Origin of the sequence: Alicyclobacillus mali NBRC 102425 (genome assembly GCF_001570745.1) — a bacterium.
GTDB lineage: Bacteria > Bacillota > Bacilli > Alicyclobacillales > Alicyclobacillaceae > Alicyclobacillus > Alicyclobacillus mali.
Genome location: NZ_BCSG01000014.1, coordinates 1 through 57,671, shown reverse-complemented (window position 1 = coordinate 57,671; position 57,671 = coordinate 1). Strand labels below are relative to the sequence as shown.

Annotated in this window: 43 protein-coding genes (1 of these 43 running past the window's edge); 31 read left to right on the top strand and 12 right to left on the bottom strand. The window is 63.6% G+C overall.

Annotated elements, in window-relative coordinates; all coding sequences use genetic code 11:
* Both uca and atzF read left to right on the top strand, forming a co-directional pair.
* On the top strand, nucleotides 1–3,050 hold the 3' portion of the coding sequence (gene uca, locus AMA01_RS06175) for an urea carboxylase (protein ID WP_067848951.1). The gene continues 556 nt to the left of window position 1, outside the view; the window shows 3,050 of its 3,606 coding nt (coding positions 557–3,606); its start codon lies off the left edge, out of view; its stop codon occupies nucleotides 3,048–3,050.
* 2 nt (nucleotides 3,051–3,052) lie between these two features.
* Complete coding sequence (gene atzF, locus AMA01_RS06170; protein WP_231862843.1) at nucleotides 3,053–4,756, top strand: allophanate hydrolase; 1,704 nt, start codon at nucleotides 3,053–3,055, stop codon at nucleotides 4,754–4,756.
* A 35-nt stretch (nucleotides 4,757–4,791) separates the two neighbouring features.
* Here the strand turns inward: atzF and AMA01_RS06165 are convergent, their stop codons facing one another.
* The 3 genes from AMA01_RS06165 to AMA01_RS06155 are packed head-to-tail and all read right to left on the bottom strand — an operon-like array spanning nucleotide 4,792 to nucleotide 7,910.
* Nucleotides 4,792–5,610, bottom strand: coding sequence for a carbohydrate ABC transporter permease (locus tag AMA01_RS06165; protein WP_230088238.1), 819 nt, complete (start codon nucleotides 5,608–5,610; stop codon nucleotides 4,792–4,794).
* A gap of 18 nt (nucleotides 5,611–5,628) precedes the next feature.
* Nucleotides 5,629–6,570: a carbohydrate ABC transporter permease gene (locus AMA01_RS06160; RefSeq protein ID WP_231862840.1), complete on the bottom strand. Its 942-nt coding sequence runs from the start codon at nucleotides 6,568–6,570 to the stop codon at nucleotides 5,629–5,631.
* Between the two features lie 5 nt (nucleotides 6,571–6,575).
* The gene (locus AMA01_RS06155; RefSeq protein ID WP_067848941.1) at nucleotides 6,576–7,910 is read right to left on the bottom strand and encodes an ABC transporter substrate-binding protein; all 1,335 of its coding nucleotides are present in this window, start codon (nucleotides 7,908–7,910) and stop codon (nucleotides 6,576–6,578) included.
* Between the two features lie 204 nt (nucleotides 7,911–8,114).
* On the opposite strand from AMA01_RS06155, the gene AMA01_RS06150 reads away from it, so the two are divergent.
* Nucleotides 8,115–8,381, top strand: coding sequence for a hypothetical protein (locus tag AMA01_RS06150; protein ID WP_067848938.1), 267 nt, complete (start codon nucleotides 8,115–8,117; stop codon nucleotides 8,379–8,381).
* Nucleotides 8,382–8,391: 10 nt separating this feature from the next.
* On the opposite strand, the gene AMA01_RS06145 is transcribed toward AMA01_RS06150, so the two are convergent.
* From AMA01_RS06145 to AMA01_RS06135, 3 genes are all read right to left on the bottom strand, one after another.
* The gene (locus AMA01_RS06145; protein ID WP_067848977.1) at nucleotides 8,392–9,687 is read right to left on the bottom strand and encodes an MFS transporter; all 1,296 of its coding nucleotides are present in this window, start codon (nucleotides 9,685–9,687) and stop codon (nucleotides 8,392–8,394) included.
* A gap of 38 nt (nucleotides 9,688–9,725) precedes the next feature.
* Nucleotides 9,726–11,105: a methyl-accepting chemotaxis protein gene (locus tag AMA01_RS06140; RefSeq protein WP_067848935.1), complete on the bottom strand. Its 1,380-nt coding sequence runs from the start codon at nucleotides 11,103–11,105 to the stop codon at nucleotides 9,726–9,728.
* Between the two features lie 125 nt (nucleotides 11,106–11,230).
* A complete protein-coding gene (locus tag AMA01_RS06135; RefSeq protein ID WP_376738333.1) occupies nucleotides 11,231–12,133 on the bottom strand; it encodes an acetamidase/formamidase family protein in 903 nt (300 codons plus the stop codon).
* 138 nt (nucleotides 12,134–12,271) lie between these two features.
* Here AMA01_RS06135 and AMA01_RS14200 point away from each other — a divergent pair, with 138 nt between their 5' ends.
* The 9 genes from AMA01_RS14200 (at nucleotide 12,272) to AMA01_RS06095 (ending at nucleotide 22,428) form a co-directional block, all read left to right on the top strand.
* Nucleotides 12,272–12,397 (top strand): hypothetical protein, encoded by a 126-nt coding sequence (locus AMA01_RS14200; protein WP_268251779.1) that lies wholly within the window; start codon nucleotides 12,272–12,274, stop codon nucleotides 12,395–12,397.
* A 153-nt stretch (nucleotides 12,398–12,550) separates the two neighbouring features.
* A complete protein-coding gene (locus AMA01_RS06130; RefSeq protein WP_067848932.1) occupies nucleotides 12,551–13,438 on the top strand; it encodes a phosphodiester glycosidase family protein in 888 nt (295 codons plus the stop codon).
* An 18-nt stretch (nucleotides 13,439–13,456) separates the two neighbouring features.
* Nucleotides 13,457–14,446, top strand: coding sequence for a hypothetical protein (locus AMA01_RS06125; RefSeq protein ID WP_067848930.1), 990 nt, complete (start codon nucleotides 13,457–13,459; stop codon nucleotides 14,444–14,446).
* Between the two features lie 172 nt (nucleotides 14,447–14,618).
* Nucleotides 14,619–15,194: a signal peptidase I gene (gene lepB / locus AMA01_RS06120; RefSeq protein ID WP_231862839.1), complete on the top strand. Its 576-nt coding sequence runs from the start codon at nucleotides 14,619–14,621 to the stop codon at nucleotides 15,192–15,194.
* Nucleotides 15,195–15,209: 15 nt separating this feature from the next.
* The gene (locus AMA01_RS06115; RefSeq protein WP_067848924.1) at nucleotides 15,210–16,190 is read left to right on the top strand and encodes an aldo/keto reductase; all 981 of its coding nucleotides are present in this window, start codon (nucleotides 15,210–15,212) and stop codon (nucleotides 16,188–16,190) included.
* A 44-nt stretch (nucleotides 16,191–16,234) separates the two neighbouring features.
* Entirely contained in the window at nucleotides 16,235–17,869 is a 1,635-nt protein-coding gene (locus tag AMA01_RS06110; RefSeq protein WP_067848921.1) for a peptide chain release factor 3, read from the top strand.
* Nucleotides 17,870–17,874: 5 nt separating this feature from the next.
* Nucleotides 17,875–19,557, top strand: a complete 1,683-nt coding sequence (locus AMA01_RS06105) for a M14 family metallopeptidase (protein ID WP_231862838.1) — start codon at nucleotides 17,875–17,877, stop codon at nucleotides 19,555–19,557.
* A 482-nt stretch (nucleotides 19,558–20,039) separates the two neighbouring features.
* Entirely contained in the window at nucleotides 20,040–21,233 is a 1,194-nt protein-coding gene (locus tag AMA01_RS06100) for a glycosyltransferase family 4 protein (RefSeq protein ID WP_067848915.1), read from the top strand.
* Nucleotides 21,214–22,428, top strand: coding sequence for a glycosyl transferase (locus AMA01_RS06095; protein WP_067848909.1), 1,215 nt, complete (start codon nucleotides 21,214–21,216; stop codon nucleotides 22,426–22,428). The genes AMA01_RS06100 and AMA01_RS06095 overlap by 20 nt, the downstream gene beginning before the upstream one ends.
* 21 nt (nucleotides 22,429–22,449) lie before the next feature.
* On the opposite strand, the gene AMA01_RS06090 is transcribed toward AMA01_RS06095, so the two are convergent.
* On the bottom strand, nucleotides 22,450–22,914 hold the full coding sequence (locus AMA01_RS06090; protein WP_067848907.1) for a hypothetical protein: 465 nt from the start codon (nucleotides 22,912–22,914) through the stop codon (nucleotides 22,450–22,452).
* 155 nt (nucleotides 22,915–23,069) lie between these two features.
* On the opposite strand from AMA01_RS06090, the gene AMA01_RS06085 reads away from it, so the two are divergent.
* The 4 genes from AMA01_RS06085 (at nucleotide 23,070) to AMA01_RS06070 (ending at nucleotide 28,650) form a co-directional block, all read left to right on the top strand.
* Entirely contained in the window at nucleotides 23,070–23,918 is an 849-nt protein-coding gene (locus AMA01_RS06085) for an NAD-dependent epimerase/dehydratase family protein (RefSeq protein WP_067848905.1), read from the top strand.
* An 84-nt stretch (nucleotides 23,919–24,002) separates the two neighbouring features.
* Nucleotides 24,003–26,207, top strand: a complete 2,205-nt coding sequence (locus AMA01_RS06080; protein WP_067848902.1) for an alpha-galactosidase — start codon at nucleotides 24,003–24,005, stop codon at nucleotides 26,205–26,207.
* Nucleotides 26,204–27,328 carry a Gfo/Idh/MocA family protein gene (locus tag AMA01_RS06075; RefSeq protein ID WP_067848901.1) on the top strand — a complete coding sequence of 375 codons (1,125 nt, stop codon included), beginning with the start codon at nucleotides 26,204–26,206 and terminating at the stop codon, nucleotides 27,326–27,328. Before AMA01_RS06080 ends, AMA01_RS06075 begins: the two co-directional genes overlap by 4 nt.
* Nucleotides 27,325–28,650 carry a sedoheptulokinase gene (locus tag AMA01_RS06070; RefSeq protein ID WP_067848894.1) on the top strand — a complete coding sequence of 442 codons (1,326 nt, stop codon included), beginning with the start codon at nucleotides 27,325–27,327 and terminating at the stop codon, nucleotides 28,648–28,650. Before AMA01_RS06075 ends, AMA01_RS06070 begins: the two co-directional genes overlap by 4 nt.
* A 42-nt stretch (nucleotides 28,651–28,692) precedes the next feature.
* Here the strand turns inward: AMA01_RS06070 and AMA01_RS06065 are convergent, their stop codons facing one another.
* On the bottom strand, nucleotides 28,693–29,655 hold the full coding sequence (locus AMA01_RS06065; protein ID WP_067848893.1) for a glycoside hydrolase family 113: 963 nt from the start codon (nucleotides 29,653–29,655) through the stop codon (nucleotides 28,693–28,695).
* A gap of 22 nt (nucleotides 29,656–29,677) precedes the next feature.
* On the bottom strand, nucleotides 29,678–30,136 hold the full coding sequence (locus AMA01_RS06060; RefSeq protein ID WP_067848892.1) for a VOC family protein: 459 nt from the start codon (nucleotides 30,134–30,136) through the stop codon (nucleotides 29,678–29,680).
* Nucleotides 30,137–30,310: 174 nt separating this feature from the next.
* Here AMA01_RS06060 and AMA01_RS06055 point away from each other — a divergent pair, with 174 nt between their 5' ends.
* Nucleotides 30,311–38,467 (top strand): GH36-type glycosyl hydrolase domain-containing protein, encoded by an 8,157-nt coding sequence (locus tag AMA01_RS06055; protein WP_067848889.1) that lies wholly within the window; start codon nucleotides 30,311–30,313, stop codon nucleotides 38,465–38,467.
* Between the two features lie 90 nt (nucleotides 38,468–38,557).
* Entirely contained in the window at nucleotides 38,558–39,814 is a 1,257-nt protein-coding gene (locus AMA01_RS06050; protein ID WP_067848886.1) for an MFS transporter, read from the top strand.
* Here the strand turns inward: AMA01_RS06050 and AMA01_RS06045 are convergent.
* Nucleotides 39,777–41,162, bottom strand: a complete 1,386-nt coding sequence (locus AMA01_RS06045; protein ID WP_230088236.1) for an MFS transporter — start codon at nucleotides 41,160–41,162, stop codon at nucleotides 39,777–39,779. The two genes, AMA01_RS06050 and AMA01_RS06045, sit on opposite strands and share 38 nt — an antisense overlap.
* 221 nt (nucleotides 41,163–41,383) lie before the next feature.
* On the opposite strand from AMA01_RS06045, the gene mmgD reads away from it, so the two are divergent.
* The 5 genes from mmgD to AMA01_RS06020 all read left to right on the top strand — a co-directional run bounded on the left by mmgD (nucleotide 41,384) and on the right by AMA01_RS06020 (nucleotide 46,580).
* Nucleotides 41,384–42,496, top strand: coding sequence for a citrate synthase (mmgD, locus tag AMA01_RS06040; RefSeq protein ID WP_067848880.1), 1,113 nt, complete (start codon nucleotides 41,384–41,386; stop codon nucleotides 42,494–42,496).
* 108 nt (nucleotides 42,497–42,604) lie between these two features.
* The gene (locus AMA01_RS06035) at nucleotides 42,605–44,050 is read left to right on the top strand and encodes a bifunctional 2-methylcitrate dehydratase/aconitate hydratase (RefSeq protein ID WP_067848877.1); all 1,446 of its coding nucleotides are present in this window, start codon (nucleotides 42,605–42,607) and stop codon (nucleotides 44,048–44,050) included.
* 15 nt (nucleotides 44,051–44,065) lie between these two features.
* Nucleotides 44,066–44,989 (top strand): methylisocitrate lyase, encoded by a 924-nt coding sequence (prpB, locus tag AMA01_RS06030; RefSeq protein ID WP_067848874.1) that lies wholly within the window; start codon nucleotides 44,066–44,068, stop codon nucleotides 44,987–44,989.
* Nucleotides 44,990–45,038: 49 nt separating this feature from the next.
* Nucleotides 45,039–46,262 carry a threonine ammonia-lyase gene (gene ilvA, locus AMA01_RS06025; RefSeq protein WP_067848870.1) on the top strand — a complete coding sequence of 408 codons (1,224 nt, stop codon included), beginning with the start codon at nucleotides 45,039–45,041 and terminating at the stop codon, nucleotides 46,260–46,262.
* Between the two features lie 117 nt (nucleotides 46,263–46,379).
* Nucleotides 46,380–46,580 (top strand): hypothetical protein, encoded by a 201-nt coding sequence (locus AMA01_RS06020; RefSeq protein WP_067848868.1) that lies wholly within the window; start codon nucleotides 46,380–46,382, stop codon nucleotides 46,578–46,580.
* 20 nt (nucleotides 46,581–46,600) lie between these two features.
* Here AMA01_RS06020 and AMA01_RS06015 read toward each other — a convergent pair whose 3' ends face one another.
* On the bottom strand, nucleotides 46,601–47,185 hold the full coding sequence (locus AMA01_RS06015) for a hypothetical protein (protein ID WP_231862842.1): 585 nt from the start codon (nucleotides 47,183–47,185) through the stop codon (nucleotides 46,601–46,603).
* Nucleotides 47,186–47,461: 276 nt separating this feature from the next.
* On the opposite strand from AMA01_RS06015, the gene AMA01_RS06010 reads away from it, so the two are divergent.
* Entirely contained in the window at nucleotides 47,462–49,492 is a 2,031-nt protein-coding gene (locus AMA01_RS06010; RefSeq protein ID WP_067848858.1) for an ATP-dependent Clp protease ATP-binding subunit, read from the top strand.
* A gap of 76 nt (nucleotides 49,493–49,568) precedes the next feature.
* Here the strand turns inward: AMA01_RS06010 and AMA01_RS06005 are convergent, their stop codons facing one another.
* Entirely contained in the window at nucleotides 49,569–49,919 is a 351-nt protein-coding gene (locus AMA01_RS06005) for a hypothetical protein (RefSeq protein WP_067848856.1), read from the bottom strand.
* 220 nt (nucleotides 49,920–50,139) lie between these two features.
* Here AMA01_RS06005 and AMA01_RS06000 point away from each other — a divergent pair, with 220 nt between their 5' ends.
* From AMA01_RS06000 to AMA01_RS05970, 7 genes are all read left to right on the top strand, one after another.
* Complete coding sequence (locus AMA01_RS06000) at nucleotides 50,140–50,733, top strand: UbiX family flavin prenyltransferase (protein WP_067848854.1); 594 nt, start codon at nucleotides 50,140–50,142, stop codon at nucleotides 50,731–50,733.
* Between the two features lie 73 nt (nucleotides 50,734–50,806).
* Nucleotides 50,807–52,228 carry a UbiD family decarboxylase gene (locus AMA01_RS05995; protein ID WP_067848851.1) on the top strand — a complete coding sequence of 474 codons (1,422 nt, stop codon included), beginning with the start codon at nucleotides 50,807–50,809 and terminating at the stop codon, nucleotides 52,226–52,228.
* A gap of 5 nt (nucleotides 52,229–52,233) precedes the next feature.
* Nucleotides 52,234–53,088, top strand: a complete 855-nt coding sequence (locus tag AMA01_RS05990; RefSeq protein ID WP_231862841.1) for a R2-like ligand-binding oxidase — start codon at nucleotides 52,234–52,236, stop codon at nucleotides 53,086–53,088.
* A 25-nt stretch (nucleotides 53,089–53,113) separates the two neighbouring features.
* Nucleotides 53,114–54,427: an MFS transporter gene (locus tag AMA01_RS05985; RefSeq protein WP_067848845.1), complete on the top strand. Its 1,314-nt coding sequence runs from the start codon at nucleotides 53,114–53,116 to the stop codon at nucleotides 54,425–54,427.
* Between the two features lie 27 nt (nucleotides 54,428–54,454).
* Nucleotides 54,455–55,900 carry an aldehyde dehydrogenase family protein gene (locus AMA01_RS05980; protein ID WP_067848843.1) on the top strand — a complete coding sequence of 482 codons (1,446 nt, stop codon included), beginning with the start codon at nucleotides 54,455–54,457 and terminating at the stop codon, nucleotides 55,898–55,900.
* Between the two features lie 18 nt (nucleotides 55,901–55,918).
* Nucleotides 55,919–57,061: an iron-containing alcohol dehydrogenase gene (locus AMA01_RS05975; RefSeq protein ID WP_082744017.1), complete on the top strand. Its 1,143-nt coding sequence runs from the start codon at nucleotides 55,919–55,921 to the stop codon at nucleotides 57,059–57,061.
* A gap of 15 nt (nucleotides 57,062–57,076) precedes the next feature.
* A partial coding sequence (locus AMA01_RS05970) for an AMP-binding protein (RefSeq protein ID WP_156468417.1) occupies nucleotides 57,077–57,671 on the top strand: 595 nt, incomplete at its 3' end.

Below are 57,671 nucleotides of genomic sequence, written 5' to 3'. Positions count from 1 at the left end.
TGGCGGGTCAGCACTTCCGCGACGACGGCGTGTTTGTGGAGAAGTACGTGCCGCGCGCCCGCCACATCGAGGTCCAGATCTTCGGCAATCGCCAGGGCGAGCTCGTGGCCATCGGCGAACGCGACTGCACGCTGCAGCGGCGCAACCAAAAGGTGGTGGAGGAGTGCCCGGCGCACGTGCTCTCCAATGAGACGCGCCGGCGCCTGCACGAGGCGGCGCTGTCCGTGGCGCGCGCCGTGGGCTATCGGAGCGCCGGAACCGTCGAGTTTTTGTACGATCCGTCGTCCGCGTCATTCTACTTTCTCGAGGTCAACACCCGCCTGCAGGTCGAACACGGCGTCACGGAAGAGGTGTACGGGATCGATCTCGTCGAGTGGATGATCCGGGAGGCGGCGGGGGAGCTCACAGACCTGGGGGCGCGACTGCCTGCGCCCTCGGGCCACAGCATCCAGGTGCGCGTGTACGCGGAGGATCCGGGCCGCGAGTTTCGCCCATGCGCCGGCAGGGTGGACGGCGTGGTGTGGCCCGGTGGCGTGCGCGTGGAGACGTGGATCGACAAGGGCGTGACGGTGAGCCCCTATTACGATCCGCTGCTCGCGAAGATCATCGTGCGCGGAGCTTCGCGCGATGCGGCGGTGCAGGCGCTGCGCGACGCGCTCGCCGAGGCGCGGGTGTACGGTCTGCAGAACAACCTCCGCTACCTGCGCGCCATCGCGGACTCGGACGCGTTCGCGTCGGGCGGCGTGTATACCAAGTGGCTGGAGGGATTTGAGGCGCCGGAGCGCGCGCTGGAGGTACTGGACGGCGGCCTGCAGACGACGATTCAAGACCTTCCAGGGCGGCTCGGCCTGTGGGACGTCGGCGTGCCTCCGTCGGGGCCAATGGACGCGCTGTCCATGCGCATCGGCAACCGCCTGCTCGGCAACCCGGAAGGCGCGCCTGCGCTCGAGTTGACGCTCCGGGGCGGATCGTACGCGTTTCGAGACGACGTCTGGATCTGCCTGACCGGCGCGGACATGCGCGCAGAGCTCGAGGGCCAACCGGTGCCGCGCTATCGCCCAGTGTTTGTTCGCCGGGGACAGGTCCTGCGCTTCGGGGAGTCCACCGAAGGGCTGCGCGCGTATCTGTGTGTGCAAGGCGGGTTCGACGTGGCCCCTGTGCTCGGCAGCGCTTCGACGTTTGCGCTCGGCGGGTTTGGCGGGCATGGAGGTCGAGCGCTCATCGCCGGAGACGTGGTGGGCATCTCGCCCGCGGCGGGCGAGGTGGCGGACGAAGGCGTGGAGCCTCCGTCCTTCGGGCGCATCTGGGAGCTGGGCGTGGTGCCCGGGCCGCACTGCACGCCCGAGTTTTTGCCTCCGTCGTATCTGGAGATGCTCACGTCCACCGACTGGACCGTCCACTTCAACAGCTCGCGCACGGGCATTCGGCTGAGCGGACCGGCGCCCGTGTGGGCGCGCGAGGACGGCGGCGACGCCGGCCTTCACCCGTCCAACCTGCACGACAACCCGTACGCCATCGGGTCGCTCAACCTCACGGGCGATCTCGCCGTCCTTTTGGGCCAGGACGGCCCGAGCCTCGGGGGCTTTGTCTGTCCCGTCACCGCGCCCGCGGCGGAGATGTGGAAAATCGGACAGCTTCGCCCTGGCGACACGGTGCGGTTCCGCCTCGTGAGCCTGGCGCAGGCGCGCGAACTCGACGCCATGCAGGCGCGATGCCTCCAACAACCCGCCCAATTCGGGAAGGCGTATCAACTTCCACTTCCTGAGATGCCGTTTTCGTCCTTCGCGGAGGCGGCCGAAGCCGCGTACCTCGCGCGCGAATCCGAGGGGCACGCATTTCCCGTCTGCGTCCGCGCCGCAGGGGACGAGTACGTCCTCGTCGAATTCGGCGACATGGAACTCGACTTGCGTTATCGGTTCCAGGTGCACCTGCTCATGGAGGCCATTCGCAGCGCCGGCGACATCCCGTGGATCGACCTGACGCCAGGCATCCGATCTCTGCAGATCCACTTCGACCGCTCCCGCATGACGAGCGAAGAGGTGGCGCGCCGCGTCCTCCGCCTCGACGCCCGCGTGCCGGATCTGTCGACCGCCAGGGTGCCGTCGCGCATTGTGCGCATGCCCCTTTCCTTCGACGATCCGTCCGTGCAGCTCGCGATTGAGCGGTACCAGAAGAACGTCCGCCCCGACGCGCCTTGGTGCCCGAGCAATATCGAATTCATGCGGCGGGTGAACGGGCTCGAGCGGATCGAAGATGTGCAGCGGATCGTCTTTGAGGCCAAATACCTGGTGCTGGGGCTCGGCGACGTGTACCTGGGCGCGCCTGCCGCCACGCCGGTCGATCCCAGGCACCGCCTGGTCACGACGAAGTACAACCCGGCGCGCACGTGGACGCCCGAGAACGCGGTCGGCATCGGCGGATCGTACATGTGCATCTACGGCATGGAGAGCCCGGGCGGGTATCAGCTGTTTGGCCGCACGCTGCAGATTTGGAACACGTTCCGGCAGACCAGATCGTTCCGGGACGGGAAGCCGTGGCTGTTGCATTTCTTCGATCAGGTCGAGTTCTACCCGGTCACGCCGGAGGAGCTCGAGGAGATGCGCAAGAAGTTCGTGCGCGGCCGCTACGACATCGAGATTCGAGAGACGGAGTTCGATCTCGGCGCATATCTTGCGTTCCTCGACCAGATTCGAGACGACGCGGCGGGTTTCAAGGCGCGGCAAAAGCAGGCGTTTCACGAGGAGTTGGAGCGGTGGAAGGCCATGGGGCTTGCCGCGTACACGAGCGAGGGCGTGGTCGAGGAAGAGGAGCCTGAGGAGGACGGCCTCACGGTGCTCCGGGCGCAGATGCCGGGAAGTGTGTGGAAGGTGCACGTCCAGCCCGGGCAAACCATTCGGCCGGGCGATACCATCGCCGTGATCGAGAGCATGAAGATGGAGTTTCCGGTGGAGGCCACTTGCGCGGGCGTCGTCCGCACGGTGCACGTGCGCCCGGGTCAGGAGCTCCGGCCCGGCGGGCCGATTGTGGGCATTGAGGAGGTGTCGGCTTGAGCATGACGACCGTGGAGGCGCTTCGGCGCGCATACCGGACCGGGCGGCGGACGCCGGCGGACGTGATCGACGAACTCATTCGTGCGGCGGAGTCGCACGCCGCGTGGAACGTGTGGATCACGCCGCCCTCGTGGGAGAGGATCGAGCCGTATCTCCAGGCGCTCTGCGCAGACGAGATGGATCAAAAGCCGCTCTGGGGCATTCCGTTTGCGGTCAAGGACAACATCGACGTCGCCGGCATGCCGACCACGGCCGCCTGCCCAGCGTTTGCGTACGAGGCGCCGGCGCACGCGGCGGTGGTGGAGCGGCTGATCCGCGCGGGGGCCATTCCGGTCGGGAAGACGAACCTGGACCAGTTCGCGACGGGGCTCATCGGCACGCGCAGCCCGTATGGCGAGGTGGCGAATGCGCGCCATCCGGAGTGGGTGAGCGGCGGATCGTCGAGTGGATCGGCCGTCGCCGTGGCGCTCGGCATGGTGCCGTTTGCGCTCGGGACCGACACGGCGGGTTCCGGGCGCGTGCCGGCGGCCTTGAACGGCGTCATCGGCTACAAGCCCCGCGTCGGCGGCTGGCCGAATGACGGGGTGGTGCCGGCGTGTCGCACGATCGACTGCGTGAGCGTGTTCACGCGATCCGTCGCGGACGCGGCGTGGGTGCAGGCGGTCATCGCGCCCGCGCCTGCCGCGCAGGGCGCGCCGGATCGCGCGGTGGTTCCGAAATCGCTCGTCGCCTGGTTCGGCGCCAAGGCGGACGCGTATCGCAACGCGTGGGCCAGGGCGCTGTCCAAGCTTGAGGACGCCGGCGTCGCCGTGGTGGAGATGGATCTGCCTGAACTGGACGAGGCGAGCGCGATGCTGTACGAGGGCCCCTGGATCGCGGAGCGGTGGGCGAGCCTCGGGGCCTTCGTCGAGGCTCATCCCGACGACGTGCTGCCCGTGACCCGAGCCATCCTCGAGTCCGGCCGGGATCGCCTGGCGAGCGATCTCTTCCGCGCACAGCACCGCCTTTTGGACCTGCGCCGCTCCGTGGAGGAGAAACTGCGCGGCGCTGTGCTCCTCATGCCGACCGTCGGCGGCACCTGGACGCGGGACGAGGCGCGCGCGGATCCCTTTGCCACCAATCGGGCGCTTGGCGCGTACACGCAGCACGCGAACCTGCTCCACTTGGCCGGCTTGTCGATCCCGTGCGGCGAGGCGGATGAACAAATGCCGTTTGGCGTCACGTTGTACGTCCCTGGACAACGGGAGGCCGAGCTTCTGAGCGCGGCGCGCTGGTGGCTTGATCCCGACCAGGATGTGGCGACACGTGAGGACGAGATGGAACTCATCGCGGTCTGCGGCCTGCACATGCGAGGCATGCCGCTGAACGGCGAGTTGGTCGATCTCGGCGGAGAATTCGCTGGTGTTTCCCGCACCGCGCCTTTGTATCGCCTCTACCTGCTGGACACGGATCCGGTGAAGCCCGGACTCGTGCGCGCGGACGGCGGCGCGGAGGTGGAGCTGGAACTCTGGAAGCTGCCGCGGCGCGCGTGGCCAGCGTTCATGCAAAAAGTCAGGCATCCCCTGGCGCTTGGAAAGATCCTGCTTTCCGACGGGCGGGAGGTGACGGGCTTCGTCTGCGAGGAGGGTGCGCCGAAGCGCGAGGACATCACGGTCTACGGAGGTTTCCGGGCGTGGTGCGAGCGCGGCAGGGTGGTCATCTCATAAACGGTCGCGGGGGCGCCGCCTCGGCCCCCGCCCATTCAACCGTTGATGCCGCTCGATTTGGAGAGACCGCGCAGGATGGGTTTGCGGAACAGCACGAAGAGGGCGATCATCGGCAGCGTCGCGAACATCGCGGCGGCGGACAGACCTTGCCAGTTGGACGAATCCTGCGTCAAAAAGGTGGACAACAGCACCTCGATGGGCTGAACCCGAGGGCTCGAGGTGACCATGAGCGGCCAAATTAGGGAGTTCCAGCAGCCGATGAAGATGTAGAGCGCGACGGTGAACAGGATAGGCCTCGACAGCGGCAGGACGATGCGCCACAGGAACGCCAGATGGCCGCAGCCGTCGATCTTTGCGGCGTCGTGGTACTCCCGCGGCAGCGTCAGGAGGTGCTGGCGCAAGAGGAATACACCGAAGATGCTCGCGCCATACGGGATGATCTGCGCGATGCGCGTGTCCACCAGGTGCAGCTTCGCCATCGTCACGAAGTTCGGGATGAGCAGGGCCTGTTCCGGGATCATGAGCACAGCCAGGAGCGCGGTCCACACCACGGCTTTCCCCCGAAACGGGATGTAGACGAGCGCGTACGCGCAGAGCACGGTTGTCGTCAGGGCGATGGCGATGGTCGCGAGGGCGATGACGACGGTGTTGAGGATGGCGAGCATCCACGTGTTCCCCCGCCACGTCTGCACCCATACCGAGAAGTTCCAGTCCGGCACGAGGTGAGGCGGATAGACAAACACGTCCTGCGGCCGATCCAACGACGTGACGAACGAAATGTAAATCGGCAAGAGGAACGCCAGTCCGAGGGCCAAGGCCAAGGCGGCGCGCAACACGTGTCCGATGGTACGCATGTCCATCCTCCTCACGAATTACTGGTAAAACGTCAATCGGTGACCGATCCAGCGCGTCAGGGCGGTGACTGCAAAGATGCAGACCACGAGCATCGCGGCCATGGCGGCAGCGTAAGAGAACTGTCCGTTCGTGAACGCCTGTTGGTAGATGTACAAAAGCGCCGTCAGCGTGGCGTTCTCCGGTCCGCCGCTCGAAAGACTCAGTGCGTAGACCTGGGCAAAGGCCTGCAGAGAGCCGATGGTGGTCATGACGGCGATGAAAAAGAGCGTCGGCGAGATGAGCGGCAGCGTGATGCGAAACAACCGGGTCCAAGGACCCGCGCCGTCCACCCGCGCCGATTCCAACACGCCTTCCGGCAACTGAGACATGGCCGAGAGCAGGATCAGCACGTCGAACCCGATACCGTGCCAAAGCGAATACAGCACGACGGCCGGCATTGCCCAGTGGGGCGAATTCAACCACCCGATGGGCCTCAAGCCGACGTCTCGCAAGAGAGCGTTCAAGATGCCGAAGTTTGGATTGTACATCCAAAGCCAGCCGATGGCCGTGCCGACGGCCGGCGTGACGTACGGGAGCACCACCAACGACTGCGTGAAGCGGAAGAGCCGCCGGTTGGACTGCAGAAGCGCCGCCAGTGCGACGGACAGCACCAGGGTGGAGGGCACCATCATGAGGGCGTACAAGCCTGTGTTGGCCATGGATCGCCAGAAGAGCGGATCGGACAAGGCCGCATGGAAGTTGCTCAGGCCTGCGTAAGCCGTCGTGCCGCCGGGGTGAAAGTTGAGAAACGCCAGCGCAAAGGCGAGCACTGCCGGCGCATAGACGAACGCCACGAGAAACAAAAAGACGGGTGCGAGCAGGCACGCCGCGAGGAGACCTTCCCGCAGGCGGGATGGGCCTGGGGAAGGTTCGGCGACGGTCTGCGCCGTCCAGCGAAGGAACGCGTCGGTCACGGACATGGGCATCAGCTCCTGCGCTCGCCGCTGAGGTATTGATTGCCGACGTTGTTCATGTTCGCAATGGCCTGTTGCGGTGACTCCTGCCCGTTGAGCGCCTTCAGGAGTTCAGTCTGCATGGCCGTCAGCGCGGCGTAGTATTGCGTGGCGTTCGCAGCCGGGTCCGTCAGCCAGGTCGACGGGTTCGTGACAGCGGCCTCCTGGTCGGGGTGCGACGCATAGTACGGCTTTAGCTGGTCTGCCGCGGCTGGCCCAATGGGAAGGTAATTCGCCGCCTGATCCCACTGCGCGTTTGCCGCCGGGCTCACGAGCCAGCGAACGAACGTCCACGCCGCATCCTGCTGGGCTTTGGTTCCCGTGTTCAGAATGGCGAGGCTGTCGCCATCGACGTAGTTGTACGCGCGGCCCGAGGTGCCAGCGGGCGCCGGGGACGCTTTGACTGTGAACTTGCCGCCCACCGACTGCACGTCATAGGTCCACCCTGCGGACGATTCGATGAGAAGTCCAATGTTGCCCGTCCCGAAATCCAATTGGTAGTCGTAGTTTTGCGTGAGGATCATGTCTCCTTGCGAGACGAGATTGTGCAAAAAGGAAAGGGTGGCGACGGCCTGCGGGTTGTTCAGGGCGAACCGCGTCTCGCTGCTGGACGCCCAAATCTTCCCGCCGTTGTCTGCGACCATCGTCAGGAATTGCTCCATGGAGGGGGTCCATGCAATGCCGTGGATGCTTCCGCCGAGCGCTGTGATCTTCCGCGCATCCGCCCCGACCTGCTGCCACGTCTTAGGAGGCGACGAGATGCCGGCCTTCTTGAACAACTCCGCGTTATAGAAGATCACCATATGCCCGTTTTCCTCGAACGGGAGAATGTATTGTTTGCCCGGCTCGATGGCGCGGCCGTTCCAGACAGAGGGATAGAAGAACGAGGCGAGTTGAGCCTTCGTGAAACCGCTCGGCCCGTCGATGTACGGCGTCAGGTTCACGAGGTACCCGTCCGACATGAACTGCTGAGCGGCGTCGAGGTGCGGCATGATCACGTTCGGTGCGTCGCCAGCGGTCATCGCCGCGGTGACGGGCTGAATCTGAGCGTACTTGTCGACTACGGTGACGTGGATGTGGGGATGGGTGGCGTTAAACTCGTCGACGAGGGCGTGCATCTCCTTCTTCAGTGCACCCGAAGGATGCCCGTTCCAAAATGTGATCTGAACCACGCCGTCTGTGCTGGCCGTTTCCGCAGGTGCCACGCGAACCGCGGTCTGCGCGTGCGCGCGCTCCAGCGCGATACCGGTTCCCGCGCCTGCCAAAATCGCGGCGAATGCGGTGCCGAAAACCCAGCTTCGTCTCACGCAAATTCTCCCCCTTGAATGCCCGAATATTGGGTCAAGACCATCTTGAGATGCGGGTTTGAAGGGAGGCTTGTGTTTTTGTGAAGCGCTTGTAAGAAGTCTGTATCTTTTGTTTATGGTCCGCTGGGCTATCGAGTTGGACCTCGGGGGTGACGCATGCGCCCTTGTTCTGGGCATGCTAAGCGAGCGAGGGGGGAGCAGGCGGTGAAGAAGGATATTCAGTCCACGAAAGAGCAGACACCCATCACGGAAGCCCAGAACGCCATCGCGCAGGCGGAGCGCGCGGCGAAGCAGGCGCTTTCGCACACCAACCGAACAAACCTCATGTCCGCCAAAGAAGCGTTCATGCAAGCGGAGCGGGCCGTCGAAGGAGCGGGCGGATCGTCGAATCCCCAGGCCGTGGCCGGTCTTCACGACCACCTGAACCGCGTCCGCGCGGCGCTTGAAGATGCAGAAGCGCAGCAACCGTGAGGCGAAGGCTTCACGGTTGCTTCATTTTTCGCGATGCAGTCATACCGGATGGACGGCGCTTTACCAAAAGCGGATGGGACTCGATGTGCCTGTAATCGCGCGTCAAATACAGGGCGGCAAAGGCAACTGCCACACCCACGCCGCAGGCGAGCAGGAGCACGTCTGGCGCCACGCCCTGCTGCAGGATCCACGAGGACAGCGCGTAACTGATGGGCGTGAACCCGACGCTGACGAGCATGAGGACCGACATCACGCGGCCGAGCTTTTCTTCGGGGATACTGCTCTGCAAAAAGGCGAGGAACGGAATGTTGACAATGCTCATCAGGATGCCCACAAGGCCGAGCGCCGCCATGCCCTCGATGCGTATCTGCCAATAACCCACCGTCGCCATGGCCAGGCCCATGAGCGCGCCGCACATGCCAATCCAAATGAGCTTGCCCTGAAATCCGCGCAGAAGCGCCACAATCACGCCGCCGACAATGGATCCGACGCCGAGCGCAGACTGGTATTCGCCAAGGACAGCGCCTGTCCATCCTCTGCTCCGGATCATCACCGGAACCCCGATGCTCAGAGGGCCGATGCAGAACAGATTCACGACCAAGCTCAGGCACATGACGATGAGCAGCAGTCGGATTCGCGCGACGAACCTGAGTCCATCGGCGACGTCGCGGAGAACGGACGACACGCCCTGCGCAGGTTCCTCGAGACCGCCGTGCGCGCGAAGGCGGATCCAGAACATCGTGACCGCCGCGATCGTGAACACGAGCGCCACCACCAAGAACATGAGCCGGTAGTCGCGTTGCGCCAAGAGCACAGCGGCCAGCATCGGCCCGACCACGGTGCTCGCCTGTTGCACGGTCTGGACGATGCTGGAGGCCTGTGCAACGTGCTCCTCTGCGACGGCGGTCTGCACAATGGACGAAGTCGCGGGATAATAGAACGAGTCGATCACGCCGAACAGCACCGCCATCAGGTCGATGGCCCAAAGAGGCGCACGCGGGCCGAAAAGCGCGATGCGAACCGCGAAGGCCACAAGGACCGCCGCCCGGGCGGCGAGCGAGATGCCCATGATCCACTTGCGGCTGAACCTGTCTGCAATGGCGCCGCCAATCAACATGAACACCACGCGGGGAATCGAGGCGAGCGTCATGGTGGTGCCAAGCGCGAGCTGAGAGCCAGTGATGGTCAACGTGTACCAACTCAAGATGGTGAAGTACGCGTTGTCGCCGCCCACGGAAAACAGCGACCCAAGGACCAGAATCCACAGATTTCGCTCGCGCACAAGCCGCTTGTCCAAATTCAGCAACGCTTTTGCACCACCTTGCCGCTGGATCACTCTCCCTTCTAAATATACACATCTGCCCCCACACATCCAACCACTCTTTGGTCATGCGTGATGGGTACGCTCACTGTGATGCAACGTCTGCGGCTCTGCGCGGAGACGTAGGGCGCAGATATGTACGCTTCTCCTGCCAAGGCAGCTGTGAACCACGGTCTCTGAGAGGCGTTCAACAATCCGGCCGGCGGATCCGAGAACACGAACGATCCGTCCGCGCGATTCAACCAGATGGATCCCAGGCTGTGCTTTGCCTTCAGCTCGAGAAGCATTTGTTTCACCGATGCTCGCTCCAGGTCCGCGGCGTGAAGGCGGGAACACGCGGCCTTCAGTTCGCCTTTCAGCGCTTCCAAGGACTCGGTGTCCACGGTCGCCGCCGCTTCGGGCACAAACGCCTGAAATTCTGCGATCTCGCCCGCCAGCTCGTCAGCCGTCTCGCGAAGATGGGAAGAGACCTGTGTCAACGCGTCGATCTGTTGGCGAGTGGCTGCGTTCTCCGCCATCAGCGAGACGAGATCGTCCGTGGCGTTGCGCATCGACACCTGCGCCTGCCGGACGCCGCGCTCGGCGTCGTCCAGATGGCGAAATGCGCGCTCCGCGTCCGTGCGCGCCTGTTGAGCGTCTGATGCCATCTCAGCCACCTCTTGGCGCGTGGCGGCAAAGAAGTCATTGATAGCGTGCAGAGCGGCCACCCCGAGATGGGAAGCCGACTGAGCCTCGGCGCCGATGGCGGCGAGTCCGTCGACCTGGGCGCGGATGTCCGCGAAGTTGTTTGAACTGTGTCGGAGTGCATCCTTCGCCTGATCCGCCAGTCGGCGCACTTCGTCCGCGATCACGGCGAATCCGCGGCCGTGATGCCCCGCGTGCGCCGCTTCGATCGTTGCGTTCAGTGCGATGAGAGAGGTCTGCTCGCTCATGCTGCGGATGGCCTCGTGCACAGCGCGGATGCGGTCCAGGCCCGCGACCATCTCCGCGACGCGCGCGTTGTTCTCCTCAATGGCAGCGGACAGCTTGCGAACGGTTTGCATGGCTTCCCGGACGCGCTCCACCAGTGCAGGGACGCGATCCTCCAGTTCTTCCGCGCGGCGCGCAATGCGCTCCATGGAAGATTGAGCGCCTGAGAACGTTTTTAACGCGGCTTGAACGTGCGCGGCGGATCTGTCCAGTTCGTCCACGGCGAGCGTTGCCCGCTGGCATGTGCGGACTTCCGTGGATTCTGTGCGCTCTGCGAGTCCGACGAGTTCACGAACCGACTGCGACAGGAAGGCCGTGGTGGCGTCCAGCCTGTCCGCCGTCACGCAGATGGCCGCCAGGAGCTCCTGGATGAGCGGGAGGTGAGCAGGCGGTTCGCCGCTCACATCTCTGTGGCGTCGAAGCAGCGTCCACAAGGCGACCAACTCCTGCGTCTATGTCATGTACAATTCCATTATGGGGTGAATTTTCGGCGCTGATCAAGGTTTTATGGTAGATAAAGTGACATAACGGCGAGCGGAGTCCGCTCGCCGTCCGCGATTCAGACGGGCAGTTCTACGCGCAGCTGTTCAAGCAACCCGCGGTCGATCTCCATCCTCGCCGTCTTGAGTGGGTCGACGACTTGGCAGATGCGGAGCCGGCCGGATGCACTTAGCAGCATCGTGGCATCGGCGAGATGAAGGTGCGCGGCGGCCGCGAGCCAGGTGGCGGCCCGCTCGGTTGCCAATTCCGCCGCGGCGTCGAGGGTGTCCGCGGAGGCGATGACGCTGACGTCATCCGCGGAAATCACCATGGGTGCCGGGCAAGCCGCATCGCGTATCACCTCAAGGCGAACTGTCACACGGCCTGCGATCTCGACGCCGGACACGCCGACCTCGCCGTCGCCCATCGCTGCGTGGAGATCGCCGAGCGCAAACAGGGCGCCTTGAACGGAGACGGGGAGCAACAGCACGGCGCCAGGCGCGATGCGCGTGCAATCCATGTTGCCGCCGTGATCGCCAGGGGTGCCACACGGGACCTCGCCATCCGCGGGAGCCACGCCGATGACGCCGATCATCGGCCGCAGCGGCGCGCGCACCCCGCCGGGCAGGACGACTTGACCGTGTTCGATCTCGACGAACCGAATGGCGTTCTCGGCGAGGTGACCACCCATCACGCCGAGGCCCGGGCCGGTGGTCATGATGCCGCGCTTCGCGAGCTTGATGTCCAGAACGTGCACGGCCAGTACATCTCCCGGCATGGCTCCCTGCACGTGGATGGGGCCGGTGGCTGGATTGATGCGGTTCCAGTCGAGCGTGCCAAAGTCCTGGTCCTCTCGCTCGATTTGATTCTCGAAACAGTCGCACGTCTCGATTTGCACCACCGCGCCAGCGGGGACGGACAGGGCGGGGGGATGGTACGAGGCGAACGAATAGACGATGTGCGTGGGATCAAGCGTGTAGATGGGGGCGGACATAGGCTTCCTCCTCTGAAAAGGCTAGTCCTCTTCGGACGTGACGATGCATGTCTTTGACATCTGGGCCTTCTTCACCTGCGGCCATCGCGAAATGAGCAGCATACTAACGCCGAAGGGGGGATGACGGTGTCGAACAGCCGACACGAATCGAAGCCGCTGCATAACGACGCCAACAAGACGCTGCCGACGGAAGAGCGCGAAGAGCGCATTCCGGGCGAGAAGTTGCGAACGAAGCTCGGGAAAAAGAAGTGAATGCAGGCGCGTGGGGGGCGCGAGCGTCCCTCACGCGCTTTGCCTTTTTCACGAGCTGAGACCGGGAGCAGGGATCGGACGACGACCTGGCGAAAGGATGCAGGGTGTACCTCAGAATGGAGCGCGGCGGACGCTGCGAGGGTGAGTGGCGCGATGGCGGAGAAACGTCTGGTAGTGCTTGGCTGTGCCCTGTATCTGGCCCTCGTCGCATCGGTGGCCGCGTTCGTCTACCGCTGGAATCTGCCCGCGCCCATCCGGCGGGATCGCGTGGTTCGGCTGGCGAGTCCGGCGCTTCCGTCGCCACGGCTTGACGAGCCGATCTTCGGCGCTCCGCTGTACAGACCGCCCCAACCGCCATCTGGCATGCGCCTGTCTGTCATCCGCGAGCCCAACTTCACGGCATACGCGCTTTGGGTGCGGGATCCGCGGCGCGTCGAAATCGTGGAGACGCGCTATCCGGGCGACGTGGGCGAAACGGTCGAACAGTTCGTGAACGACTGGCACGCGGTTGCGGGCGTAAACGGCGGGTCGTTCACGGACACCAACTGGCAAGGGACAGGAGGGCTCGTGCAGGGCATCGTCATCAGCAACGGGCGGATTCTCCAGCGCGCGAGCGGTCCCGAAAGCATCATCGGTTTCACGGCGGACGGACGCCTCATCTCAGGCACTTACACGCTCGCCGAATTGCGGGCGATGGGGGTGACGCAGGCCCTGATGTTCGGCCCGACGCTCGTGGACCATGGCGTGGACCAGATCCAGGGCGCAGGCGACTGGGGCTATGCGCCGCGGACGGCGATAGGGCAGACGGCGAATGGGACGGTCATCCTCATGGTGACGGACGGCCGCGAACTGACAGGGCCCGCGGACATCGGCGCGAGCCTTGGTGACATCGCGCGCCTCATGATTTCGCTCGGGGCCGTCACGGCGGCCAATCTGGACGGCGGTTCGTCCGCGACGCTGGTCTACGATGGACACCTGATCAATCAGCCCACGGACATCCTGGGCGAGCGATACATCGGTACGGCCGTGCTGGTCAAATAGCGCGAAAGAGGTAGACGTGTGAAGCTGAAGCGGCTTGGCATCTACGCGACGATTCTGGCGGGGACCGCTGCTTTTCTGTGGGGAGCGAAGGAAGCCGCGCGTCTGCAGCCTGCGCCCGTCGATTGGCACACGGTGGTGGTTCGAGAGCCGGTGCCAGAACCGATTTTGCGGGCGCACCTGGACGCCCGAGGCCCCGAACTGACGCGCTCGCGGGCGTGGGATCCGAGTCCTTCTCGCGTCGCGGCGTTTGCCGTGGAGCCGAAGGGCGAGCTTGTGGTGTTTGGCCTGCGCACGGGGAACAGCGTGGCCAGCCTTCATATTTCATCAGGCGTGGCAAGCGCGGCGTGGGTCAGTGACCGGCTCATGCTCATCCTCACGGGCGGCGGGCAACTCGAGACGTACGACGTTTGGAATCACGTCATGAGGCCTATTGCGTGGCTTCACCCGCCGGCAGGCATGGCGTGGCAAGCCATGGCCTGGAGCGGCTACACGAACGATCTGTACGTCCTGTTCTCCGGCCCGTGGAGCAATGAGGTCTACTACTTTGACACGAATGAGCACATGTACGTGGAATCGCTCGCCAACCTCTCCATCCGCCAAGCCTACGATGCCGCAACGGCTCTCACGCTGTATCTCGTCGACGCGCAGCATCGCCTGTGGGCGGATCGCGGCGGGCTGCTTCGCCCGTTGGCGTCTCGGGTGGCGCTGATTCGCGGCGCGGGAAACACCGTTTACTGTGCCGAGCTGAATGGAGGCGGGGAGGCTGTTGCCGTCCGCTCGTTTGACGGTCGCACTTGGACGACGTTGTGCCGATTGCCCTCGCCAGTGCCCGCCTCGAGCTTGGTGATCGATCACGCCGGCCACGTCTACATCGTGAACCGGCGCTTCATTGAGGACGCCTCGGGACGGGTGGTCCTTGCGCCGCAGGGCGCGTTTTTTCTCGCCTCGCAGAGCGCCGACGCGGTGCTGGTTGTCCGCGCAAACACGTACGGGGTCGTGATGGATTGAGTTTGGCGTGATCGAACCATTTGCATGATGGGACGCTCGCCCACAGCTGCGGTCGCGGATGCATGTGCGAAGTTCTCGATGTGAAGCTGATATGGATATCGTATAATGTTGGGCGACTGCCGAGGCGGCCTTTCGCGTAGCTTCGGACATGACAGAGCAGGGAAGTGGCAACGTGGAACAGCGACAACCGATGGAAGAGAGGCCGAAGCGCAACTGGTTCTCTGGGCTGTTTTTGCCCATCCTGATTGGCGTGGCCATCGCCATGGCGCTTCGGATGTGGGTGGTAAGCCCCGCGCGTGTGCCGTCTGCTTCGATGTACCCCACCATCCCTGCGACGAGCTCCCGCAATTTCGCATACGTGATCGTCAACAAACTGGCGACGGAGCTTTGGCCCATTCACCGCGGGGAGGTCGTCGTGTTTCATTGGCCGGATGATCCGAGCGAACTGTTTGTGAAGCGCGTGATCGGCATGCCTGGCGACACGGTGACCGTGACCTCGAATGCCGTGTACATCAACGGCAAGAAGCTGGTCGAGAACAATCCGGATATTTCGAAGTACAACGGCACGGTCGTCGGGACCTGGAAGGTGCCGCCCGGATGCTACTTCATGCTTGGCGACAACCGGCCCATCTCCGACGACAGCAGGCTCTGGGTACACAAGTTCGTGCCGCGCTCCATGATTGTGGGCGAGGCGGAATTTGTGGTCTATCCGTTCAACAAAATGAGCGTCATCTCTCAACACGTCTGAGAGGAGTGAGCGCAGATGCAGTATGTGCGCCTCGGCAAGACGGGGCTCGAGGTTTCTCGCATTTGCCTCGGATGCATGAGCTATGGGGATCCGGAGCGGGGCACGCACTCCTGGGTGCTGCGCGAGGAAGAAGCGCGCCCGTTCCTTCGCAAGGCGCTCGATCTCGGCATCAACTTCTTCGATACGGCAAACGTGTACTCGCTCGGCGCCAGTGAGGAGATCCTCGGCCGCGCGCTGCGCGATTTCGTCAGGCGGGAAGAGGTCGTGATCGCCACGAAGGTGCACGGGCGCATGCGGCCCGGGCCGAACGGCGGCGGACTGTCGCGCAAGCATCTCCTGGAGGAGATTGATAACAGCCTGCGCCGCCTCGGCACGGATTACGTGGATCTGTACCAGATCCATCGGTTTGATCCGAACACGCCGGTCGAGGAGACGATGGAGGCGGTGCACGACGTCGTGAAGGCGGGCAAGGCGCGCTACATCGGTGCCTCGTCGATGTACGCGCGGCAGTTCATGAAGCTTCAGCACGCGGCCGAATTGCACGGATGGACGAAGTTTGTATCGATGCAGAACTACTACAATCTCCTTTACCGCGAGGAGGAGCGGGAGATGATGCCGCTCTGCCAGGAGGATGGCATCGGCGTCATTCCGTGGAGCCCGCTCGCGCGCGGCCGGCTGACGCGGGACTGGGATACGCGCACGGCGAGATCGGAGACGGACGAATTCGGCCGCAAGCTGTACGCGCTCACGGAGGAGAGCGATCGGCGCATCGTCGAGCGGGTCAAGGCCGTGGCGGAACAGCGCGGCGTGCCGATGGCGCAGGTGGCGCTGGCCTGGGTGCTGTCGAAGCCGTTCGTGACGGCGCCCATCATCGGCGCGACGAAGCTCCATCACCTGGAGGACGCTGTGGCGGCGCTCGAGCTTCAGCTGACGCAGGACGAGATCGCCGAGCTCGAGGAGAACTACGTGCCGCATCCGGTCCTGGGTCACCAGTGATGGGCTAGATTCATCAGGTTCGGTTAAAAGGAGCGCGGTGGAGGATGTCCGTGGAACTGGAAAACAAGGAGGCGCTCCTCGAAGAGGGCTCGCGCTGCGCGAACCGCCGGACGTTCGCCATCATCTCGCACCCGGATGCGGGAAAGACGACGTTGACCGAGAAGCTGCTGTTGTTCGGCGGCGCTATCCGCGAGGCGGGCGCAGTGAAGGGGCGGAAGGCGCGGAGGCACGCGACGAGCGACTGGATGGAGATTGAGAAGCAGCGCGGCATCTCGGTCACGTCGACCGTGCTGCAGTTCGATTACATGGGGTGTCGTCTGAATCTGCTCGACACGCCGGGCCACGAAGACTTCAGCGAGGACACGTACCGGACACTCGCGGCGGCGGACAGCGCGGTGATGCTCATTGACGCGGCGAAGGGCGTGGAGCCGCAGACCATCAAGCTGTTCGAGGTCTGCCGGATGCGCGGCATTCCCATTTTCACCTTCGTCAATAAGCTGGACCGCCACGGCAAGGATCCGTTCGAACTGATGGAGGAAATTGAGCGCGTGCTCGGGATCCGCTCCTGTCCGGTGACTTGGCCCATCGGCATGGGACCCGATTTTCAGGGCATCTATCACCGCATGGAAGGGCGGTTCGAGCGCTTCACGAGCCGAGCGGACGAGACGCGCGTACCGGTGCCGGACCTGAACGATCCAGCCCTAGCCGACGAGCTCGGCGAAGTCCTCTGGCAGAAGCTCAAGGACGACATCGAACTGCTCGATGTCGCGGGCGACTCGTTTGATGCGGATCTCGTCCGCCAGGGCAAGCTGACGCCGATGTACTTCGGCAGTGCGATCGCCAACTTCGGCGTCGCGTCGTTCCTTGAATCGTTCATTCAGCTCGCGCCCGCACCCGGCCCGCGGGAGAGCAGTGTCGGCTTGGTCCGCCCGGACGATCCCGTCTTCACGGGCTTCGTCTTCAAAATTCAGGCGAACATGAATCCCGCTCATCGGGATCGCGTCGCGTTTGTCCGGATCTGCTCGGGCAAGTTCGCGCGCGGCATGAGCGTGACGCACGTCCGCACGGGCAAGCGCCTTGCGCTCACGCAGCCGCAGCAGTTCTTCGGCCAGGAGCGCGAGACCGTCGACGAGGCGTACGCGGGCGACATCATCGGCATTCACGATCCCGGGCTGTTCCGCATCGGCGACACGCTCGTCGAGCGAGGCAGTCTGGAATTCCCGCCGCTGCCCTCGTTTTCGCCAGAGCACTTTGCGCGGGTGTCCGTGCCGAACGCGATGAAATACAAGCAGTTTCACAAGGGAATTGCCGAGTTGACCGAGGAGGGCGCCGTGCAGGTGTTTCGCCAGGCCAACCGCACCGAGGACCTGATCCTCGGCGCCGTCGGCCAGCTTCAGTTCGACGTTTTTGTCCACCGCATGAAGCACGAGTACAGCGTCGACGTCGAGATGATCCGATTGCCGTATCAGTTCGCACGGTGGCTGGAGTCCGACGAACCCCTCGAACAACTCCAGTTCGATCGATACGCGACGCTCATCGTGCGCGATCGCGACGGGCGCACGGTGCTCTTGTTCCAGACGGAGTTCGCCATGCAGTGGCTGCTCGACAAAAACCCGAATGTGCGCCTGCACAAGACGTCGTTTGAACTGGACGCGTCCCGAAGGCGCTCGAAGGAGTGAGACGCGTGCCGACGGCGGCCTACATGACCTACTCACAACTCGTCCAACGCCTGCGCCAACTCGCCGACCTGGCGCCGGATCTCGTTCGTCTCGAGGTCATTGGGAAGAGCCGACTCGGGCGAGACCTATTTGCCGTTGCGCTGACGGACGCGGTGACGGGATCGGCCCTCGACAAGCCGGCCGTCCTGGTCGACGGCAACATTCACGCGGGCGAGGTGTGCGCGTCGAGTGCCGTCGTGTATTGGATCGAGCGCCTGGTTGAAGAGCGGGAGCGCGATCCGGCCGTGCGCGAGTTGCTTCGGACGCGCACCGTCTACGCCATCCCGCGCATTGCGGTCGACGGCGCGGAGGTGTATCTCACCACGCCCGCCAGGCTTCGCTCGAGTCCGCACCTGTACCCGCACACGTCGCCACCCGACGGTTTTGTCGAGGACGATGTCAACGGCGACGGGCGCATTCTGTGGATGCGCGTGCCGGCGGAGGACGGGGCCTACGCTGTGGACGAGATCGACCCGCGCGTGATGCGCCCGCGGCAGCCCGGTGAGATAGGCGGCGTGTACTACCATCTCTTCCCCGAGGGCCGGGTCGTGCGGACGTCACAAGGCGGGGCGCGACCGGCTGCTTCGTCCGCGCGGGACGCGCGCCTGCACGGCATGGACTTCAACCGGAATTTTCCCATTCGCTGGGCGGGGGAGAGCGGCCAGCCGGGGGCGGGGCCGTTTCCGCTTTCTGAGCCGGAGTTGCGGGCGCTCGCGGACTTCGTCCAGGCACATCCGAACATCGCCGCGTACGCCGCGTTGCACACCTCGGGCGGCGTCATCCTGCGTCAGCCCTCGACCGGCGACGATACAGTCTTGTCTCCGCTCGATCGCGCGCTCTTTACGGAGGTCGCCCGGATGGGTGAGCGGGAGACGGGGTACTTCTCGGGCTCCAACTACGAGAAATTTGCGACGGGCCACGAGGCCGTCCTCATGCCCGGCGCGGCGGACGACTGGATGTATGATCACCTGGGCGTGCTCAGTTTTACGGTGGAACTCTGGGATTTGCGCCGGCGCGCTGGGGCGCGAGGGTACGGCGAGATCGGCATGCGCAGGATGATGTCGCTGACGGTGGAGGAGCGGCTCGAGGATGAGCGCAAGGTCGTCGACTACGTGGCTCGCGAGTTTCCCGATGCGTATACGCCTTGGACGCCGTTTGACCATCCCGATTTCGGGCGCGTGGAGATTGGCGGCTTGGATCCCAAGTTCGTGATTCAGAATCCGCCGCCCGCGTTGCTAGAAGAAGAATGCGATCGCGTCGGCCGGTTTCTCACGCGGCTGGGCCTGACGACGGCGCGACTTGTCGTGACGGGCCTGTCCGTGGAACCCGTTGCGGTGGGCGTGTACCGCGTGATGGCGGAAGTGGCGAACGCGGGCTTTTTGCCGACGGCGAGCACGAAGAAGGGGAAAGAACTCGCCCTGGAGGGCGTCCGCGTGGAACTGCGCGGGGCATCGGAGGTCCTCGCAGGTAGCTCACCGTGTGAGCTGGATCACCTCGATGGATATGGATACCATGGCACATGGCGACTTCCGGCGCATCAGCGGGCGCACGTGGAGTGGGTCGTTCGCGGGGCACCAGGGGATGTCCTCGAGATTCGTTTTTGCGCGCCGCGGGCGGGGATGGCGACCGCGAGCATCGCGCTCCCGTGACGCGCGCCAGGGTTGTTTTGGAATACAATCTATTCTACCCATTCTGCGAAGTGGAGAGGCTTGCGTCAGCGAACCTCTCCACTTCGCGTTTCTAGTGGATATTTCCTATGGATTCTGATAAGATGGAGGAAGAGGTAGGGAGAGAACCGGTGCGCGGTTGGGCCCTACCGACAGAGTGGAGTGGGCAAACCAGAAAGTGCGACCGCGTCAGCCGTGCGTTGGCTGGCCCAGAGCGCAGAGCGTCGGGAGGTGGGAACGGCGTTGCGAGAAGATCGCTATGGGATTACAATATTAGCAGCCGACTTCAACGAGTGCTAACAGGGTCTTGCCCTCTCGCACACCATAACGTTCCACCGCGGTGTGTCCGTGATCTGCTCTCCCTGCGCTTCCTCTAGCCAACGAGCCGCAGGTACTCGCGCGCAGTAACGTGTTGGAAACCGTCGCGAATCGGAGCCAGACAGCACACAGGAGGTGGTGCGTACATGACGTTGGAAATCGGATATGTCAGCACCTATGTCCCCCGGAAATGCGGACTTGCCACATACACCCATCATTTGCGTCAGAGCGTTCGCCGGGCAGCGGGATCATCCGCGGCCGACCAGGTCATCGCCATGTTGGCCCCGGATGAGGACGTGAAGGACTACAACCGCTCGTATTGGTTTCTTCGCCGAGATGAACGCCGGGATTATGCGCGCATCGCGCGGCGGGTGAACGAAAGCCGAATCGGTGTGGTTTCCCTGCAGCACGAGTTCGGCATCTTTGGCGGCGAAGCAGGGGCATACATCCTCGACTTCATCGACGCGCTCGACAAACCGCTTGTGACGACCTTTCATACCGTGTTCCAAAAGCCCATGTCGCCGTATCGCGAAGTGCAGAACGAGATTGCCGAACGAAGCGATGGCATCGTGGTGATGAATCGCCAGGCTATCGATTACCTCGTGGACGCATTCGGTATTTCGCCGACTAAAATCCACTATCTCCCGCACGGGACGCCGGTGCGCCCTGTGACGCCGCGGGCCGATTTGCGCAAGCAGTTCGGCTGGCAGGACCGAGCTGTCATTGTCACCTTTGGTTTGCTCGGCCCGAGCAAGGGCATTGAGTTCATGCTGGACGCGATGCCCGATATCGTGCGAGAGGTTCCCAACGCGCTGTACGTGATCGCCGGGCAGACACACCCCGAGATTGTCAAGCGCGAGGGCGAGGCGTACCGCGAGACGCTGATGCAGCGCGTCCATGAGCTCCATTTGGACGATCACGTCGTGATGCTGAACCAGTACATGTCCGAATCGGATATCGTGAATCTCATCACGGCGGCAGATCTCTACGTCACGCCCTACCCGAACATGGAGCAGATCACGAGCGGGACGCTGGCCTATGCGGTGGGCATAGGGCAGATCGTGCTGACGACACCGTACGCGTATGCGCGAGACCTGCTGAAGGACGTGCCAGAGCTGCTCGTGCCACACGGGGACAAGCGCAGGTGGGCGGATCGGGCTGTGGAGATCCTGAACAACCCCGATGCCCGCGCGAAATACGCGGAGCGAATTTCGGCGATTGGGGCAGATATGACATGGCCGCGCGTGGGCGAGCGCCATTGGCAGTTGTTCCAAGACGTCGCCCTGCGAGCTCGCCACCGCGCATCGGGGGTGAAGGGATTTGCGGTCATCGCACACTGATGGGCTGCCGGTTTCGCTGGATCACCTGCGCCGGATGACAGACGACACAGGGCTCATCGAGCACGCAATTGGCCGCATTCCCCGTCGCCAGGAAGGGTACTCCACCGATGACAACGCGCGGGCCCTCTGGCTCGCGTACGAGTGGCTCCGCCATGCCCGCGAGCGGGGCCTGGAGGCGGACGCGGCCGATCTCGCGCGGCTCATCGACATCTATTTCGCGTTCATGGCCTGGGTCCAGAAGCCAGACGGCTGGTTTCACAACAACGTGTCGTACGACCGCCGTTTTGAGCTGGAGGTCCCGTCGGACGACTGCCAAGGTCGGTCCGTGTACGCACTCGCGGTGGGCATGTGCGAGGAGCGCGATCCGGCTCGGCTGACGGCCTACGCGCAAGTGCTTCGCCGGGGGCTGGAGGCAGCTTTCGCGCTGTCGCACACGCGCGGCGTTGCCCACGTCGTGGCGACCGCCGCAAAGCTGTTGCGCCACGCGCAGCGGACCGAGCTTGCGGAAGACGTGGTGCCCGACTTCTGGGCCTTTGTCCGCCAGCGCCTGCCGGGCGTCGTAGAGCGAGGCGCGCGCGATCTCGTCCTTCGCTTCGAGGCACACGCGCGCAGCGACTGGCCTTGGTTTGAGGACCGCATGACGTACGACAACGCGGTTATGCCGTGGGCGCTATTCGAAGCCTATGCCCTCACCGGTGAGGCGCGATGGAGAGAAGTCGCGGAAGCCGCGCTCGACGGGCTTCTCGCTCGCATGCGGGCGCCCGAGGGCTGGCTTCGGCCCATTGGCAACCGCGGCTTCGCGGCACCTGGCTTCACCGCCATGTGGGACCAGCAGCCGCTGGAAATTGCCCAGCTCGCCGTCGCATGCGAGGCGGCCTGGCGCACGACAGGTGACACGGCCTATCGCCGGCTGGTGGCTGAGTGCCAGCGCTGGTTCTACGGTGAAAACGACAAACGGGTGCCCATGGCCGATCCGGCCGACGGCAGTTGCTGCGACGGCCTGACGCCGCAGGGGCCCAACCTGAACCGCGGTGCAGAGTCCACCTGGTCCTACCTCATCACCGAGGCGCACGTCGAACGGGCCTTTGCCGATGATCTCGACGCCGCGCGGGCGTGTGGCGCTTGTGTCGGTGCGCTGCGCAAGGCGCTTGCGCCTGCACGCGCGCAGCGCGCGTTCGGAGGCTTTCACCGCTGATCTCTCATGCGCCGGCCAGCCTCACAGTGGGGCGAGGCCGGCGTTTCCGTTTTCCTTCATCCGCTTGTACCAGCCGAGAAAGGCATTCTCAACGGCGGTTCGCATCTTGGGTTCGGAAAACTCGCCGTGATAGAGCTGCTCCTCGTCTCTCCAGTCCGCCCACAGGCCGTTTTCGCCCGGAGCCTGTGTCCAGAAGTCGTCCTTCGCCCGCACGTCGAACACGCCATTCTTGTACTTCGCCACCACTTTGAGGCGCGGGCTGTAGAAGTGTGAATTCACGAAGGCCACCACGAGCTCGACGGACTCGGTGGTCACCACCTTCGCCTCCAAGGCGGAATCGCCCTCATGAATGGATTTGGCGATCTCGTTGAACAGCCGAACGGCCTCTTCTTTGCACTCGGTGTCGCTCATCACCACGTGCGTCCTGACGTTGATGGCGTCTCCACGCTCGCGGATGCGCGTCATCTCATGGTGAAATGCGTCCATCCCATCGCATCCTTTCCGCACGCTCTTGAACACATCCTCTCCTGCGTTCAGCGTTTCATGCGCCTGCTCGACCGCGATTGGTGTACAATGAAGGCGTTGTCATTCGCTTGGCAGGAGTGGTTGCACTTCGGTTGTGAATGGGAGGCATGTTTGCGATGCGCGTCGTCATCACCGGAGGAAGTGGCCTGTTGGGCCCGTGGGTCATTCGCGAGTTTCTAAGCGCGGGCTACGACGTGTTGAACGTCGACACGCGTCCTCTCGCTGAGGAACTTTGCCCCACTCTTCTCGCAGATCTCACGTACCTCGGAGATTGCTACCAGGTTCTGCAGGGCGCCGACGCCCTGGTTCACCTCGCCGCACTTCCGCGCGTCGGCATCCGCACGGACGCGGCCACCTTCGCGCTCAACAGCGTGTCCACGTACAACGTGCTCGAGGCGGCCGGATCGCTCGGCGTACGCAAGGCCGTCATCACGTCGAGCGAGTCCTCGTATGGACTCGTGTTCGCCAAACATCCGTTTGCGCCGAAGTACGTGCCGATCGACGAGGATCACCCACAGCTCCCCCAGGACGCCTACGGCCTGTCGAAGGTGGTCAACGAGCTGACCGCGGAGACGCTCTATCGGCGCTACGGCATGCAGATTGTGTCGTTCCGGCTCGGCAACGTCATTGCGCCCGACATGTACAGAAACTTTCCTGACTTCGTCAAAAAGCCGGAGGTGCGCAAGAACATCCTCTGGTCGTACATCGACGCGCGGGACGCTGCGGTGGCGTACCGGCTGGCCGTGGAGAAGGACGGCCTGGGGTGCGTCAAACTGAACATCGCCGCGGATTGGACCAGCATGGATCTGACGAACGGCGAGCTTCTCGCGGCGTGCTACCCCGAGGTCACCGACATCCGCGTCGACCCGAACGGCTACGATACGCTGCTCGCCAACCGGAGGGCGAAAGAAATGCTCGGTTGGCAGCCGATTTACCACTGGCGAGACGAAGTCGCGAAGCTCTGAGAAGTTGCGGCCTTCGCGCCCGCCGGGCTACACGCAGCGCGCCTACAGGGAGAGCCTGTGGCAAATGAGAAGGGACGAACTCCGATGCCCATCATCTTTCATTCGGATGAGCGCCTGTTTCACCTAATGACGCCGAGATCGAGCTACGTGATTCGCGTCGGCGACCAAGGCACATTGGAGCACGTCTACTGGGGCGCCAGGTTGGAAGACGCGCCGGATCTGATCCGCATCGCGCGCGCTTGCCAGCGGCTTGACGCGCGCCCGGAGCACATGCGCGCCACCGACATCGGCTCGCTTCGTCTTGAGTATCCCTCGTATGGGACGGGCGACCACCGCGATCCCGCCTACGAGGTCTTGCAGCCGTCCGGCAGCCACGCGTCCCAGCTCGTGTACGAATCGCACCAAATCCGACCTGGCAAGCTGGCGCTTCCGGGCTTGCCCGCGTTTTACGTCGAATCCGATTTCGAAGCTGACACGCTCGAGATCTCGCTGGTCGATCCGGCCATCTCGCTGCGCGTGATCCTCTCCTACACCGCCTACCGCGACTTCGATCTTGTCTGCCGCCACGTGCGCTTCGAGAACGCGGGTACCGAATCGCTCGTCCTGCGCCGGGCACTCTCCGCGTCCGTCGATCTCGACCTGCGGCAGGCGGACTTCGTCCAACTGTCCGGCGCCTGGATCCGCGAGCGGTTTATCGAGCGGATGCCGCTTTCGCCTGGGCGGCATGAGATCATGAGTCGCTCCGGCGCGAGCGGTCACAAGCACAGTCCGTTCTTCGCCCTCGCGGCGCCGCATGCGACGGAGGACTGCGGCGAGGTGCGCGCGTTTGCCCTTGTGTACAGCGGCAACTTCCTCGGCGCCTGCGAGATGGAGCCCATGCGGCAAAACGTGCGCGCGCAGATCGGCATTCATCCCGCCGACTTCGCGTGGCGCCTCGAACCCGGCGAGCGGTTTGTCACGCCCGAGGCGGCGCTCGTGTACTCGGACGAGGGATGGGGCGGGATGTCGCGTGTGTTCCACCGCGCCATTCGAACGAGGCTGTGCCGAGGGATCTATCGCGATGCCGCCCGCCCCGTGCTCATCAACAACTGGGAAGCGACGTACTTCCAGTTCGACGAGGACGATCTCGTCGAGATCGCAGAGCAGGCGCGCGATCTCGGCGTGGAGCTGTTCGTCCTCGACGACGGCTGGTTCGGCCAGCGCGACGACGATACCACGTCGCTCGGCGACTGGTCGCCGCACCCCGGCAAGTTGCCGCAAGGGCTACGCCACCTCGCCGATCGCATCCACGCGCTCGGGCTTCGCTTCGGCGTCTGGATGGAGCCGGAGATGGTGTCGCCGCAGAGCGAGCTGTATCGCGAGCATCCGGATTGGTGCCTGCACGTGGCAGATCGGCCGAGGTCGGAGCGGAGGCATCAGCTGATGTTCGATCTCACGCGCGAGGATGTGCGCGCCTTCGTGGTGGACGCGGTGTCGCGCGTGATTGAAGAAGGGGCTGTCGATTACATCAAGTGGGACATGAATCGGCCGATGACCGAGGTCGGATCGGCCGCGCTTCCGCCGGAGCGCCAGCGCGAGGTCGCACACCGCTATGTGCTCGGGCTGTACGAGATCCTGCAGACGCTCACCAGCCGATTTCCGCACGTGCTGTTTGAGAACTGTGCCTCCGGCGGGGGCAGGTTCGATCTCGGCATGCTCCACTACATGCCGCAGACGTGGACGAGCGACAACACCGACGCCGTCTCGCGGCTGAAGATTCAGCACGGCACGAGCCTCGTCTATCCGCCGGTGGCGATGGGCGCGCACGTGTCGGCCGTGCCCAACCACCAGATGGGGCGCGTGACGCCGTTCGCCCTTCGCGCCGGCGTCGCGATGTGCGGCAACTTCGGCTTCGAGCTCGATCCGCGGCGCCTTTCGGACGCGGAGCGGCGCGAGGCGCGTGAAGCGGTGGAGCGGTACAAAGCGCTTCGCCAGCTCGTGCAGTTTGGGGACTTCTATCGGCTGCTGTCGCCGTTTGACGGGCCCGAGGCGGCCTGGATGTTCGCCGCCGAGGACGGCAGCGAGGCGCTCGTCGCCTATTTTTGCACGTACCCGGATCCCATGGATCCGCCGGCGCGCCTCGCCCTGCGCGGCCTGCCGCCCGAGGCGCGCTACGTCTGCGAGGCGCTCGGCGAGAGCTTCCGCGGCGACGCGCTCATGCGCCACGGCCTCATCATTCCGCGCCACATGGGCGATGGGCAGGCCGTGTTCATTCATCTCAAGCAAATCGGGGAAGGTGATGGCCTGTGATTCGCGTTGGTGTGATGGGCTGTGGCGTGATCAGCGAGGTGTACCTGAAGAACCTTCGATCCTTCGGCATTCCCGTGGCCGCGGTGGCGGACCTCGACGCGGAGCGGGCCGCGGCGCGCGCCGAGCAGTTTCAGGTTCCGGCGCTCACGCCCGACGAACTCCTCGCGCATCCCGACGTGGATCTCGTCCTCAATCTCACCGTGCCGAAGGCGCACGCCGACATTGCGCGTCAGGCGCTGGAGGCGGGCAAACACGTGCACACAGAGAAACCGCTCGCGCTTCAAGCGGACGATGCGAAAGCGCTCGTCCATCTCGCCCGCTCTTGCGGGCTTCGCATCGGGGCCGCACCAGACACCTTCCTCGGCAGTCACCTCCAGACGGCGCGCAAGCTCCTGGACGACGGCTGGATTGGCGAGCCTATCGGCGCGACGGCGTTCATGATGAGCCATGGGCCGGAGCGCTGGCATCCGAATCCGGACTTCTTTTACCAGGCCGGGGGTGGCCCCATGTTTGACATGGGCCCCTACTATCTCACGGCACTCGTTCACCTGATGGGGCCCGTGCGCCGCGTCGCGGGCACGGCGCAGACCACCTTTTCGACGCGCGTGATCGGCTCGCCAAATCGATTCGGTGAGCGCATCCCCGTGGAGATCCCGACGCACGTGCAGGCCCTGCTCGAGTTCGAGCGCGGGGCCACGGGCGTGCTCGTCACCACGTTCGACGTGTGGCACTCCGAGCTGCCGCGCATCGAGATCTACGGCACTGAGGGGACGCTTGCTGTGCCGGATCCCAACTACTTTGACGGCACGGTGCGCGTGCGCCGCCGCGGTGCGGACGCGTGGTCGCCCGCTCCTGCGCTCTTCGGCTTTTCGGAGAACCGCCGCGGTCTCGCGGTGGCTGACATGGCGCTCGCCATCCGCGACGGCCGTCCGCACCGCGCGTCGGGCGATCTCGCCATGCACGTCGTCGAGATCATGGAGGCCATCCACATTTCGGCGCGCGAGGCGCGGCACGTCGACATTGTCTCGCGCACCGCAAGGCCCGAGCCCTGGCCCATCGGCTACGACGAGGCCGCGCTGGCGCTCGACCTGCGGGGCGAGAGGCAGCGGGATCCGTCATGAAGGCGCTCGGCGTCGATCTCGGCACGACCTCCATCGCCGCGGTGGTGTACGACACCGCGGCGAGTCGAGTGGTGTGGTGTGAGTCCCGTCCGCACGGCGCCCAGCTGTCGACGGACGATCCGCTCGCGTCGATGCAGGACGCCGAGTGCATGCTGGCCCTCGCAGAGCGCATGGTGGAGAAGGGGTTATCGGAGCATCCCGACGTGGCCGCCATCGGCGTCACCGGGCAGATGCACGGCGTGGTGTATCTGGACGCGCATCTTGCGCCGGTGAGTCCGCTCTTCACATGGCAGGACCGGCGCGCGGGCCAAGAGGCGTCGCGGGGCGAGACGTTCGCCGAACGGCTGTCCCGGCTGACGAGATGCCCGGTGCACATCGGCTACGGGCTTGCGACGCACGGCTATCTCGCGCATCACGGCCTCGTGCCCCAAGGCGCGCTGTGGATCGCCACGCTGCCGGACGCGTTTGCGGCCCGCCTCGCCGGCCTGTCGCGGCCGCGGGCACACGCGTCGCTGGCGCACAGCATGGGCGGGTTTGATTTGGAGCAGGAGACGTTTGCCGCGGAGGGCTTGCAGGCGGCCGGAATGGACCTCTCGTTCCTGCCCGAGCTGGCGCCGGATCTCCACATCCTGGGCGAGCACCGCGGCATTCCCGTGGCAGTGGCGCTCGGCGATCACCAGGCGAGTTTCCTCGGCGCTGTGGGCGTGGAAGAGCGCGGCGTGTTGGTGAACATCGGCACGGGCGCCCAGGTGTCGGTCTGCGTGCGGGGAAGGCCCGATCTGCCGCCTGGCGCGGAACTGCGGCCGTTTCTGGGGAACCTGCGCCTCGCGGTCGCCGCGACGCTTGCGGGCGGAGCGGCGTACGCCCTCGTGGCCGCGTTTTTCGATCGCGTCGTCCGCATGCACGGGCTCGCGCCGACGCGTTCCACCTACGACGTTCTCGACGAGGCCATCGCGGCCTGGCGCCAATCGGGCGGCGGGCCGTTCCCGCGCGTGCACCCGACGTTCTTCGGGTCGAGACTGAGCGACGAGGACGGCGCTCGGGTCGAGCGATGGACCGCGGCGGCCATGGTGCCGGAGGCGTTCGCCTTGGGCGTAATCTCAGGTGTGGCGGAGGAACTGTACGAGGGATTTTGCCGCCTGCCGCCGTCCGCGCCAGACGGCCCCCGCGCCCTCGCAGGCGCGGGAAACGCGCTGCGCGTGAACCGGCACCTGCGCGACGCGGTGGAGGCGGTCTTCGGGTGTCCCTTGCGGCTCGCGCCTCATCCGGAGGAGGCCGCGCAGGGCGCCGCGCGCTGGGCGGCCATGGCCGTCACCGCGTGACGCGTAGCCCGTCGACCGGATGGCGGACGCAGGATGTGCCCGTCATCCATTTGCAATGGCCGAGAACGCTCGAGCTACGACGGCCTCGGCCGGTTTGCCGTAGATGCAGTAGCTTCCGTCCTCGGACGCCGCTTCGCGCGGGTAAAGCTTCCACGGCCATTCCCACAACATGTAGCCCTTGAACCACGGCTCGTCAGGCATGGCGGCGAACATGGCCTCGTAAAACCGCGCCTGCTCGTCGAGACAGACGGCGCCCGGGTGCCGGTAGTCCCACGGGCAGGCGCCAGAGCCGGAGCGGCTCGGGCAGCCCACCTCCATGAAGAAGAGCGGCTTTTCATGCGCCTCTGCCACCTCGCGGAGCACGGGCACGCGATCTCGCCACCGGTCGATGGGATAGTAGGCGCTCGACGAGATGAGATCGACCGCGTCCCAGAAGCGCACGTGCTCCTCGCGCCCGTGGTTGCAGTTGTACGTCACGAGGCCGTCGTACTCGGTTCGCACGCTCGCGATGGTCTCGCGCCACATGGCTTCGTGCGGCTCGGCAGTCGTCATCTCGCAGCCGACGCAGAACATCTCGCAACCCGTGCGTTTCGCCAGCCGCGCGTAGTGGGCCATCATGTCGGAGTAAGACCCAAACCACGCTTCCCAGGACTCGAGGTCCGGGCCGTGTTCCTTCTCGAACCGGATCTCGCCTCGCCACGTCCCGTCTCGGCAGTTCACGGTCGGCTTCAGGCACACCTTGAGCCCGAGTGCGTGGGCAAGCTCCGCCATCGACGCTATCTCCTCGTCGCTCACGGTGACCGGCGGCCCATACGCGATGGCGGGATCGGCCGGGTGCTCCATGAGGCCCGCGAAGGCGAGCGTCACCCAGTTGAAGGGCTGTTCGGCAAGCGCACGCATCGATGCGCGCGCCTCGTCGGTTCCCCACGTCCCGTGCTGGCCGACGAAGCCAAAGGTCATGCCTCGGATGAAGCCGAGATCGAATGCGCTTTCGATCCGTCCCATCCCAGTTCACCTCCAAGGTGCCTCAACGGCGGTCGTTTTCCAGCAGTTCAATCACGGCTCGCGCAGACGACGCGCCGTCGAAGTACGCGTATCGGCCACCTGTGTATTCGCCTCGCTGGAGAAGCGGAAGCCCCGCTTGGGTCATGCTCTCGGTGCGGGCGGCCATGCCGTCGACTTCAAAGGCGATGTGATGCACGCTCTCGCCGTGTTCGTCGAGCCAGGCGCGCCAGGTGCTGGGATGTTCGTCGGGTTCGATGAGCTCGATGTCGAGGTTCTCGAGGTGGAAAAACGCGAGCTTGGCGCGCGCCTGGGTCGGTTGTCCCTGGTATTCCGTCCGCGCCTGCTCGTACGCCTCGGTCCAGTGCCACTTCGGCACGTCGCAGCCGAGGAGCTTCGCCCAGGCGGCGCTCGCCGCTTCAATGTCCCGCACGATGATGCCAATCTGCGCAACGCGCCGCGTCTCCAATGGATACGCTTCCATACGCCTTCCTCCCAAAACGTTTTGACACCATCTTACCACGTCTGTTGGCGCCCGTGTCAGCGCGAACCGATTTATAATCCAGACTTCAAACGGGAATGTTTACATATGCTGCCGTTTCATCTGTTCGCGTTTGGACGGGGAGATACGAGACTCACAGCGGCATGAGGAGGACCTATGGCGTTCGACACAGAGCTCGAGAGGCGCGCGCATGCATTTGCGCTGACGCAAGACATCAGTTCGACGCGCGGCGGGGGAACCGACCTGTGGCCCATTCTGCGCAGGCAAACGGCGCGCGTGCGGAGCTTGGCCGCGAAACTCGAGCGGGAACCCGCGGCGTGCTCCGAGCCCGCGCACGAGTGGCTGATCGATCACGCCGCCTATCTCGAACTCCAGGAGATGCTGGCGGAGCGCCTGTGGCCGAATGCCGTGGTGCGGAAACTGCCGAGGATGGCCGAGACCGGGACGCCCCGCGTCGTGGCCCTCGCCGCGGCCTATCTCGATGCGACGCGCGGACACGTAGAAGCTGATACCATCATCCGTTTTGTCGAGGCGTACCAGGACGTGCAGGTGCTGACGACCCTCGAATGCCATCAGTTCGCCAACGGCTTGCGCGTCGCAATTCTCGCGCGGCTCGGCGAAGCGAGCGCGGAGATTCAGCATCGGTATGAAACGTGTCGCGCGGTGGGCAGATTGCTCGACGAGATCGAGCGAGGAGACGGGCCGGTGGCCGTGCGCCGGGCCATCGACCGCTTTTCCAAAGGACGTGGGCTTGGCGCGGTGGAAGTGGTGCACCTCGTGCATCACCTGTCCGAGTGGGAGCCGGATAGCCAGGAGTTGCGCGAGTGGCTGGCGGCGCACGTCGCCAACTCGTCGGAGAGCATTGAGCGATTGACGACGTACGAGGCCGAGTGGCACGCCGAAATCCAGGTGCTCATCGGCAATCTGGTGCAGAGCCTGCACGCGCTGGAGCGCATGTCCTGGCAGCCCATCGCTTCGCGCATTTCCCGGGTGGAGGCCTGCCTGCGGGAAGAGCCGACGGGGGATTACTTGCGGCTCGATCCGACGAGCCAGAACGTGCTCGCCCATCAGGTCAGTTGGCTCAGCGAGGCCTTCCGCCTGCCCGAGGCGATGGTTGCGGAGACCGCCGTCTCACTCGCGCGGGACGCGTGGGAGAAGGCCGGATCGCCCGCGGCAGCAAGCGACCGGCCGCGGGAGGCGTTTGTGGCGCATTATCTGTGCGATCCCGACGGCATGCACGCGCTTCACCAATCGCTCAAGGAACGGGCGAATCCGAGGCCCGTGCCCCAGATCGCGCTCCGCCGGCGCCCGCTGCGAACGTACCTGCTCGGGGTTGCGCTTTTGTTCGCAGCCATCCTGTGGGCGGTGCTCGGAGGTTTCACGGGTGGATTTCGCGCGCCTCTAGGAGTAACGGTCGCGCTTGCCATCCTGCTCGCATGTCCCGTGAGCGAGTGGGTCCTCGCTCTCGTGCACGAGGGGATTCGCCGCGCTGTTCGGCCCGTGCCCATCCTGCGCCTCGACTTCAGCGAGGGGATTCCGGAGGACGCCCGCACCATGGTCGCGCTCCCCGTCATTTGGGCGAGCGAGGCCGATGTCGACGAAGCGTTCGACAAAATCGAACTTCATTATCTGACGCAGCGGGGAGACAACGTGTATTTCGCGGTGCTGTCGGATCTGCAAGACGCCGACGCGCCGGAACTGCCCGAGGATGAGCCTCTGTTCGCCCGGGCGCGCGCGCGCCTTGAGGCGCTTCGCCGCAAGTACGGAGCCGCCCGCTTCTTTTGGTTTCACCGCCACCGCGTCCTGAACCGCGCGGACGGGGTGTACATGGGCTGGGAGCGAAAGCGGGGGAAGCTGGTCGAGATCATCGAGCTCATGCGCGGCAAGCGCGACACCACCTTTTGCGTGAAAGATGGCGATCTCAACGTCCTGCCGACCATTCGCTACGTGTTCACCGCCGATCTCGACACCGAGCTTCCCATTGGCACCGTGCAGCGCCTCGTGGGCACGATGCACCTTGGTTACAACCGGCCCCGGCTCAACGCCCGCGGCACGCGCGTCGAGCAGGGCTACGGCGTGCTGCAGCCGGCCGTCGCCGTCAGTCCGCGCTCAACGCAGGTGTCGCGCTTTGCGCGGCTCTGGTCTGGCCAGACGGGGGTGGACCCCTACGCGTTTGCCATTTCCAATCCGTATCAGGATTGGTTCGGGCGCGGCCTGTTCGTCGGCAAGGGACTCATCGACGTCGACGCGTTCCACGCCGTTCTCTGCGATCGCATCCCGGACAACCAAGTGTTGAGCCACGACATTCTCGAAGGCGGGTTTTTGCGCGCGGGGCTCGTCGCCGACGTCGAGGTGGTAGAAGGTCAGCCTGCGACGCTGCGCGCCTACATGCGCCGAGCCCACCGTTGGGTGCGCGGGGACTGGCAGCTGACGTACTGGCTGCGCCGGGTGTGTCGAGATCGCAGCGGGCAGGCGCAGCCTGTGGACTTGTGCGGATTCACGCGCTGGAACATCGTCGATCACGTCCGACACAGTCTGGTCCATCCGGCGCTTGTGCTGCTCATGGGCCTCGGCGGCGCCGGCCTTTTGCCCGGGCCGGCGTACGCGTATGGCGCCGTCCTCCTGATCACCGTGTTTTTGCCTTTTCTGCGCCAGCTTGACGCCGCCCGGCCCGGCGAATGGTCCTGGCGGGCCGCCGCGACGGCGTTGGGCCAGAGTTCGGTCATGCTCGTGACGCTGCCGTTCATGGCGGTGGTCGAGGCGGACGCCAGCCTGCGCGCTCTGTATCGGATGCTCGTCAGCCGGAGGCGGCTGCTCGAGTGGATCCCGTCCTCCCACGCGGACCGTGCGGACGGATCGTCCCTGCCCCTGCTTTACGAGCCCGCGGGTTATGCGGTCGCACTGGCGTGCTCGCTGCCCGGGCTCTTCGGCGTAGGGGAACAGGTGCTCTCGAGCGCCCTCGCGCTTGCGGTGTGGTTGCCCGCGCACGGTGTGGCACGACTGCTGGCGCAATCCCCGGAAGCAAGGCGCGCCGTGTCCAATCCCGACTTGTCGGCGCATCTGCGCGAGGCGGCCGCGGCGATGTGGCGGTTCTACGAGCGTTACGTCGGCGATGAAGACCATCATCTGCCGCCAGACAACGTGCAGTTTGAGCCTGTGGAGCGCATCGCGCACCGCACGTCGCCCACCAATATCGGACTGTACCTCTTGTGCGCCGCCGCGGCGGCGGATCTCGAGATCATCTCAAGGCAAGACGCACTCTTCCGCCTCGAGCAAACCCTGGCGACCATCACGTCCCTGGATCGCTGGCACGGCCATCTGTTCAACTGGTACGACACGCGCACGCTCAGGCCTCTCCCGCCGAGGTACGTCTCGACCGTGGATTCCGGCAACCTGGTCTGCGCGATGCTCGCCTTGGGCCAGGCCTTGCGGGAATGGGCGGAATCCGACGCGGACATCGCTCCGCGCGCGCGTCGCCTTGCGGACGCGATGGAGGGTTTCGCGCAGGAGGTGGATTTCCGACCGCTGTACCGCCCGGATCTCAGGCTTTTTTCCTTGGGCTTTCACGCGGATCGAAACGAGCTCGAGAAGATCGTCTACGATCTCCTCGCCTCTGAGGCGCGCCAGGCGAGCTTCATCGCCATCGCGAGCGGTCAGGTGCCTGCGTCCCACTGGTTCGCGCTGTCCCGCACCATGACGCGCGCGGGCCGATACCAGCCGCTCTTATCCTGGTCTGGCACCATGTTCGAGTATCTCATGCCCGCGCTTTTGATGCGCCACCTGCCCGGCACCCTTTGGGAGGAGACGTATCGCGGCGTGGTGTCGAGACAAATCGCCTACGCGCGCGAGCGTGGCGTCCCGTTCGGCATCTCGGAGAGCGGCTTCTACGCGTTCGATCGCGACCTCAACTACCAGTATCGGGCGTTCGGCGTGCCAGGGCTCGGCCTGGACCGCGGCCTGGAGCAACATCTCGTGGTGGCGCCCTACGCCACCATGCTGGCGCTCTCTTTTGCCCCTGAGCAGGTGGCCGAGTCGCTCAGGCAACTGCGCGAGTTGGGGGCGCTCGGGCCCTACGGCTACTACGAGGCCGTCGACTTCACGGCGAACCGGCTTCCGCCGGGAGACCGGTACAAGGTGGTGCAGAGCTTCATGGCCCACCATCAGGGGATGGCGTTCATTGCCATCGCCAACTACCTGCAGCACAATCTTTGGGTCGAGCGATTTCACCGTCTGCCGCTCGTGCGCGCGGCCGAATACATGCTGTACGAGCGCATGCCGAAGCGCCCGGCGCTGCTCCTCAAGCCGGTTCACGCTGCGCACGCGCCGAATTTCGACCGCCCGGTCTACGCGCGGCGCCGAAGCGGAGACGACGACGCGTGGAACGCGGTCTCAAACGGCAGCCTCACGAGTTTCGTCGACGCGCGCGGCGAGGGCGGGATGATCTGGCGCGGCATCGCGGTCACGCGCTTCCGGCCGGATCGGCACCTGCCGTATCGCGGACCGGTCATGTACGTGCGAGATGTGGATCGCGGCGGCGTCTTTCGCACCACGTTGCACGGGGGCGCGGGTCACGTGGAGGCGGAGTTTCGCCCGGACAAGTCGAGCTTGAAGCGCGTGGTGGGCGGGATCGAGAGCGAGTGCTCGGTGTTCGTCGCGCCGGACCGAGACGTGGAGATCCGGAAGTTGGTCCTTCAGAACCTCGGGGAGGACGTTCGCCGGCTCGAGGTCACCTATTTCGCCGAACTCGCGCTCGCGAAACCAGCGGCGGACATCGCGCATCCGTCGTTTCAGCGTCTGTTCGTCGAGACGGGCTGGGACGAGGCGCGCCAGGTGCTCTGGGCCCGGCGCAGGCCCGAGTCGGACGATGAGCCGGACGTGTACGCGGCGTTTCACCTCGTCGCGGACGAGGAAGTGTCCGCGCCGGTCGAGTGGGAATCCCACCGGGCGCGGTTCGTCGGGCGCGGAGACCGTCTCGCGGCGCCGAAGGGGCTCTGGCACCGCCTGCGCGGCGAAGCCGGCTCGGTGGCCGATCCGGCCGCGATTCTCCGCACAACCGTGGCCCTCGCGCCCGGGGAGAAGCGCGCGCTCTATGTCATCACCGCGCTCGGTGAGGCGCGGGAGGAGGTCGTGGAGAGGGCGGTTGAAATGCGCCAGCCTTCGGCCCGATCGCGCGCGGCGCAGCTCGCATGGATGCGCGCGCAGATCGATCTCCGCCAACTGCACCTTTCGCCGGACGACGTCGAGGACGCCATGGAACTTCTGTCGCGGTTCTTGTCCAGGCGCGCGTTTTCGTCCGAGCGGCGGGCGGCCATCCTGCAGAACGAGCTCGGCCAATCCGGACTCTGGGCGCACGGCATCTCGGGCGATCGGCCCATCGTCGCCGTCCGGCTCGCCTCCGCGGCGGAAATCCCATTTGTCGCGAAGCTCGCGCGGCTGACGCAGTATCTTGCGCACATGGGCTTCGCGAGCGATCTCGTCGTGATCGACGAGACGATGTCGAGCTATCGAGACGAGATGCGGGATCGCATCCGGGCGGAGATGGCGCGCCGCGGCGTTCACGATACCTCGGGGCTCGCCGTGGTGAAGGCGGATCAGCTCTCCAGCGCCGAGCGGAGGCTCGTCGAGGCCGTGGCGGTCGCAATGTTGCGGGCCGGTGGCCCAAGCGTCGGCGCGCAGCTCGCGGGCGGGCGAGCGCGGCACGAGGAACCGGCGAGACTCGCGTCGGACCGCCTGGAGCCGGAATCGAAGCGCGCGCCGCACGACGCCGGCCAGGTGGAGGGGGAGTTTGCGAATGGATACGGGGCGTTCGTCGACGACGGCCGAGCATACCGCATGCGTGTCACGCGCGCCAAGCGGCCGCCGCGGCCTTGGTCGAACGTGCTTGCCAATCCCAACTTCGGCGCGATCGTGACCGAGCTCGGCACAGGCTACACCTGGTGGCGCAACAGCCGCGAGTTCAAGCTCACGCCCTGGCACAACGATGCCGCCTTCGACCCCCCCGGCGAAGCCGTGTATCTCGCCGATCTCGACCGCGGGATCATCGCGAGCGCCACCCCTTCACCAGCCGGGGATGCACGGACGTACGACGTGACGCATCGTCCGGGCGTCACCACGTTTGAAAGCGACGTGGAGGGCGTCCGCGTGGCGCTGGAGGTGTTCGTCGATTCTGCCGAGCCCGCGAAGTGGATGCGGGTCCGGCTTCGCAACCAAAGCGAGTCGCGGCGCAGAATGCGTGTGGTGCCGTACGTCGAATGGGTGCTCGGCGTGGATCCGTTCTCGAACACGCCCCTCGTTGTGGCGCGCAAGATGGAAGACGTGGACGCCATCGCCGCGGAAAACCGGTATCAGGAGGCGTTTCGCGGCGCGATAGGGTTTCTCGCCGTAGGCGGCGCCGGGCGGACAACGGGGTGGCTTGGCGACAAGACCCGCTTCCTCGGCGACGGATCGTATACGCGGCCCGACGCGCTGCTCGAGGACATGTGGCGCTGGGAAGAGGGCCCCACGCCGACGCCCTGTGCGGCCCTCGCGCGCGATCTCGACCTTGGGCCTGACGAGGAGGCCGAGGTGATCATTCTCCTCGGCGCGGCGCCTGACGAACACGAGGCTGCGAGGCTCGCCCGGCTGGCGCGCCCGGACGCGGCGGACCGCGCGCTCCGCGAGGTCACCGAGTTCTGGTCAGACCTGCTCACGCGCGTCCAGGTGCGCACGCCGGATCGCAGCTTCGACATCCTGATGAACGGCTGGCTCGTGTACCAGGCCCTCGCCTGTCGGATCTGGGCCCGCACGGCCTTCTACCAGGCCGGTGGCGCGTTTGGCTTTCGCGATCAGTTGCAGGACGCGCTCGCGCTGATCGACGCCCGTCCCGACGTGCTGCGCCATCAAATTCTGCGGGCGGCTCGCCATCAGTACGTCGAGGGCGACGTGCAGCACTGGTGGCACGAGGAGCTCGGCAAGGGCATCCGCACGCGCTTTTCGGACGACTTGCTCTGGCTGCCGTACGCGGTCTCGCGCTACCTCGAGGCGACGGGCGACATGGCTATTCTGGACGAACGCGTTCCGTATCTCGTGAGCGCTCCGCTTGGCGACGGGGAACTGGAACGATACGAGGACAGCGTGTGGAGCCAGGAGGAAGGCAGCCTCGCGCAGCACGTGGCGCGGGCCGTGGAGCGCGCGCTGCACTTCGGCCATCACGGCCTTCCACTCATGGGCATCGGCGACTGGAACGACGGCCTGAGTCGAGTCGGCGCCAAGGGCCGGGGCGAGAGCGTGTGGCTGGCGTGGTTCTTGGCGGATGTGTTGCGGCGGGTGGCCGAGATCGACCATTCGGCGTTCACTCCGCACCGCGGGCGCTGGCTTGCGATGCGCGAGAAGCTTCTCGAAGCGGCGAACGACTCGGCGTGGGATGGACAGTGGTACCGGCGCGCTGTGACGGACGAAGGGTTGTGGCTTGGATCGGCCGCGTCGCCCGCGTGTCGGATCGATGCCATTGCTCAGTCGTGGGCCATCCTCTCGGGCGGTGCCCCGGCGGATCGGGCCGTGCGCGCCATGGAATCGTTCGACCGGGAACTCGTGAACCGGCGCCTGGGTGTGGCGCACCTTTTGCAGCCGCCGTTTCGAGATCTGCGCCCGAGCCCTGGCTACATCCAGGGCTATCCGCCAGGAATTCGCGAAAACGGCGGGCAATACACGCACGGGGTCATCTGGAGCATCATCGCGTGGACCCTTCTCGGGCGGGGAGAGGAGGCTTATGAACTCTTCTCCATGCTGAATCCCATTTACCACGCCGACACGCCGCGAGAAGTGGAGAGGTACGGAAACGAGCCCTATGTGATGTCGGCGGACATCTACACGGAGCAGCCGAACGTGGGGCAGGGCGGCTGGTCCTGGTATACAGGCGCCGCTTCGTGGATGTACCAGGCGGCGCTCGCGGCCATCCTAGGCGTTCGGCGGCGCGGGACCAAGCTCATCGTAGAACCGTGCATCCCCGCTGATTGGCCGGGGTTTGAAGTGGCGTATCGGTACGGTTCCACGCTGTACCGCATTCGCGTGGAGCGAGCGCCACGAGGCGCGGCGGCGCGCGAGCGAATGCTCACGGTGGATGGCGTGGCTGCGGCCGAGATCCATCTCGTCGACGACGGCCGGGAACACGACGTCCTCGTGCGATGGAGCGGCGAGCCGTCGCAGGGGCAGGACCTATCGGCGGGCAAGTCGCCCATCGAGATTCGGGAATGGGTTCGCCGGCTGCGCACGTCGAGTACCGCAAATGTGCTGCCCGCAACCGCGATGCTTCGCAACGGGCCGTCAGATGTTTGAGCTCGCAAGGGGCCTTTAGGGCCTCTTGCGAGATGCGTCGTGCGCTGACCTTTTTCCTTTCTTTACGATTTGCAAAGGGGACGTTCGCTTGTGTTCGGGCCGCTCGCCAACCGAGGCCGCAAGCGGTTCTACGGGTTGGATGTGCTGGTCCTCACCATCGCCGCATTGGCTCAGGCGTTCGTGCAGAACATCGATCAACTAATTGCGATTCGCTTTCTCCTCGGGTTTGGCGTGGGAGCCGACTACGTGCTGTCGCCGGTGATCATGGGCGAAAACGCCAATGCGCGCGATCGCGGCAAGAGCCTGGCGCTCGGGTTTGGGCTCACGTGGGGCATCGGCGCGGCGGTTGCCTGCCTCGTGACCATGCTCTTGAATGCCTGCGGCGTTCCTTCGGATTGGGTGTGGCGTATCGTCCTTGGTCTCGGGGCCGTACCATCCGCATCGGTCATCTACCTCCGGCGCCGGTTGCCAGAGACACCACGCTACGTGGCGCGTATGGAAGGGAGTGCAGCGGAGTACGAACGAGTGGTGGAATTTGTCGTGGGTCAGCCAGCTTCCATTGCGCCCGTGAAGCGGGACGACACATCCGCGGTCTTCTACTTCAGGACGCATGCGAAGCGCATCGTGACGGCGTGCCTGCTGTGGTTCCTGTTCGATCTCGTCGCCTATTCCAGCATCCTGTTTGGCCCCAACCTAATCGCCAAAAGCTTGGGCGTTTCGTCTGGCCTGTTTCAGGTGGTCATGGAACTCGCGTTCACCGTGCCCGGGGCACTGGTGGGCCTCGCACTGATTGACCGCGTTGGTCGCAAGCCTATGCAAATTGTAGGTTTTATGGGCATGGGCGTGAGCCTTGTGCTCTCAGTTTGCTGCGAGTGCATTTCGCTGGCCCGTGGATTGGCCTTTTGCTTTATGGCGCACAGAACCTCATGTCGCAGATGGGGCCCGGCTCCGTGTCCGCCTCTGGCATGCTCGGCGTGGAACTGGTGCCGACCAAAATTCGAGGAACCGTCCAAGGCTGGACTGTCGCGTCCGGGCGGGTGGGCGCGGCCATCACGGCCTTCGTCTTTCCCCCGTTATTTGCCAAGGTGGGTGAAGGAACGGCCATTCTCCTGTTGGGTGCCCTGTGTGCCATTGCGGCGGTCTGCACATGGGTCTTGCTTCCTGAAACCAGAGCCCTTCCCCTGGAAGAAGCCGCGCAAGAATCCGTTGCGTGACAAGAAGTGTCCCAACACGATGAAGATGGCAAGGGCGAATTCGTGCCCCTGCCATCTTCGCTTTCAAAGTCCATTCACTTTAAGCCGTTTTGGGCTCACATCCCGACGTTTGGTCCCTGTTCCTGAACGATGACGCGCTCATTGACATCCTCCAGCGCTCGTCCCGTCGTCTTCGGCCCAAGTGCCCCCACGTCGATCATCAAGAGTACCATGGCGCCGGCCACGACGGAGAACATCGCCGTTGCCCCGTGCGCGTGCAGCACGGGCAGCAGGATGAACGGCATCAGGCCGCTCATCAGGCGGCTCAGGCTGTAAGCCGTGCCGACAGCCGTGGCCCGAACGGCTGTCGGGTAAATCTCTGCCTGAAAGATGTGATAGCCATTCGAGAAGATGTTGCTGGACAACGTGTAGAGGAATCCAAACAGCATGATCAGCGCCGGCTGTGCGGTCATCCCGAAGAGAATGCCGAATACGGCCATGCAAAACGCGGCCCCCACGACGATCCACTTGCGCTCGATGCGCTCCACGATGGGCACAGACAGCAGAGAGCCGATGGGATAGCCGATGAAGCTGACCGCCGCATAGGTGAGCGACGTGGTGATGGTCAGGCCCTTGCTCGCCAGGACCAGAGGAACAAGCGTGCCAAAGCCGTAGTAGCCGAAGGTTTGGAGGATTTGAAAAATCCAAAGCATGATGGTCCGCTTCGCGTACGTCGGCGTGAACAACGTTCCGAGCGGCACGCGCTTCGGTTCCACCACATTTGCTGTTGGCCCCTTAACCTGCGTGGCCGATGACGGGGCCTCCTCGAGAAAACGCGCGAGGATCCGTTCCGCGTCCTGATGCCTACCCGCAGACTCGAGCCACCGCGGTGACTCAGGCAGATGCCGCTGCATCGCCCACACGATGATGGCGCCGATGGAACCGATGACAAACAGCCATCTCCACCCCGCCATGAGAAAGTGGGTGGTCACGAGGGCACGTGCCAAAAACCCTTCCACCGGCGTCGCACAGAATTCGAGCGTATACGTCCACGCCATGATCCGCCCGCGGTTATGCGCAGGGAAGATCTCGCTCAGGTACACGTCGCAGAGTGGCAACAGCGCACCGATGCCAAGTCCGGCGAGGAATCGGAAGACAATCAAGAAGGCCGCATTGGGGCTGAAGGCCGCGATGAACGTGAACACGGAGTAGGTCGACAAAATGCCGAGAAACGCGGCTTTTCGCCCGACGCGATCGGCCAGCGCATTGAAACCGATGCTGCCGATGAACATGCCGAGAAATGCGGATGAGAGCAGGAGCGCCTGTTCCGACTTGGGGATGTGGAATGCGCCCGTCAGCACCGTGCCGAGGACACCGGAGAGGTAGATGTCGAACAGGTCAAAGAACAAACTGATGCCGACGATCACGGCGATGCGCTTGTGCCACCGCGTGAGGGGCATCTGATTGAGGCGCGCGGCCACCATGGGTGTAGACAAGACCATCCCTCGCTTTCTGACGTTTTCCCGCCCGCGTTCATCACCTCCCTGGGCAGGTCATGAATCCTAGTACACGCTTTCATTATACAACCGTCAAACTTCTCTGAACACACTGCCAAACCGCCTTCTCGGCCTAGTTCCTGTATAATGAGGCTATGTAACCGCTATCGAAACGAGGCGCCTGTCTGCTGTCACGGCCCGTGGGCGCCCGACGAGGAGGCTCGCACATGTCCGAAGCGTACAGACCCGGTTTGGAGAACGTGATCGCGTGTGAGACGGAGATCTCGTTCCTGGATGTCGATCACGAAGAGATTGTCCTGCGTGGATACGACCTGATCGATCTCGCCAAGAAAGTGTCGTATATTGATATCATTGGCTTGCTGATTGACAAGCGCTTGCCTAACGACGAGGAACGGCGAGAATTTGAGCGCGCGCTGAAGTCGCATGGCCAGGTGCCGCTGAACATCTGGGCTATCCTCAAGCAGTTGCCGCCGACCACGCACCCCATGGACATGTTGCGCACCGGCGTGTCGGCTCTTTCGGGCTTTGACCCGAATCTTGACGATCCGTCTCCCGCGGCGAACCGCGAGCGCGCACTGCGACTCCTGGCCCAGGTGCCGCAGATTGTCGCGGCGAGTCATCACATCGCGCACGGTGGAGATCCAATTCCGCCCAAGGAAGAGCTGTCATTTGTCGCGAATGGACTGTACATGATCACCGGCCGCGAGCCAAGTTCGGATGAGGTCAAATACTTTGATCAGGTGCTCATGGTCTACTGCGAACACGAACTGCCGAACTCCACCTTCGCGGCGCGCGTCATCACGTCCACGCTGTCCGACATGTACGGGGCGCTGACGGGCGCGGTGGCCTCGCTCAAGGGACCTCTGCACGGCGGCGCGAACGAGGCGGTCATGGAGATGTTGCTCGAAGCCGAGACGGTGGAAGGCTTCGAACGGCTGATCCGGGAAAAGCTCGCGCACAAGGAGAAGATCATGGGGTTCGGCCATCGCGTGTACATGCGCAAAATGGATCCTCGCGCCCAGATGATGAAGGAAGCGCTGCAAGAGATGGCCGGATCGAATCCCGAGGCCAAGAAGTGGCTTGACATGTGCGTGGCCGGCGAGACCATCATGCGGGAGGAGAAGGGGCTGTATCCGAACCTCGACTACTACGCGGCGCCGGTCATGTACATGCTCGGTATCCCGGTTCCGCTCTTCACGCCGGTGTTCTTCGCGGCGCGCGTCGTGGGGCTTTCGGCGCACGTCATGGAGCAGTTGGCGAACAACCGCATTTTCCGCCCGCGCGTGTTGTACAATGGGCCGCGCGGCCTGAAGGCGTAAATCGGCGGGGGAGCCGACGTTTCCATAGTCGAACGTATCAGCGGGCGGCGCTGCCGCCCGGCACTTTGCTGTGTTCAGACCTGCGGTGAAATGTCAGGAGGATTGACGATGAGTGGAACCGTGGATCGCCAGGGCGGTCGCCCGTTTGACGACGTGATGGTGCAGATGACGGACTACGTGATGAAGCCGGAAGTCGCGAGCGACGAGGCGCTTCACATCGCGCGCCACGTGCTCATGGACACCCTTGGGGTGGGTTTGCTCGCGCTCTCCTTCCCGGAATGCGCGAAGCACATCGGGCCGTACGTGCCTGGGGCCGCCATGCCGGGGGGCGTACGCGTGCCAGGCACGAAGTACGAGCTCGATCCGGTCCAGGCCGCGTTCAACATCGGCGCGATGATCCGCTGGCTCGACTACAACGACACGTGGCTCGCCATGGAATGGGGCCACCCGTCGGACAACCTGGGCGGCATCTTGGCTGTGGCGGACTACCTGAGCCGGGAGGCGCGCAGGCGAGGCCAAAAACCGTTGACGGTGCGCCAATTGCTCGAGCGGATGGTGCAGGCGCACGAGATTCAGGGCGTGCTCGCGCTCGAGAACAGCCTGAATCGCCGCGGGCTCGATCACGTCCTGTTCGTGAAAGTGGCTTCGACCGCCGTCACCACGGCGATGCTCGGCGGTTCAAGGGAGCAGATTCAGAACGCCATCTCCAACGCGTGGATCGACAACGCGCCGCTCCGCACGTATCGCCACGCGCCAAACACGGGATCCCGCAAGTCGTGGGCGGCGGGCGACGCGACGAGCCGCGCCGTGTGGCTCGCGTTCATGGCGCTGCGCGACGAGATGGGCTACCCGAGCGCGCTGACCGCGCCGCAGTGGGGTTTCAACGACGTCGTCATGGGCGGCAAGCCCATTGTGCTGGCGCGGCCGCTCGGCTCATACGTGATGGAGAACGTGCTTTTGAAGATCTCCTTCCCCGCCGAGTTCCATGCGCAGACGGCGGTGGAGTGCGCGTTCCAGTTGCATCCGCTCGTGAAAGACCGCCTCGACGAGATCGAGCGCATCGTCATCACGACGCACGAGTCCGCCATCCGGATCATCGACAAGAAGGGGCCGCTTCACAATCCGGCGGATCGGGATCACTGTATCCAATACATGGTCGCCGTGGGGCTCATCTACGGGGATCTGCGGGCGGAGCACTACGAGGACGAGACGGCGAGCGACCCGCGCATCGACGCGCTGCGGGAGAAGATGGAGGTCGTCGAGGATCCGCGCTACAGCAAGGAGTACCTCGATCCGGACAAGCGCTCCATCGCGAACGCGGTTCAGATCTTCTTCCGCGACGGATCGCACACCGACAAGGTGGAAGTGGAGTATCCCATCGGCCATCGCCGCCGCCGCGCGGAAGGGCTGCCGAAGGTCATTGAAAAGTTCCGCGCGAACCTGCTGACGCGCTTTCCGGAGAAGCGCGCCGAGCGCATCCTCGACCTGTGTCTGGACGCAAACCGGCTGCACGAGACGCCGGTCGACGAGTTCATGGATCTGTTTGTCATCTGAGGGGAGGCGTGAACCTTGGCGTGGCTGGTGGAAGAGCAACCGAGCCAGGAGGAACTGGCCAAGCGGTTCCTGGAGCGCATGCGGGAACGGCGGATTCTCAAAATTCCCGGCGCGCACGACGGGCTGACGGCGCGGATCGCCAAGCAGGCGGGGTTTGAAGCCATCTACCTGTCCGGCGCGGCGTACACGGCGAGTCGTGGGCTGCCGGATCTCGGCATCGTCTACTCGAACGAAGTGGCCGAGCGCGCGGCCGATCTCGTCCGGGCTTCCGGCCTGCCGGTGCTCGTGGACATCGACACAGGGTACGGCGGCGTGCTCAACGTGGCGCGCACCGCGAAGGAGATGGTCGAAGCGCGCGTGGCGGCGGTGCAGATTGAGGATCAGGTGATGCCCAAAAAGTGCGGGCACTTGAACGGCAAGAAACTCGTCGAGCCGTCGGAGATGGTGGAGAAGATCCGCATGTTGAAGACGGTGGCGCCGACGCTTGTGGTGGTGGCGCGATCCGACGCCAAAAGCGTGGAAGGACTCGAAGCGCTGGTGGAGCGCGCGAATCGGTATGTGGCAGCAGGCGCGGACGCCGTATTCCCCGAGGCCTTGACGACGGAAGAGGAGTTTCGCTATGTTGCGGAGCGGGTTCCTGTTCCGCTACTCGCGAACATGACGGAATTTGGCAAGACGCCCTACTACACCGCGGACCAGTTTGAGTCGTGGGGCTATCGCATGGTCATTTATCCCGTGACGAGCGTCCGCGTGGCGGCAAAGGCCATTGAGCGCGTGTTCGAAGCGATTCAGCGGGAGGGAACGCAGAAGTCCTTCCTGTCGGAGATGCAGTCGCGCGAGGAGCTGTACAAGACCATTCGCTATTTCGATTATGAGGCGCTCGACGAGCACATCGCCAAGACGGTGCTCGAGGATTCGATGAAGCGCGCGGACGGATGAGCACGGGGCGGGCCTTTCGGGCCCGCCTTCTTTGGGGAGGAAGAGGCGGTTGCAGGATCGGTCGCTACCCACCTTGCAGGACATCGAACGGGCGAGAGAGCGGATTCGAGGGAGCGTGCTGTATACGCCGCTCGACTACTCGGAAACTTTTTCGCGTCTCGCCGACAACGATGTCTATCTCAAACTGGAGAACTTGCAGAAGACGGGATCGTTCAAGTTGCGCGGCGCGCTGAACAAGATCACGGCGCTGGCGGAGATGGGCACCCTCGCTGGCGTCGTCGCTGCGTCCGCGGGCAATCACGCGCAGGGCGTCGCCTACGCGGCGCGAGGGCGCGGCGTTCCATGCACCATCGTGATGCCGGAAGGGGCGAGCCTCGCCAAAATTATGGCCACGCAGCGGTACGGGGCGCGCGTGGTGCTCCACGGCGACGACTACGACGCGGCCTACGGTCACGCGAGCGAGATCGCCATGCGCGAGGGGCTTACCTACATTCACGCGTTTGACGATCCCGACATCATCTCTGGCCAGGGCACCATTGGTCTCGAGATCGCGGAGCAATTGCCTGACGTGAGCGCCGTCATCGTGCCGATGGGGGGCGGCGGTCTCGCGGCGGGGATCGCCATCGCGCTCAAATCGCTGCGCCCGGACGTGAAAATCTACGGCGTTCAGGCAAAGGCCGTGCCGGCATTTCGCCACGCGCTCGATCTCGGCGCCATCGAGACCGTGCCGGGCGAGCCGACCATCGCGGACGGCATCGCGGTGAGACGGCCAGGTGCGCTGACATTCGAGGCTGCGAAGCGGTACATCGACGACGTGATCGTCGTGGAGGAGGACGAGATCGCCCGCGCGATGATTTTGCTCATGGAGCGGTCGAAGCTGGTGGTGGAGGGCGCCGCGGCCACCACCATCGCGGCGGTGCTGGGGAAAAAGGTGCCGGCGGGGCTCGGCAAGGTGGTGGCCGTGCTGTCCGGTGGCAACGTCGACGTGGTGGTGCTGTCGCGGATCATCGAACACGGGCTTGTGGAATCGGGGCGTTACCTGCGCCTCGCCGTGACGATTCAGGACCGCGTGGGCGCGCTGCGGGACCTGCTCGACATCGTCGCCCGGCTCCGCGCGAACGTGCTCACGGTGCACCATCAGCGCGTGGGATCGCACATCCACCTCGGGCAGACGGAGGTCGAGATCGACCTTGAGACGCGCGATCACGCCCATATCCGCCTGATCTGCGACACGCTGCGCCAGGCGGGTTACGAGCCGGTCATCCGCGATTGATGGCCGCTCGGGCGCGAGGCCGGGCCCGTTGGCCGCGATGGGCGCGGTCTCTCGCTGCTCGGTGATCTAGTGCCTCTTTCTCACGGTATGATGAGGTCGAACGAGGGAGGTGGAGGGGTGTCCAAGCCGGAGCGCAAAGGCGACGTTCGATACAAATACCGAGACTACCTGGAGTGGGATGGACCCAAGCGGTGGAAACTCCTCGAAGGGCTGCCGTACATGCTCGCCAGCCCATCTCCGCTTCATCAGCAGATTGTCCTGCAACTCGGGACAGAGTTGTTCTCTTTGATGAGTGAGCGAGCGCAAAACGCTCGGTAGGCATTAAAAGAGGGCCGGGTTTAGACCCAGCCCCCGCCGTTATTGTTCGGGTCGTCAAACGGCCCATTGTCATCAAACGGCCCGTTCTGAAAACCGTCGTCGCGAAAATCCACCTGGTTGTCCCAGGGCTCAGCCGATCCCCAGTCCTGAGCCTGTCCCGGATCCACCGGGTTTCCGTTCGGATCGTACAAGTCGCCGTGGTCCATCATCATCTGCTGTTGCAACTGGTCGATCTCGTCCTGCTGAATGATGTTCTGCTGCAGAAGCGCGTCGATCATCTGCTGATCTTCCATCTGGCGGAACATATCGTACTGCATGGCGTCGATCCGGCCTTGCTCGAACAGCCACGACAACAGCGCACCGGCCGCCATGCCACCGAGGAACGAACCGGCGCCGCCAAACCCGGGGCGGTATCCGCCGTACGGCGGTGTCACGTCGTACGTTGGGCCGTAATTCGGTCCGTAATTGGACTGAAACGGGCCCTGATGGTACGGGCCGCTCTGATACGACTGGAATGGTCCGCGGCGGTACACGGGGCCGCTCTGGTTTCGGCGAGCGAACAGAAGCACCAGCAGAATGACGATCACGACGAGCAGAAGAATCACCAACAAAGGGCTCACCTCGCCTGTGGAGTATCCTTATGATAACGCGATCTCTCGCCTTGGAACCACCGTGCGCGCGAAAAAAGTGTTGCAAATGGGGAACACCGTGTTATAATTGGTCAAGGAAAGACAAAGTCAACCGAAAGGCTGCAAAAGGTCAAAGTTAGTCAATATCAATCGGTGGCTGAGATGGGGCGGGCGCGGTCTTTCAGACCACGCGGATTCGCGTTTCAGCCGCTGACGTCTATGCTGATGTTCGTAAGGCTGGAGGTGGCCATGATGCCATTCATCAATCCAGAGTTCATCTTGGGCGGCAATTTCCCGCTGGATGATTTGTTTCGTCAAATGAGCGGCCAACCTATGGGGCAGCCCGCGCACATGCTGTCCGGCGGTGCCAGAAACGGCGGCGTGCTCGAACAGTTCGGCCGCAATCTCACCGAGATGGCGAAAGCGGGGAAGATCGATCCGCTGATCGGCCGCGAGGACGAGATCGAGCGCACGCTGGAAATCCTGAATCGGCGCAACAAGAACAACCCCGTCCTCATCGGTGAGCCGGGCGTGGGTAAGACCGCTATCGTCGAAGGTATCGCCCTCCGCATCGCGGAAGGGAGGGTGCCGAAGAAGCTTTTGGGCAAGACGATTTATGCGCTCGACGTGGCTTCACTGGTGGCGGACACCGGGATTCGGGGCCAATTCGAGAGCCGCATGAAGCAGCTCATCGCCGAACTCGAGTCTCGCCAGGACGTCATTGCGTTCATCGACGAGATCCATCTGTTGGTCGGGGCCGGGGCCTCGCAGGGCGGGCTCGACGCGGGGAACATTCTCAAGCCTGCGTTGGCGCGCGGGGATATACAGGTCATTGGGGCCACGACGCTCGACGAATATCGTCAAATCGAGAAGGATCCGGCGCTCGAGCGCAGGTTCCAGCCCGTGATGGTGGACGAGCCGTCCGTCGAGGACGCCGTGCGCATCCTCGACGGGCTGCGGCCGCGGTACGAGGCATATCACGGCGTGCGCTACACGGATGCTGCCATTCGCGCGTGCGTGACGCTGTCTCACCGCTATATTGGCGATCGCTTCCTTCCCGACAAGGCCATCGACCTGATGGATGAGGCCGGATCGAAGGCCAACCTGCAGTACGGCGGAGATCGCGCGAGCATTGAAGAGCGCCTCGCCGCCATCGCGAGGGAAAAGGAGATGGCCATTCGCCAGGAGGCGTACGAGCGCGCGGCCGCGTTGAAGGCTGAAGAGGAGAAGCTACGCTCGGAACTGGCTCGTGCGGCAGGTGCACCGGATGTGCCCGTCGTCGACGAGGAGCAGATTGCGGCCATTGTCGAGGCCAAGACGGGCATCCCGGTGACGCGGATGCAGGCCGATGAGCAGGCCAAGCTCAAGAACCTGGAGGCCGATCTCGCCGCCGTCGTGATCGGCCAGGACGAGGCCGTTCGCCAAGTCGCGCGCGCCATTCGCCGCAGCCGCGTGGGGTTGCGCAGGGGCGACCGGCCCATTGGCAGCTTCCTCTTCGTCGGTCCCACGGGCGTCGGGAAGACCGAGATGGCCCGGAGGCTCGCGGAACTTCTCTTCGGATCGAAGGACGCGATGATCCGGCTCGACATGAGCGAGTACATGGAGAAGCATTCGGTGTCGAAGCTCATCGGCGCGCCGCCCGGGTACGTCGGCTACGAGCAGGCGGGCCAGTTGACGGAGCAGGTTCGTCGCCACCCGTACAGTCTCATTTTGGTGGACGAGATCGAAAAGGCGCACCCGGATGTGCAGCACATCTTCCTCCAGATCATGGAGGATGGGCGCTTGACCGACAGCCAAGGGCGCACCGTGAGCTTCAAGGACACGCTCATCATCATGACGTCGAATGCAGGCGAGGTGGAGCGGAAGAGCCATGTAGGCTTTGCAATAGCGCCCGAAGAGGAAGTGCGCGCCGATGTCGATCTCGGCGATCTGTCGGCCTACTTCAAGCCGGAGTTTCTCAACCGGTTTGACGCCATTGTCCGGTTCCGTGCCCTGGGGCAGGCGGAGGTGCAGCGAATCGTCGAGCTGATGCTCGCAGAGGTGCGCGAGCTTCTGGCGGCGCGCGGGGTGACGCTTTCGTGGAGCGAGGAGGCCGTGCCCTGGTTGGCGGCGCGCGGTTATCATCCGGCCTTCGGCGCGCGGCCGCTCCGCCGCACCATCCAGACGTACGTCGAAGACCCCATCGCGGACCAGTTGATCGACGAAGAGGTGCGCAGCGTGCGCTTGGATGTCGAAGGAGATGCGTTGGTGGCGCGGGCACTTGAGACGGCGCCGTCAGCATGAATGACGTATCAAAACCAGCATGAACGAAGAGCGCGGGACACCCGGGTGTCGGGGTTCCCGCGCCTTTCTTTTCCGATTACCAGAAGAAGAGCCCGAAGAGCGCGTAGATGATGAGAAACGGCACGGCCCAGCGCACCCACGCGCCTCCATAACCGTATCCCATGCCTGGGGCGCCGTAAGGGGCAGCGCCATAGCCTGGGCCACCCATGGGACCTGCGCCAAATCCTCCGTATGCGAGAGCGGGATCGAGATCTGCCGGATCGCCACTGGCGAGAATGAGGGACGGCACGGCCTGGGAGCGGGGCGACAACACAATCACACGGCCGTCGGCTGTCACCCGCTCGATCAGCCCCTGATGCTGTCCGTATGGGGTGCGAAACGTGACCCAGCGCCCTACGAGGCGCTCGCATTCAGCTCTTGTACACATGGTCTCACCCCCCAACCTAATCGCACCGTATGCCCTGAGTCGCTGTGTCGTCGCGGTCGATGCCGGGGGTACCGCACTGTGAATCCGAGGTCGGAAGAAGCAGACGTCGTTCGAGCGGCAAAATCTCAAAATTGGGTCGAGTCCGTTTTGAAAACTGACAGACCGCGTCCTTCGGTATACTCAGGTCTACTCGGTGAGACGACTCAGGAGACGGTTTACCATGCGTATCGTGGTCGGTATGACGGGTGCCACAGGGGCGCCGCTTGCGGTCCGTACACTTCAGGCTCTTCGCGATCTCGGCGTGGAGACGCATCTGATTTGCTCGCGGTGGGCAGAAACGACGTTGAAGCTTGAAACGCAACTTTCGTTGCCAGACCTTCATCGGCTCGCGGCGACAGTCCATCGATTGGATAACTTAGCCGCCTCCGTCGCAAGTGGCTCGTATCGAACGGACGGAATGGTTATCGTGCCCTGCAGCATGAAGACCATGGCCGCCATTCGCATGGGGCTGAGCGACAACCTGATCGTTCGAGCCGCCGATGTCACGTTGAAAGAACGGCGGCCTCTGGTGCTCGTGGTTCGCGAGGCACCGCTTCACGAGCTTCACTTGGAAAACATGCAGGCGCTCGCGCGAGCCGGCGCAGTAATCTTTCCTCCTGTGTTGGGATTTTATCATCGCCCGCGCACGTTGGATGACGTGATCGACCACATCGTAGGGCGTATCCTCGATCAATTTGGTCTCTCGATGCCAGTTCCGCGATGGGGCGAGCCATCCTCACAACGGGACGCTGCCGACGAGTCACCCCTGCTATGAAGATTTGCTTGAGGAAAATTCACTTTATTTACGAGTTATCAATGGATGATTCACATGATGATTAATTCCGTCTATGATCCATATCACACGCCGCAATCGGCGTGTCAGGGGGGCGAATGCCGTGGCGTTTCTTTCGTTTCGGGCTTGGCTACAACACTTGCGGAACACGGACCGGTTACTGGATGTTGAGGTTGAAGTGAGCTTGCGGTATGAAGTCGCAGCCATTGCCAAGCGGGTCGATGGGCAGAAGGCTGTCCTGTTTCACCGGACGGACGGGGCCCCCGTGCCGGTCGCCAGCGGACTTGTGTCGCACAGACGTTGGATTGCAGAGGCGCTCGGATGTGGGCAGGTTGATCTCGTCCACAAGTTTCGGGAGGCATGCGAGCAACCCGTGCCGGTGGTGCGGGTCATGGAAACGGAGGCGCCTGTGTACCATCAGGTTCAAGTGGACGAGATCGACCTCTTGAAAACGCTTCCGATTCCGACGCATCACGAACACGACGCGGGGCCGTATATCACCGCGGGACTTGTCATCGTTCGTGATCCATCCACCCGAAAGCAGAACGTGGCGATTCATCGCTTGCAGGTGACCGGGCCGAACAGGATGGGGGTGCTGCTTCTTCCCCGTCACACGCTTCACCTGTTTCGCCAAGCCGAGGCGGCCGGCAGGCCACTCGAATGCGCTGTGGTCATCGGCGTCGATCCTGCGACTCTCCTTGCTTCCCAGGCCAGTACTCCGTTCGGTGTCGATGAACTCGAGATTGCGAGTGCCCTGCGCGGCGAACCGCTTCCGGTCGTCCGCTGCCGGACTGTCGATGTCGATGTGCCAGCGGAAGCAGAGATCGTCATCGAAGGACGTATTCTGCCGGATGTTCGGGAGCCCGAGGGTCCGTTCGGCGAATTCCCTCGCTATTACGGACCGCGGTCCGACAAGCACGTGATTGAAGTGACGGGGGTGTTGATGCGCGAAAATCCGGTGTATCACACAATTGTTCCGGCGGGATACGAGCATCTCTTGCTTGGCGGCATTCCTCGGGAGGCCAGTTTGTTTGAGACCGTGCGCCAACTGGTTCCCACAGTTCGTGCGGTTCACATGACGCCCGGGGGATCCTGTCGATACCACGCGGTGATTTCCATTCGCAAGACAGAGGAAGGTCAAGGTAAAAACGCGATCCTCGCGGCGCTGGCCAACAGCTTTGACATCAAGCACGTGGTGGTGGTGGACCAGGACGTGGATATCTACAACCCCGAGGAGGTGGAGTGGGCGATCGCCACCCGGTTTCAAGCGGATCGGGACCTGGTCCTGGTGTCAAACAGCCAGGGGTCCAAGCTCGATCCGTCGACGGACGATGGTGTCGGCAGCAAGATGGGGCTCGACTGCACGGTACCCTTGAACGCGGATTCGTTTCGTTTTCGACGTATCGCGATTCCGGGATTCGCAGAGATGGATTGGAGCCGATACGGGCTGAAGAATTCGTTCGAGGAAGGCGAGTGAGCAACATGATGGATGTCGAAGATGTCGATCTTGGCCATCCAGAGGATTCACTGGATGAGGCGGCTCGCAGACTCTGGCGAAAGGCGGTTGCTTTTGGAACTTGGGACCCTTCAAAAATCGATCTGTCTCAGGACAAATTGGACTATCAGCGCCTGAGCCCAGGGATGCGCGCCTATTTGGAGTCTTTCTGCGGGGCCTTCTATCACGCCGAGGAGAATGTGGCTCGGCTCTTCTGTCCTTGGATTATGTCCGTGTCTTCAACCTGGCAGCAAGCGTATTTGAGCACACAACTGGTTGAAGAGTTTAAGCACACAGATTTCTTCTCCCGGTACTTCGAAGAAGTTTTCGGGGTCTCCAGTCCAAAACGCAGACTCGCGAACCCCGTACACGACTCATTGTATGAACGCTCGCGACAATTGCTTGCCAGCCTGGAAGCCCCAGAAGGAGAGAGAGCCACGCGTCTGGTGGAAGCGTTTACGCACTATCAAGGCATCATCGAAGGTGTCCAAGCGAACGCGGGCTACCACATCTTTGTGCACGTATTTGGTAAGCACGGTCTCTTTCCCGGACTCTCCCAGGGCTTTCGAAACATTCAGCGCGACGAAGGTCGACACGTGGGGTTCGGCATGCGGGTTCTACGCCATTACGCCGAGCGGGATGCGGTGCTCGCGGCGAGAATCCGCGATATCTATCAGGCGTATTTGCCGTTCATACGTTCGAGGTACGGCCAGCCCATCGAGGTGGACGGGGTCTGTTATGACCCACCGGTGGAGGAGCGAGGCATTGAGCGACTGATGGAAATGTATGAACGGCGCATGCGCGACATATTCGGTACACACTGGCAAGGAGCGTTGGAGTAGGAATTTCACGATGAGGAGGATTTGAATGTCCATTTCGACGGCTAGCCCATACGCCGTTCAACCAACACGAAAGCAAGTGGTGACGGCGACCATTGCGTCCCTTCTCGGCTGGTCTCTGGACTTGTTCGACCTGTTTGTCCTCTTATATGTTGCGCCAGACGTCGGGAAGCTGTTCTTCCCATCCAGCAATCCCACGCTTTCGCTCGCGTCTGTCTACGGCTCCTTCGCCGTCACCCTGTTAATGCGGCCGCTCGGAAGTGGGCTATTCGGATCGTTTGCCGACCGGTTCGGCCGCAAGCGCGCGATGATCACGGCGGTGGTCGGCGTGGGTATTCTAACAGCGCTCTTTGGAGCACTCCCTACGGTTCACCAGATAGGAGCCTTGGCGCCGATTCTATTCCTATTCCTCCGCCTCTGCCAAGGGATCTGCGTTGGAGGCGTCGTCGCGTCCACGCACACCATTGGAACCGAGTCGGTGTCGCCGAAATGGCGTGGGCTGGTGTCAGGACTCATCGGCGGCGGAGGAGCGGGGATAGGCTCACTCATCGCCTCCATTGTTTATGCGATTTGGTCCTCCGTGTTTCCGGGGCCGGCATTTGACGTCTGGGGATGGAGATGCATGTTTTTCTCCGGTATCCTGAGCGGCCTCCTCGGGGTGTTTGTGTTCAACTCGCTCGAAGAGTCTCCGCTTTGGCAGCAGGCAAAACACGTGGAAGCTCAGGAGGCCCCGAAAGCGCCCGTTCGCTCGGTCTTCACGACGTACCGGCGGATCCTGTTTGTCAACCTAATGATCACGGTTGGCGGAGGAAGCGGTTATTATCTCACGTCTGGTTACCTTCCTACGTTCTTCAAAGTCGTCAACAAACCTCCGCATGCCACCGCCTCCATGGCGTTAATTGCCGCCAGTCTCGTCGTCATCCTTGCGGCTGTATTGGTGGGACATCTCAGCGAACTCGTCGGGAGAAAACCCGTGTTTTTGACAACCGGCGTGATCGCGCTTGTCGCTGTTCCATTCCTTTACCATGGAATGGCAACCACACATGCTCCGGGAGCATTGATAGCGTATGCACTGATCTTGGTCTTCCTCGGCAATGCAGCGTATGCGCCCATCGTGGCGTTCTTGAACGAGCGCTTTCCCACAAAAGTGCGCTCGACGGGTACTGGATTGTCGTGGAATATGGGCTTTGCCGTAGGCGGAATGCTTCCAACTTTTGTGTCGTTAGCAGCGGGTACCACCTCCAACATCCCGACAGCACTCACGATTTTTCTCATGGCGGCGCTGGCCTTGTACGTAATCGGCGCACTGGTCATTCCGGAGACTCGGGGGCACTTCGAGTAAGTTGACGCCTGGCAGGAGGATTACCCAATGAAGACCTATCAGAATTACATTGCAGGCACTTGGCAGTTATCGAGTTCAGGAGAGACGTGTGACTCGACTGACCCGGCGACGGGCCACCTTGTCGCCAGGACGCAGTCCTCCACGAAGGATGACGTGGAGCGGGCCGTGGCAGCGGCTCGCTCCGCTTTCCACGCTACGGATTGGGCGATGAACTCACACGCGCGATCACGGGCCCTTGCTGCGTGGGCGAATGCCATCGAGAGCAAGCAGGAGAATCTGGCACATCTCTTGTCCCACGAAAACGGCAAGCCCATCCGCGAAGCTCGCGCTGAGATCGCGAGTGCTGTCGACGCATTGCGATACAACAGCGTGATGGCTCGCAATGTATGCGGGCGAACGTTTCAACCGTCTCGCGACGCATATGGCTTTTTGATGCGGGAACCTGTCGGTGTTGTGGGAGTAATCACGCCTTGGAACTGGCCGGTTCTCCTGTTGTTGCGCGATCTTGCGCCCTGCCTTGCTGCCGGAAACGCCGCCATTATCAAACCGGCGGAACGCACGGGTGCAGTCACAGCAGCCTTGGTCGAACTTGCTGCGGATCTCGGTCTCTTTCCGCCGGGCATTCTGCAACTCGTCACGGGCAAGGGCAGCATCGTGGGTGCTGCTCTGGTGGATCATCCCGATGTCGATATGATCGCGTTCACCGGGAGCACTGAAATCGGACAAGAACTCATGGCTAAGGCTAGCCGTTACGTGAAGAAGGTCGCTCTAGAGCTCGGGGGAAAATCCCCCAACATCTTGTTTGCTGACTGCGATCTTGAGCGCTCTGTGTCCACCGCATGCAGGTCCGTTTTTATGACCAGCGGCCAAATCTGTATGGCTGGATCCCGACTTTTGGTAGAGGCGTCGGTGTACGAGCAAGCATTGGGGCTTGCGAAGTCTTACGCGGAGTCGCTTCGGGTCGGCATGCCGCTGGACGAATCGACAGACATGGGGCCTGTGATTTCGGAAACGCAACTAAAGGCCATTCTTGCGTTCATCGAGGAAGGGCGTCGCCGAGGCCGCGTCATCGCCGGTGGGAGGCGTCTCTCGCAGCCGCCTTACCATTGCGGCCATTTTATAGAGCCAACCGTGATCGCGGACGTACCCGTCGATTGTTCGGTGGTGCAAGAGGAAATCTTCGGGCCTGTGCTGGTTGTGGAGAAGTTTGAATCGGAAGAGGAAGCGATTCGCCTTGCGAATGCCACGCGCTACGGGCTGGTGGCAGGCATTTGGACGAAGGATTTAGATCGGGCTTTCCGGGTGGCCCGTGATCTGCAAGCTGGGACCGTATGGTTGAACGGCTATAACCGGAATTACGCGGAGGCAGAGTCCGGCGGCTACAAGATGAGTGGGCTCGGCCGTTCTCGGGGTATCGAGGGGTTGTACGAGTTCACCGAATTGAAGCATATTCACCTCACGCTGGACGTGTGAGCTAATGGAGATGAGCCTATGGCATACGGAATTCACATCCCAACACGCGTGACATTTGGTGAGGGCGTCACCCAACAATTGCCTCGTGTGCTGCGCGAGATGAGGGCTTCACGGGCGATGGTCGTAACGGATCCCGGCCTCATGCAGTCTGGTGTCGCGAGCCAAGTGGAGACCTTGGCGCGTGAGGCGTGTCATGATGTGTATGTCTACGCGGATGTGGAGCCCGATCCAAGCGTGGAGACAGTTCATCGCGTGGCCTCCCTGTGCTGCGAAGCAAGAGTGGAAGTGTTGTTGGCCGTCGGCGGGGGGTCCGCGATCGACGTCGCGAAGGGGGCTCGTGTTGTGGCAGAGCTCGGAGGCGACCTTCGCAGGTTCGCTGGGATCCGCGCGGAGATGATTCCGGGACCGCTTCGCATGCGATTGTGCGCCATTCCGACCACCGCTGGAACTGGTAGCGAGGTGACTTTCTTTGGCGTGTACTCCGACTGGGAGCATCAGGTGAAGGTCACGGTTACAAGCCCGTATCTCGCGGCGGATGTGGCGCTGGTGGATCCGCTGCTCACTCACAGTGTCCCGCCTAAAGTGACTGCCGCGAGTGGGATCGACGTGTTGGCGCACGCCTTGGAGGCGTACGTATCGCGGCAAGCGACGCCTTTTTCGGATGCGCTTGCGGAACGGGCGATGGACTTTGTGGGGGCGAACCTAGTTCGGGCTGTCGTGGACGGAACGGATGCGTGGGCGCGCCGGGCCATGGCGGAGGCAAGCCTCTATGCAGGAATTGCGTTCAATCACGCGTATCTTGGACTGACCCACGCTATCGCGGCCGCAGTATCGGGGCATGCGCATGTGCCGCACGGGGTTGCGATCGGAATCTGCCTGCCAGCTGTGATTCGATATAACGCACAGGTGTGTGTTGAAAAGTATCGTCGCGCGGCAGACATTCTCATGGAAGGCGAGAGAATCGGAGGTGGTGATGCGGCCGAGATCGTCGAACGACTTGCTCGCGCCATAGGGCTGCCCTCGAGGCTGCGCGACGTTGGAGTGACCAAGGACGCGTTGGGGAGTATCGCGCGTCAAACCCTGTCGAGCGTCCAGTTGAGCCACAATCCCCGCCCGGCGAGCGAGCGGGATGTTCTGAGTTTGGTGGAGTCTCTCTGGTGATGGAGGCGGTGCGCGGTGAATCTGGCGCGCATGTTTGAGATGGCGGCGGCGAGGGAGCCTCAGGCCATCGCGCTCATTGAGGGCGATCACGCCCTGAGCTACCGTGATCTGCATGCAGCGGTGAACCGCGTCGCTCACGCGCTGCACAAGCTTGGTGTCCGGCGGCGAGATCGCGTGATAGCCCTGATGAAAAATCGGCAACAGACCGTGATACTTTTCTGGGCCGTGCAGAAGCTCGGTGCCGTGTTCGTGCCTCTCAACTATCATATGGCACCCGGAGATCTGGAACGCTGCATTCTGGATGTAGAACCGAAGCTCATCTGTTTCGAGCGCGCCACGAGGAACGCTCTGAGATATATTAATCTTCTTGAAAAACCTATTTATGTAAGTCTTGACCCGGATGATGGTGACGTCACGTGGGGCGAACTTGTGCGCAACGGAACACCTTCGTTTGACGCTGTTCCGATCGAGGATGACGATCCGGCCGTCATGCTTTATACGTCTGGAACCTCAGGCCATCCAAAAGGCGTGCCAAAATCGCATAAGAGTGAATACGTGTCCACCATGTCACAGATCATTCAGAATCGATATGATCGATCTGATGTCATGA

Excerpts from the sequence above, each read along its gene's own strand:
- atzF (WP_231862843.1), top strand. The coding sequence starts at position 3,053 with ATGACGACCGTGGAGGCGCTTCGGCGCGCATACCGGACCGGGCGGCGG.
- AMA01_RS06165 (WP_230088238.1), bottom strand. The coding sequence starts at position 5,610 with ATGCGTACCATCGGACACGTGTTGCGCGCCGCCTTGGCCTTGGCCCTC.
- AMA01_RS06160 (WP_231862840.1), bottom strand. The coding sequence starts at position 6,570 with ATGTCCGTGACCGACGCGTTCCTTCGCTGGACGGCGCAGACCGTCGCC.
- AMA01_RS06130 (WP_067848932.1), top strand. The coding sequence starts at position 12,551 with ATGGCGGAGAAACGTCTGGTAGTGCTTGGCTGTGCCCTGTATCTGGCC.
- AMA01_RS06115 (WP_067848924.1), top strand. The coding sequence starts at position 15,210 with ATGCAGTATGTGCGCCTCGGCAAGACGGGGCTCGAGGTTTCTCGCATT.
- AMA01_RS06110 (WP_067848921.1), top strand. The coding sequence starts at position 16,235 with ATGTCCGTGGAACTGGAAAACAAGGAGGCGCTCCTCGAAGAGGGCTCG.
- AMA01_RS06100 (WP_067848915.1), top strand. The coding sequence starts at position 20,040 with ATGACGTTGGAAATCGGATATGTCAGCACCTATGTCCCCCGGAAATGC.
- AMA01_RS06090 (WP_067848907.1), bottom strand. The coding sequence starts at position 22,914 with ATGGACGCATTTCACCATGAGATGACGCGCATCCGCGAGCGTGGAGAC.
- AMA01_RS06085 (WP_067848905.1), top strand. The coding sequence starts at position 23,070 with ATGCGCGTCGTCATCACCGGAGGAAGTGGCCTGTTGGGCCCGTGGGTC.
- AMA01_RS06080 (WP_067848902.1), top strand. The coding sequence starts at position 24,003 with ATGCCCATCATCTTTCATTCGGATGAGCGCCTGTTTCACCTAATGACG.
- AMA01_RS06070 (WP_067848894.1), top strand. The coding sequence starts at position 27,325 with ATGAAGGCGCTCGGCGTCGATCTCGGCACGACCTCCATCGCCGCGGTG.
- AMA01_RS06065 (WP_067848893.1), bottom strand. The coding sequence starts at position 29,655 with ATGGGACGGATCGAAAGCGCATTCGATCTCGGCTTCATCCGAGGCATG.
- AMA01_RS06060 (WP_067848892.1), bottom strand. The coding sequence starts at position 30,136 with ATGGAAGCGTATCCATTGGAGACGCGGCGCGTTGCGCAGATTGGCATC.
- AMA01_RS06055 (WP_067848889.1), top strand. The coding sequence starts at position 30,311 with ATGGCGTTCGACACAGAGCTCGAGAGGCGCGCGCATGCATTTGCGCTG.
- AMA01_RS06045 (WP_230088236.1), bottom strand. The coding sequence starts at position 41,162 with ATGGTCTTGTCTACACCCATGGTGGCCGCGCGCCTCAATCAGATGCCC.
- mmgD (WP_067848880.1), top strand. The coding sequence starts at position 41,384 with ATGTCCGAAGCGTACAGACCCGGTTTGGAGAACGTGATCGCGTGTGAG.
- AMA01_RS06035 (WP_067848877.1), top strand. The coding sequence starts at position 42,605 with ATGAGTGGAACCGTGGATCGCCAGGGCGGTCGCCCGTTTGACGACGTG.
- AMA01_RS06010 (WP_067848858.1), top strand. The coding sequence starts at position 47,462 with ATGCCATTCATCAATCCAGAGTTCATCTTGGGCGGCAATTTCCCGCTG.
- AMA01_RS06005 (WP_067848856.1), bottom strand. The coding sequence starts at position 49,919 with ATGTGTACAAGAGCTGAATGCGAGCGCCTCGTAGGGCGCTGGGTCACG.
- AMA01_RS06000 (WP_067848854.1), top strand. The coding sequence starts at position 50,140 with ATGCGTATCGTGGTCGGTATGACGGGTGCCACAGGGGCGCCGCTTGCG.
- AMA01_RS05995 (WP_067848851.1), top strand. The coding sequence starts at position 50,807 with ATGATCCATATCACACGCCGCAATCGGCGTGTCAGGGGGGCGAATGCC.
- AMA01_RS05990 (WP_231862841.1), top strand. The coding sequence starts at position 52,234 with ATGATGGATGTCGAAGATGTCGATCTTGGCCATCCAGAGGATTCACTG.
- AMA01_RS05985 (WP_067848845.1), top strand. The coding sequence starts at position 53,114 with ATGTCCATTTCGACGGCTAGCCCATACGCCGTTCAACCAACACGAAAG.
- AMA01_RS05980 (WP_067848843.1), top strand. The coding sequence starts at position 54,455 with ATGAAGACCTATCAGAATTACATTGCAGGCACTTGGCAGTTATCGAGT.
- AMA01_RS05975 (WP_082744017.1), top strand. The coding sequence starts at position 55,919 with ATGGCATACGGAATTCACATCCCAACACGCGTGACATTTGGTGAGGGC.